We start from the raw sequence: 54,881 nt of genomic DNA, 5'->3' as shown, positions 1-54,881 counted from the left end.
TCACAAACAGGTCACGCACCCTCGACAGACCAATGTGAGAGGGGTCACCCTGTCTTTCATCCACGCGGGGAGGCATGGATGGGCAGGAGCCGCAGAACACTTCCGGAGGAGCTTCTGCTGCTGGCGTTGGACCCGGCCACGGGTACCACTGCACAGCCGCAGTCGCTCGACCTCGGTCTGGCCGGAGCACAGCTAGTGGAGCTGGCGCTGGCCGGACGGATAGCCCCAGACGGGGATCGTATCGCCGTGGTAGCCCCACGGCCGACTGGAGATCCGACATTGGACTGTGCGTTGGAGCTGCTGCGCAGGCGTGGCGCTCCGGTACGTGCAGTGAACTGGATTGGCGGGCCCCGGCTGGGACTGCGCCAGACCTACCTCTCGCATCTGGAGCGGTGCGGCATGGTGCATGCCGTGGCGGGCCAGATGTGCGGAGTGCTGCCGACGACTCGCTACCAGGCGACGGACAACGAGATCAGCCGGGAGATCCGAGCCCGGCTGGATTCCGCGATCCGTACCGGCGTACCGCCGGACCCACGGACCGCGGCACTCGCCGCACTGGCGCACGCGGTCGGCCTCGGCAAGCACCTGTATCCGGGGAACGAGGGGCGGTCCTCTCGGTCCCGGTTGCGGGATCTCATCAGGCACGACCCCATGGGCGGTCTCGTCGCGCACGCCGTGATGGACGTCCAGAACGGCGTGGGCGCACAACCACGCCGTAACCCGGCCCCGGCCGGCCGTCAGGCCGCCGCCGGACCGGTCAGGTCCGCACCGGAACCCGCTCGTGGCGTTCCGATGCAGCCGCGCCGCGGTTCCATGGCGCGCGTCGTGGCCCACTGAGCCGCAGTCCCACGACGAGCCGCACGAACCGCAGCACCACGCACCGCATCGCACCGCAGCACCACGCACCGCCGAGCGCCGCACCGAGCCTGCAGAGGCAGTCCCCGAGACCCGGTACGGGAGCCGCTGGTCCGCGCGGGGCGGCGGGGCCGTACGCCATCCGTCGATACGGGTGCCGTAACGGTTCCGCTGCCCCGCGCGGCCGTTTTTCCATGAACTCATGAACTGTCGTGCGGGAAGCGCATATACGCCGTTTCCCAGCGGTACCAAGTCCCTTGGTGGCAGTCTGCTCAACAGCAGATACGCAAAGTGGCAAAGTACAGCTAGTGCAGGCACGCAGCCGGAGGTGCACGTCTCGTGGCGTCCAATGTCAATCCCACCGTCAGGCGACGCCGGCTGGGCCAGGAGCTGCGCCGGCTCCGCGAGCTCAAGGGCATGACGGCCGAAGAGGTGGCCGAGCGGCTGCTGGTGTCGCAGTCGAAGATCAGCCGGTTGGAGAACGGGCGCCGCAGCATCAGCCAGCGCGACGTCCGCGACCTGTGCGGGGTGTACGAGGTGGAGGACCACCGGATCGTCGACTCGCTGATGCAGATGGCCAAGGACAGCCGCCAGCAGGGCTGGTGGCATTCCTTCGGCGACATCCCGTACAGCGTCTACATCGGGCTGGAGACGGATGCGGCGAGTCTGCGGGTGTACGACCCCCAGGTCGTCCCGGGGCTGTTGCAGACCCGGCAGTACGCGGAGGCGCTGATCGCGGGGGCGTTGCCCGAGACGGCCGCCACCGACGTCGAGAAGCGCGTGCAGGTGCGCCTGCGCCGGCAGGAACGAATCACCGCCCCGGAGAACCCGCTCCGGCTGTGGACGGTGATGGACGAGGCGGCGGTGCGCCGGGTCGTGGGCAATCGTTCCCTCATGCGCGACCAGCTGGAGTACCTCGTCGAGCAGTCCCAACTCCCGCACGTCACCGTGCAGGTGATCCCCTTCGACATGGGGGCCCACCCGGGGCTCAACGGCCAGTACGCGATCCTCGAGTTCCCCGACGCGGCGGACTCCAGCGTCGTCTACATCGAGGGCGTCACCAGCGACCTGTACCTGGAGAAGGCCAACGACGTGCAGAAATACAGCGTGATGTACGAGCACCTGCGCGCCCAGGCCCTTAATCCGGACCAGTCGCGGCAGTTCATCGCGGACATCGCGAAGGAGTACGCGGGCGCTGAAGCGCCGTAAGGTACACCGTCCCCGGGTCGGACTGGAAGACCCATCTGGAATATGCCACCCGGTCGAGTGAATGGTCACTTCGTACGTCGGGGTTGGCGAGTAGCGTCGATCACGCCACCACACACCAAGGGTTGGCGCAAACCGCGCTGTGGGTTCGGAGTCGGATCCGTCGTGCGGTGACAGCAACTCAACAACTGGCATTCCGGAGCAAAAATGGCAATTCGTCAGGGCGCCACGGACACGTGGACCAAGTCCTCGTACTCCACGGGCAACGGCGCGTGCGTCGAGATCAAGTCCCCGGTCCGCGCGGCCATGGCCGTCCGGGACTCCAAGGTCCCCGAGGGTCCCGTTCTGGCCTTCCCGGCCGACGCGTGGAACACCTTCGTCGGCTCGATCAAGGCGTAGGGGGGAGGATCTGCTGATCCTCGACTGCGTTCGCCTTCCACAATTTCACAAGCAGCACTTGAAGAGCCCTCTCGTCCAGCTCGCCGTCCTTGCCGAGGGGGCTCGGCTGTGCCCACCACCTGAGCCGGTCCACGCGCCTGCCTGAGCCGCTCCACGCACCTACCTGAGCCGGTCCACGTACTTGTCCGTGCCCGGCACCGTCGGGACGAACGGTGCCACCAGCTCCACCCTGCCCAGTCCCGCCTCCCGCACCGGCGCGTCCAGGTCCGCGAAGTACGCCTCCCAGCAGTCACGTGGATCCGCCTCCAGGAACCACAGCAGGGTCAGCCTGGTCTCCACGCCCTCGACCTGCTTGACGTACGTCATGCGGTCGCCGGGCAGGGGCGTCGGGCGGAAGACGGTCACCATCGCGGCCGGTGAGCCCGCCACCCGCTTGGGCAGGTGGCGGGAGCGCAGCCACTCCAGCAACTCTGCCCGCTGTCCGGCAGATTCGGCGTCGATCACCTCGACGACCAGACCGGCGTACGGATGGTCGAGGGCGTGGAAGTCACGGGGCCCGGCGGCGCCGTCCCGGTAGACCGTCACCTCGTGGTCCTGGAACGCCGTGAAGACATGCGTACGGTCCTGGTAGACCCGGGCATCGCGGTTGAGGCGCTTGTTGATCGAGACGGTCCAGCGCATGTGGTCGTCGTAGCGGCCGTCCGTGATCCAGTACGTGGAGATGTAGCAGCCGGCGGTGACCGGCTGGGCGATCGCCGACTTCTCGGGATAGCGCAGGAGTTGGAGGTCACGGGTCGCCACCCAGCGGCGCCCGGCGTACATCCAGGGCATGGCCATCGCGCCGGCGTAGTAGTGGTCGTCCTCGTACCAGCGGTTGTACGCGTACTCGTGGCCGGGGTGCGGCTCGACCATGGTGATCAGCGCATGGCCGGGGCGGACGCCGTACGGCCCCACGGCGGCCAGCTCGGCGTACACGTCGCTGCGGGTTTCCTCGCTCATGTCGCTCCCCTTCCGTCCTCCGCCGGTCGCCCATACTCTGACGCCCCGTCAGGTAATCCGCCATACCCGGGAGGCTCCGATGTCACTGCTCACGGGCAAGACCGTCGTCGTGTCGGGGGTCGGCGCCGGGCTCGGTCATCAGGTCGCGGCGGCGGTCGTGCGCGACGGCGGCAATGCGGTGCTCGGGGCGCGCACGGAGGCCAACCTCGCCAAGAGTGCCGGTGAGATCGATCCGGACGGGGCGCACACGGCGTACCGGGCGACCGACATCAGGGACGAGGGGCAGTGCGAGGCGCTGGCGGCGCTCGCGCGGGAGCGGTTCGGGCGGATCGACGCGGTCGTCCATGTGGCCGCGATGGACGGCTACTTCGGCGGTCTGGCGGACGCCGACTTCGTGAGCTGGCAGCAGGTGATCGACGTGAACCTGCTGGGCTCGCTGCGGATGACGCGGGCCTGTCTGCCGGCGCTGAAGGCGTGCGGTGGCTCGGTGGTGTTCATCGGGACGCAGTCGGCGGTGGCCGCCCCCACCCAGGTGAAGCAGGCGGCGTACGCGGCCTCGAAGGGGGCACTGACGAGCGCGATGTACTCCCTGGCCCGGGAGCTGGGGCCGCATCGTATACGTGTCAACACCGTGCTGCCGGGCTGGATGTGGGGGCCGCCGGTGCAGGCGTACGTCCAGTTCACGGCGCAGACGGAGGGGGTGCCCGAGGCCGACGTACTGGAGCGGCTGACCGGGCGGATGGCGCTGCCGGAGCTGGCGACGGACGGGGATGTGGCGGACGCGGCGGTGTTCCTGGCCTCGGACCGGGCGCGAGCCATCACGGGGCAGTCGCTGCTGGTCAACGCGGGGGAGCTGATGCGCTGACCTCTGCGCGAGCTGGTTCATGTGTATGAACGCAGGTCAACACAAGGAACATTTTTGCCTTCCTTTGACCTGACGCTTGCTTGTCGTGCCCATGTAGGCGCGCCCAGGATGAGCGAGCCGTTCACAAGGCGGACCCTGCGGAGGGGACACATGAACAGTCTCGACTGGGCCGTGCTCATCGGCTACTTCGGTGTGATGGTCGCGATCGGCGTCTGGTCGCACAAGCAGGTGGGCAACGTCAGCGACTTCTTCACGGCCGGCGGCAAGATGCCCTGGTGGCTGTCCGGCATCTCGCACCACATGTCGGGCTACAGCGCGGTCCTGTTCACGGGCTACGCGGGCATCGCCTACACCTACGGCGTGACTTCCTTCGTCACCTGGTCCTTCCCGATCGCGCTGGGCATCGCCATCGGCTCGAAACTGTTCGCGCCACGCATCAACCGGCTGCGCTCACGGCTCCATGTGGCCTCCCCGCTGGAGTACCTGAAGAACCGTTACGACCTGAAGACCCAGCAGGCGCTGGCCTGGTCGGGCATGCTGCTGAAGATCGTGGACGTGGGCGCCAAGTGGGCGGCGATCGCGACGCTGCTGTCCGTCTTCACCGGCATCACCCTCAACCAGGGCATCCTCATCACCGGCGCGATCACCGCCGTCTACTGCACCATCGGCGGTCTGTGGGCGGACGCGCTGACCGAACTCGGCCAGTTCGTCATCCAGTTGCTGGCGGGCATCTCGATGTTCGTCGCCGTCGTACTGAAACTGAACGACAAGGGCATCGGCTTCTTCGGCGCCTGGGACGAGCCGGCCCTGCACGGCCACGGAAAGCCGCTGGTCGGCCCGTACGGAACGGTGTTCCTGCTGGCCTTCCTCTTCATCAAGCTCTTCGAGTACAACGGCGGCATGCTCAACCAGGCCCAGCGCTACATGGCGACGGGCAGCGCCCGCGAGGCGGAGCGTTCGGCGCGGCTGTCGGCGGCCCTGTGGCTCATCTGGCCGGTCGTGCTCTTCTTCCCCATGTGGATGTCGCCGCTGCTGGTCCACGCGCAGAAGCCGGACGGCTCCGACTCCTACGGCCTGATGACCGAACAGCTGCTGCCGCACGGCCTGTTGGGACTGGTCATCGTCGGCTTCTTCTCGCACACCATGGCCATGTGCTCATCGGACGCGAACGCGATCGCGGCCGTCTTCACCCGGGACGCGGCGCCGGTGCTGTCCCGTCGGGCCCGGGAGTGGGGCCCTCGCTCGGGCCTGATCGCGGCCCGGGTGACCACGGTGGTCTTCCTCGCCCTGTCGATGGCGGTGGCGACGCAGGTCAACTCCCCCACCTTCAAGGACATCATCACGGTGGTCATCAAGTGGGTCGCCGGTCTGATGGGCCCGATCGCCATCCCGATGATGCTGGGCCTGCTGCGCCCGTTCCGCCGCTCCGGCCCCACGGCGGCGCTGACCAGCTGGTCCATGGGCCTGCTCGCCTTCTGGCTGGTCAACTACCCCATCAACTGGAACGTCCACGGCGGTGTCCCGCTCCAGTACCAGGTCTCGATCCCGCTGGTGGTCTCCCTGCTCCTCTACATCCTCATCGGCTACCTCAAGCCCGAGGACACCCCGGAGCGCCTCGCCGTCATCGAACGCATCAACACGGACGACGACGGCACGGCCGCGGCGGCGATCCCCACTCCGGCGGGTCCTGCGGAGGACGCCGTGGGCACGGCGGCGAAGGACTAGCAGTACCTCTCGAGGCAGCGGGCAGTCAGGACCCGGGCCTGTCCTAGGCCCTCGGATAGCGGGCGAGCCACCCCGGGGACGACCCGGCCGGACCGTGCAGTGCTGGCCCCTGGGTCATCTCCATGGCGAAGTCGTCGGCCAGTTCCAGGAGCGTCGGGCGGCCTTCCAGTTCGGCCAGCCAGGCCGGGGGGAGGGCCGTTTCGCCGTGCAGGGCGCCGAGGAGACCGCCGGTGAGGGCGGCCGTCGCGCCCGAGGGGCCGTCCTGGTTCACGGCGAGGCACAGCCCGTGCCGGAAGTCCTCCCCCACCAGTGCGCAGTACACGGCGGCGGCCAGCACGCCCTCCGCCGACCCGTCCCCGGCCAGCTCCTCGACCCGCGCGGGCGTGGGCATGCCCTGCCGTACGGCGCCCAGCGCATGCTGCAGCGCGTCCGACACCGGCTGGTGCCCCGGCCGGGCGGCGAGCAGCGCGAGCGCCCGCTGTACGGCGCCGTCGAGGGTCTCGCCGCGGGCCAGGCCGTGCACGATCACGGCGTACGCACCCGCCGACAGATAGGCCACCGGATGCCCGTGGGTCTGCGTCGCGCACTCCACCGCCAGCTGCGCCACCAACTGCGGCTCCCAGCCGACCAGCAGCCCGAAGGGCGCGGAGCGCGCGGTCGCCTCGGGCCCGATCTCAGCGGGGCTCTTGGGCGCGTCCAGGGTCCCCATGTGCTCGTCCCCGAACCCGAGCAGCAGTGAACGCGCCGGGTCCCGCCGGGCGTACAGCCACTCCTCCCGGGCCAGCCACCCGTCGTCCTTACGGCGCTCGTCGGGCCCCCAGTCGCGCTGGGTGGCCGCCCAGCGCAGATACGCCCGGTGCAGATCGGTCGGCGGATGCCAGGCACCGGTGTCCCGGCGCACCTGCGCCCGTATCAGCCCGTCGACGGTGAACAAGGTCAGCTGCGTGATGTGGGTGACGGCACCGCGTCTGCCGTACGCAAAGGCGAAGTCCGCGAGGCCCTCGGCCCCGTACGCCTCCCGGATCCCGTCGAGATCCAGCCCGTCGACGGGCGCCCCCAGCGCATCCCCCACGGAGGCCCCGAGCAGCGTCCCCCGCACCCGGCTACGAAAATCCTGCTGCTCGACACGGCCCCATATGGCCCCGGCTGGCGCATTCACCAAGACCTCCCCGCTGGCTCCGCCCGACGCATGACAGTTCAGCACTGTAATCGAACGGGAACGGTCGGTTTAGGGGGCGGAGGGGTATGCGAGACATGACAGGAGTGATCCTGAGTGCTCAGTTATCGGCCGATGCGGCACCCGATCGGGACCGGCCCGACGGAGTGGGTTCCCCATTCTGCTCTGGCTCAATTGATCTCGAACTCGCCGCCCCGTGAGGGAAGATGGCCGTCATGGCATCGACACCCCCACGCAGCGCACTCCACCTCACCGCCACCCTTCTCACCGCGAGTGTCGCGCTCTACATCGCTCTCGTGGCCTTCGGCAACATCACCGACTTCGGCACCAATCAGGCGTTCGTGCAGCATGTGCTGGCCATGGACACGACGTTCAAGGACGACGACCTGATATGGAGAGCCATCACCAGCAAGGGACTTCAGAACGCGGCATACGTCGCCATCATCATCTGGGAGACCCTTGCCGCACTCGTCCTCATATACGGCACCTGGCTGTGGGCCCGGCGCGACTACGCCCGCGCGCGCAGCATCTCCACCTACGGCCTGCTGATGCTCCTGCTCCTCTTCGGCGCCGGGTTCATCGCGATCGGCGGTGAGTGGTTCTCCATGTGGCAGTCGAAGACCTGGAACGGACTGGAGGCGGCGACCCGCGTGATCGTGTTCACCGGGGTCGTTCTGGTCGTCAACCACCTGCCGTTCCGGGAGTCGGACAGCACCGCCTGACCGTCGTATCGCCCCCTGCGGCCCGGCCGAACTGCTCGGCCGGGCCGTCGTGTCGGGACGGCAGGTGCGAGTCCTGAGCCCAGCACCCCCACCGACCGGACGGCACTCCCTAGCCGACGACCACGACCTTCGTGCCGGTCGCCCCGAACGTCCACAGCGCGGTCCCGTCGGCGACCCGCATCCGGATGCCGCCCGTCTGCACCCCCGAGGCGGGCGGCGGTGAAGCCCCGTCCACCGCGTTGGAGAAGGCGACGTTCACGCCGGATTTGACCGAGAAGTACACGATGTGTTCGATCTTCACGCCGTCGGAGCCGGTGATGGCGCCCCGGGTGCGGGCGCCGACCGTGTAGGTGCCCGGGTCCGGGCTGACCGTCCCGGGCCACACCGCGAACGTACGGCGGGCCGCATTGCCCGCGTCGACCAGCCACACCGTCTTCTTCCCGAGGGAGTAGACGACGCGCCGCCCGGTCCCGGAGCCGGCCGGCACCGCGGCCGGTGCTGCGGACTTCGTGGGCGTGGGATGCGCGCCCGCCGACGCCGACGTGCTCGGCCGGGCGGCGACCGCGTGGGGCTTCGGCCCCTTGTCGGCCTGTACGGCCAGGACGACGACAGCGGCGATCGCTCCCACCGTCAGACCGGTCACCCAGACCTTGGGGGCTGGCACGGCACGCATCTCCTCAGCTCCACATCCCCATGTCCTCGTGGAACAGGGGTCGGATCATCGTACTCAGTCCAGGACCGGCAAAAGTTCCGGCAAGTGCCCGTCCGAGACCGCCGCCGCCTGTTGCCGTTCCTCCGGTACGTCCCCGTACAGCGTCGTCCGTGGCTTCGCCGGGCGGCCGGCCGCGTCCGCCACCGCGATCAGGTCCTTGACCGACTTGTACGAGCCGTAGGAGGAGCCCGCCATGCGGGAGATCGTCTCCTCCATCAGTGTCCCGCCCAGGTCGTTGGCACCGGAGCGGAGCATCTCGGCCGCACCCTCCGTGCCCAGCTTCACCCAGCTGGTCTGGATGTTGGGGATGTGGGGGTGGAGGAGGAGGCGGGCCATCGCGGTCACCGCGCGGTTGTCCCTCGTCGTCGGGCCGGGGCGGGCGATGCCCGCCAGGTACACCGGCGCGTTGGTGTGGATGAAGGGGAGCGTCACGAACTCCGTGAAGCCGCCCGTCTGTTGCTGGATGCGGGACAGGGTCCGCAGATGGCCGAGCCAGTGCCGCGGCTGGTCCACATGGCCGTACATCATCGTCGACGAGGAGCGGATGCCCAGTTCGTGCGCGGTCGTGACGACCTCGATCCAGGTCGCCGTCGGCAGTTTGCCCTTGGTCAGGATCCAGCGGACCTCGTCGTCGAGGATCTCGGCGGCCGTGCCGGGGATGGTGTCCAGGCCCGCCTCCTTGGCCGCACTCAGCCACTCCCGGATGGACATGCCGGTGCGGGTGGCGCCGTTGACGACCTCCATCGGCGAGAAGGCGTGGACGTGCATCCCGGGGACACGGGACTTCACCGCCTTCGCGATGTCGAAGTACGCCGTGCCCGGCAGGTCGGGGTGGATGCCGCCCTGCATGCAGACCTCCACCGCGCCCACGTCCCAGGCCTGCTGGGCGCGGTCCGCGACCTGCTCCAGGGAGAGCGTGTAGGCGTCCGCGTCCGTCCTGCGCTGCGCGAACGCGCAGAAGCGGCAGCCCGTGTAGCAGACGTTGGTGAAGTTGATGTTGCGCGTGACGATGTACGTCACGTCGTCGCCGACGGCCGACCTCCGCACGTCGTCCGCGATGCGCGTGAGGGCGTCCAGTGCGGGGCCGTCGGCGTGCAGGAGGGCGAGGGCCTCCGCGTCCGTGAGGCGCGTCGGGTCGTCCGCAGCCGTCGCCAGGGCCGCCCGTACGTCCGTGTCGATGCGCTCCGGCAGCATGCCGGGGGCGGCCGCCTCGCGCAGGGCCGCCCAGTCGCCGTACACCTCGTCGAAGTCGTCGCGGCGGTCGGACGTACGGCCCTCGGTGTCGATGGAGGCGTGCAGGTCGGTGCGGCCGGAGGCGACGAACGCCTCCTCCGGTTCCTGCCACGGGTGGCCCTCGACGGTCGCGTCCGGTCGCGCGAGGCCCGTCTCCGGATCGGCCAGGGCGCGCACGTGCGGGCGCAGCCGCGGGTCCAGCCAGGGCTCGCCGCGCTGGACGAACTCCGGGTAGACGCAGAGGCGTTCGCGCAGCTCGAAGCCGGCGGCGCGGGAGCGCTCGGTGAGTTCCTCGATCTGCGGCCAGGGGCGTTCCGGGTTCACATGGTCGATCGTCAGAGGGGACACTCCGCCCCAGTCGTCGATGCCGGCTCCTATCAGCCGCTCGTACTCGGAGTCGACGAGGTTGGGCGGGGCCTGGAGGTTGGCGGCCGGGCCCATGATGTGGCGGGCGACGGCCACCGTCGCGACGAGTTCGTCCAGCTCCGCGTCCGGCATGCCGCGCATCGCGGTGTCCGGCTTGGCGCGGAAGTTCTGGATGATCAGTTCCTGGATGCCGTGGTAGGCCCTCGACACCTTCCTCAGCGCGAACAGGGACTCCGCCCGCTCCTCGTACGTCTCTCCGATGCCGATCAGGAGGCCGGACGTGAAGGGGACCGACGAGCGGCCCGCGTCCTCCAGGACCCGCAGCCGTACGGCGGGCTCCTTGTCCGGGGAGCCGTAGTGGGGGCCGCCCGGTTCGGACCACAGGCGGGTCGCGGTCGTCTCCAGCATCATGCCCATGGAGGGGGCGACGGGCTTGAGCCGCTGGAAGTCCGTCCAGGACATCACGCCGGGGTTGAGGTGGGGCAGCAGGCCCGTCTCCTCCAGGATGCGGATGGAGATGGCGCGGACGTAGGCGATGGTGTCGTCGTAACCGTGCGCGTCGAGCCACTCGCGCGCCTCGGGCCAGCGGTCCTCGGGCTTGTCGCCCAGGGTGATCAGGGCTTCCTTGCAGCCGAGGGCCGCGCCCTTGCGGGCGATGTCGAGGACCTCGTCCGGGGACATGAACATTCCGTGGCCGGCGCGGCGCAGCTTGCCGGGGACAGTGACGAAGGTGCAGTAGTGGCACTTGTCCCGGCACAGCCGGGTGAGGGGGATGAAGACGCTCTTCGAGTACGTGATGACGCCCGGACGCCCCGCCTGTTCGAGGCCGGCGTCCCGTACCCGGGCGGCGGACGCGGCGAGGTCGGTGAGGGCCTCGCCGCGGGCCTGGAGGAGGACGGCCGCCTCGGTGACGTCCAGGGCGACGCCGTCGCGGGCACGTTTGAGGGCGCGACGCATGGAGTTGTCGGTGGGGCCGGTTCCGGTCGCGGATGTCGTCATCCTTCGAGCATACGGTCGACCTGATCAGTGCCCAGGAGTCAGCCCAGCAGGGCCCCGTACTCGTCCAGCACACGCAGCACCTCCGCCTCCCCTGCCGGCGGGAGCTGTACGACGACCTCCTCGATGCCCAGGTCCGCGTAGTGCGCCAGCTTGCCGGGAGTGGGGAAGACCGCGTACGGGACCACCTGCAGCGCCGACGGGTCGCGGCCCGCGTCCGTCCAGGCGGACCGCAGCACCGGCAGTGACTCCGTCAGTCCGCGGCCGCCGATCGGGAGCCAGCCGTCGGCGTACTCGCAGATGTGGGAGAAGAGCTTGGGACCGGCGGCCCCGCCGACGAGGGTGCGCGGGCCGACGACCGGGCCGCGTGGCTTCCGCACCGGCTTGGGGTGGGCATACGAGGCCCGTACGCTCCCGAACTCCCCCTCGTACGCGGCGGGTTCGTCACTCCACAGCGCCCGCATCAGCGCCATCCGATCCCGTACCAGCTCCCGCCGCGTACGCCACTCGACCCCGTGGTCGGCGGCCTCCTCGACGTTCCAGCCGAAGCCGAGGCCGAGGGTGAAACGGCCGCCGGAGAGGTGGTCGAGGGTCGCGATCTGCTTGGCGAGGTCGATCGGGTCGTGCTGGGCCACCAGCGTGATGCCGGTGCCGAGGCCGAGCCGCTCGGTCACCGCGGCCGCCTGGCCGAGCGCGACGAAGGGGTCGAGGGTGCGGCCGTACTCGGGAGGCAGGTCGCCGCCCGCGGGATACGGGGTCGCACGCTCCACCGGGATGTGCGTGTGCTCGGGCAGATACAGACCCGCGAAACCGCGCGCTTCCAGCTCCCGCGCGAGCCGGGTGGGGGTGACGGTCTCGTCGGTGAGGAAGATTGTTGCTGCGATTCGCATGGGTCATCTGTACCGGTGTGAGTGACGGATGTCCATACCGACTAGTCGGTTGTTTCGCTGTTCGTGGGGGGTGGCTGATCGTCGGCGGCGAATGCGGGTTCGTTGGGGCTGGTCGCGCCCACGCGGCGGAGCCGCAAATCGACACTGTCCCGCGCCCCTGAAGGCGGTTTACGTTAGGGGGGTGACGACGTTGCGCGGCACTTTGTTTCCCGGCTCCCCGGACTACGTATACGTACCGGTCGAAGTACCCCCTGGTGTCAGCGAGTTGAGGGTCGCCTACACCTACGACCGCCCCTCCGTGCCGCCCGGCACCCCCGGCAACGCGCTCGACATCGGCCTCTTCGACGAGCGCGGCACCGAGCTGGGCGGGGAGGGGTTCCGGGGGTGGTCGGGCGGGGCGCGTACGGAGTTCTTCGTACGGGTGGACGACGCGACGCCCGGGTACATCCCCGGTCCGATCCGCCCCGGCACCTGGCACGTCGTGCTGGGCCCTTACACGGTGGCGCCGCAGGGCCTGTCGTACGAGCTCACGGTCACGTTCACGCACGGGGAGCCGGGCGGGACACCTGAGCCGGTGTATCCGCCCGCGCGGGCGAAGGGCCGGGGGCGCGCCTGGTACCGCGGCGACTGCCACCTGCACTCCTGGTACTCCGACGGCCGGCGCACCCCGGCCGAGATCGCCGCCCTCGCGCGGGCGGCCGGCCTGGACTTCATCAACTCCTCGGACCACAACACCCACTCCTCGCACCCGCATTGGGCCCCGGAGGCGGGCGAGGACCTGCTGATCATGCTCGGCGAGGAGGTGACGACGAGGAACGGCCACGTCCTCGCCCTCGGCACCGATCCCGGCACCTTCGTCGACTGGCGCTACCGGGCCCGGGACCATCGCTTCGGCCGCTTCGCCGACCGGATCCGCGAGACGGGCGGCCTGGTCGTACCCGCCCATCCGCACGGCACCTGCGTCGGCTGCGGCTGGAAGTTCGGCTTCGCCGAGGCGGACGCGGTGGAGGTGTGGAACGGGCCGTGGACGCCGGACGACGAGGTGACGCTGGCGGAGTGGGACAACCTGCTGGTCACGTCCGTGCGCGAAGGGCACGGGTGGCTGCCCGCCATGGGCAACAGCGACGCACACCGCGATCCGGACACGGTGGGACTGCCGCAGACGGTCGTCCTCGCCGACGACCTGACCCGGGAGGCGATCCAGGAGGGCATCCGGGCGGGACGGTCGTACGTCGCCGAGTCCCGGAGCGTCTCGCTGGCCTTCACGGCCTCCGCCGACGGCCGGGTCGCCGGTCCCGGCGAGCGGTTGGAGGCCGTCGACCACGAGACGCCGGTGACCGTGCGCCTGGAGGCGGCCGGCGCCCCGCGCTGCACGATCCGCTTCGTGACCGACCAGGGCGTGCTGCTCACGAGCGAACCGCTGCCGGTGGCGGGCTCCGGGGTGGCGGAGTGGCGTACGACTGCCTCTTACGCGGCGTATGTGCGGGCGGAGTTGCGGCATGAGGCGGCGGTGGGGCCGGTGCCGGGGGTGATGGCGGCGTTCACGAATCCGATCTTCCTGGGAGTACGGGGAGCGGGATAGGGGCCGTCAGGCACTGCTGTCGCCGCCAGGGGAAGTCCGGCCCGGGCCGGCCGGAGGGTGAGGCCGACTGCAGGCTGCCCGACTCCGGACGCGGGCGCCCGGCGCGGGACCCGGCATGACAAGCTGTGCTCACACTGCCCGAACCCAGGAGGTCACCATGGCTGCAGAGTCTCCACAGCAAGAAGGTTCGGAGCCGGCTGAGGCCGAGAGCCCTGCTCTGGCGCCCGACGAGGACGGCCAGTACGACCTGAAGGGCAAGTTCCGGGAGGCCCTGGCGCGCAAGCGGGGCAAGCAGGAGGAGGCCGCGGCGGCCCTGTCTGCGAACGCGGACGCGTCGAAGATTCGAGGCGCGCACGGCCCGGCTGCGAGCCAGCGGTCGTTCCGGCGGAAGAGCGGCGGCTGAGTCTGCTCCTTCGGCTCCTCCCGCTGACGCGGGAGGAGCCGCTTCACACCACAGGAGATCCGGAAACGATGTCCCCTCGCGCCGAGAGCAAGTACCGAGCCGTCACGGCGTTCCAGCGCAAGCTCAACGCGGTCATGCGCCGCCTGCCGCTCCAGACCCTGCTGGAGACCACGGGCCGCGCCTCCGGCCTGCCCCGCCGCACGCCCGTCGGCGGGCGCCGGGTCGGCGACTCGTTCTGGCTGGTTTCCGAGTTCGGCGAGCGCTCGCAGTACGTCCGCAACATCAAGGCCGACCCGCGGGTACGGGTCCGCCTCCGGGGCCGCTGGCACACCGGCACGGCCCACCTCCTGCCGGACGACGACACCGCGGCCCGGCTGCGCGCCCTGCCCCGCCTCAACAGCGCGGCGGTACGGATGATCGGCGTGGGACAGCTGACGGTGCGGGTGGATCTGGAGCGGTGAGCCGGGGGCGCCCGTCGGGCCGGCTCACCCCGGCCAGACGATCGCCTGCACCTCGCCGTACGCGTGCAGCGCGTACACGCCGACGTCCCGCCCCACCCCGCTCTTCTTGAACCCGCCGAACGGCGCCTCCATGTTGCGGCCCACCGTGTTGACCCCCACCCCGCCCGCCCGCAGCTGCCGGGCCACGCGGAAGGCCCGGGCCACGTCACCCGACCAGACGTAGTCGATGAGGCCGTAGTCGGTGTCGTTCGCGAGGGCGATGCCCTCTTCCTCCTCCTCGAAGGAGATGACGGAGACCACCGGGCCGAAGATCTCCTCGCGGGCCACGCGCATGTCGTTGGTGCAGTCCGCGAGCAGGGTCGGTGCGACGTAGAAACCCTGGTCGGACGGCGGGCGTTCGCCGCCCGTCACGACCACCGCGCCCTCCTTCCGGCCCAGTTCGACGTACGACTCGACCCGGTCCCGGTGCGCGGCCGAGATCACCGGCCCGACCACCGTGTTCGGGTCACGAGGGTCACCGACCGTCAACCGGCCTGCATACGCCGCCAGTTGCTCGACCAGGCGGTCGTACACGCCTCGCTGCGCCAGCACCCGTGTCGGCGCGGTGCAGATCTGGCCGCTGTAGAAGGAGAAGGTCGTGCCGATGCCGGCCACCGCGGAGCCCACATCCGCGTCGTCGAAGACGAGCGCCGCGCCCTTGCCGCCCAGCTCCATCAGCTGCCGCTTCATGGAACGGCCGCACACCTCACCGATCCGCTGCCCGACCGCCGTCGACCCCGTGAAGCTCACCATGTCGACGTCCGGGGACGCCACGGCCGTCTCGCCGATCTCCACCGCCCGCCCGGAGACCACGTTCACCACACCCGCCGGGACTCCCGCCGCCTCCAGTGCCTCCGCCATCCGGTAGACGGACAAGGGGTCCTGCGGGGCCGGCTTCACCACCACCGTGTTGCCCATGGCCAGAGCGGGGGCGATCTTGCCTGCCGGGTTGGCCCACGGGTTGTTGTACGAGGTGATGCAGGTGACGACGCCGACCGGCTGGCGGACGGCCAGCGCGCCCATCACGCCCGCCCTGCCCATCGGCCCGGCCTCGTTGATCTGCGGCGGGACAGCCCACTCGGCGGGCTCCACGCGCGCGTACCGCCGGAACCGGGCCACGCCCACCCCGACCTGCATCGCCCGGGCCGTCCCCGTGGTCGCCCCGGTCTCCGCCTGCGCCAGCTCGGCGTAGGGCAGGAACCGGCTCGCGATGATGTCCGCCGCGCGGCCGAGCAGCGCCGCCCGTTCCTCGGGCGGGGTCCTCGACCACGGCCCGAAGGCCTCGCGGGCCGCGGCACAGGCCGCGTGCACCTGATCCCGCGAGGCCTCCGGAGCCCACCCGACGGTCTCCTCGGTCGCCGGGTCGACGACCTCGTAGTGGCCGCCGTCCGGCTCGGCCCACCGGCCGCCGACGAACAGCCGCTGCCCGTCCGCCCCCTGGTTCACCTGGTGCTCACCGTCCGGGTGTCCCGCCCCGACCGCAGCACCTTCCCCGGCACGGCGCCGCTCACCACGTCGTCCCGGATCGCCTCGACCCCGTTGACCCACACGGCGCGCACCCCGATCGCCTTGGCGTCCAGCCGCGGACTGACACCCGGCAGGTCGTGCACCAGGGTGGCCGTGCCCGCGTCGATCCGCTCCGGGTCGAAGAGGACCAGATCCGCATGGAAGCCCTCCTGCACCCTCCCCCGCTCCCGCAGCCCGAAGAGCCGGGCCGGGTCGTCGGTCAGCATCTTCACCGCCTGCTCCAGACCGACCAGCTTCCGCCGGCGCAGACAGTCGCCCAGGAAGCGCGTCGTGTACGGGGCTCCGCACATGCGGTCCAGGTGCGCACCGGCGTCGGACCCGCCGAGCAGCACGTCCTCGTGCTGCCAGGTCTCGGCGCGCAGCGCCCAGGACGCGGGGTCGTTGTCGGTGGGCATGGGCCACAGGACCGTGCGCAGTTCGTCGGCCGCGCAGATCTCGACCAGACACCGGAACGGGTCCTGCCCCCGCTCCTGCGCGATCTCCTCGACGACCCTGCCCGTCAGCCCCTCGTTCGCCTCGCTGTACGTGTCCCCGATGACGTACCGCCCGAAGTTCGTGAGCCGCCGGAAGACACCGGCCTCCTTCGACGTGGCGCGCTCCAGCATCTGCGCGCGTACGTCCGGGTCGCGCAGCCGGGCGATCCGCTCCGGCACCGGCAGCCCGAGGATCGGCCCCCACCCCGGGATCAGGTTCAGCGCGCAGAAGGTGCCCAGGGACATGTTCATCGGCGTCAGGATCGGCATGGTCAGCGCGACCACCCGGCCGCCCGCCTTCCGCGCCTGCTCACTGGCGTACAGCTGCCGGGGCACGCGTTCGGGTACGGAGGCGTCGATGGTGAGGACGTTCCAGTTCAGGGGGCGTCCGGCGGTCGCGCTCATCTCCGCGAACAGGTCGATCTCGGCGTCGCTGAACTGGTCGAGGCAGCCGGCGACGATCGCCTCGATCTGCGTGCCCTCGTGCTCGCCGACGGCACGCGAGAGCGCCAGCAGCTCCGCCGGTTCCGCATGCCGGGAGGCGACCGGTTTCCCGTCGCCGTCCGAGTGGGTGGACGACTGGGTGGTGGAGAACCCCCAGGCCCCGGCATCCATGGCCGCGTGCAGCAACCGCACGATCTCCGCCAGCTGCTCCTCGCTCGGCTGCCCGCCGACCGCGTCCGGCCCCATCACATACCGGCGCAGGGCACAGTGCCCGACCATGAACCCCGCATTGACGGCGATCCGCCCTTCGAGGGCGTCCAGATACTCACCGAAGGAGTGCCAGCTCCAGGGCGCCCCCTCCTCCAGCGCGACCAGCGACATGCCCTCGACCTTGGACATCATGCGGCGCGTGTAGTCGGCGTCCTCGGGCCGGGAGGGGTTCAGGGGCGCGAGCGTGAACCCGCAGTTCCCGGCCGCGACGGTCGTCACCCCGTGGTTGAGGGAGGGCGTGGCATAGGGATCCCAGAAAAGCTGCGCGTCGTAGTGGGTGTGAGGGTCGACGAAGCCGGGGGCGAGGACCATCCCGGAGGCGTCCTCGCTGGTCCGGGCTTCTTCGGTGACGATGCCGATGGAGGCGATACGGCCATCTCGTATGCCTACGTCGGCGGTGTAGGCGGGCGCGCCGGTCCCGTCGACGACGGACGCGCCTTTGATGACGTGATCGAGCATGGGCCTTACTCCTTGAGGTGCGTTCGGCATACCGCCCTAGGGGCGCGGGGCTGTATCGATATGCGGCTCCGCCGCGCGGGCGCGACCAGCCACAACGAACCCGCACCCGCCAACGGCGATCAACTGGCAGCCCGGAACCGCGAAGTCCGATGAACCGGATCCGTGTCGATCTTCGGGATGACGTGATCACCGATCAACCGAATCGTCTGCAGCGTCTCCTCCTTCGGCACCCCCACCGGCAACCCGAAGCTCAGCTGGTCCGCCCCCGCCTGCTCCCACCGCTTGCACTGCGTGAGCACCTCGTCCGGGTCCCCGCAGATCAACAGCTCCTCCTCGATGAGGACTTCGACGAACTCGGGCGTGTACTCCGGCAGCGTCTCCGGCCACACCGGGAAGCCCTCGGGTCGCGGGAAGGTGTCGTGGTACCGGAACACCAGCGACGGCAGATAGTGCAGCCCGCCGTGGGTGGCGATCCGTATCGCCTCGTCGTGCGTGGGCGCGCAGATGGCCGTCGTCGTGACCATCACGTTGTCGTTGACGAAGTCCCCGACCGGCTCGGCGTTCACGATCGCCGTCTTGTACTGCTCCAGCACCCATTCCATGTCGGAGACCTTCTGGATGCTGAACCCGAGCACACCCAGGCCCTTGCGGGCGGCCATGGCGTACGAGGGCGGCGACCCGGCGGCGTACCACATCGCCGGATGCGACTTCCCGTACGGCTTCGGCAGGACCTTGCGCGGCGGCAGCTGCCAGTGCTTGCCCTGGAAGCCGGCGTACTCGTCCTGGAGCCACATCTTCGGGAACTCGGCGATCGTCTCCTCCCAGATCTCCTTGGTGTAGTTCATGTCGGTCACACCCGGTATGAACCCGAGGATCTCGTGCGAGCCGGCGCCGCGCCCGCTGCCGAACTCGAAGCGGTTTCCGGTGAGATGGTCGAGCATGGCGACCTTCTCGGCGACCTTCACCGGGTGGTTGACCTGGGCCAGCGGGTTGAAGATGCCGGACCCCAGATGGATTCGCTCCGTCGCGTGCGCCAGGTAGCCCAGGAACACGTCGTTGGCGGAGAGGTGCGAGTACTCCTCCAGGAAGTGGTGCTCGGACGCCCAGGCGTACTTGAAGCCCGACTTGTCCGCCTGGATGACGTACTCGGTCTCCTCCATCAGTGCCTTGTGCTCGGCGAGCGGGTCGGTCTCGGCGCGCTTGCCCACGTATCCCTGTACAAAGAGCCCGAATTCCAAGGAGGTTCACCGTCCCCGGTTCTGAAAGTTTCTGACGCTCCGTCAGTTTGGACGACTGTTGCACTGCCCGCATGGAGGGTCAATAGCTGACGAGCAGTCAGATGATGCTGACCCCCGCCAGCCAGCCCCCGTCGATCACGAACGGCTGCCCGGTGATGTAGGAGGAGTCGTCGGAGGTCAGGAACAGCGCGAGCCGCGCGACCTCCTCCGGCTTCCCGATCCGGCCGAGCGGCACGAGCTTGCGGTACAGCTCGTCCAGAGCCCGCCCCGTCTCCTCCGCGTCCGCCGCCGGGTCCAGCTGCGCCGGGTTGGACATGGCGGTGTCGATGGCGCCGGGGCACATGGCGTTGACGCGGATGCGCCGGTCGGCGAGTTCCAGGGCGGCCACGCGGGTGAGGCCGAGGATGGCGTGCTTGGTGGCCGCGTACGTGCCCACGGCCGCCATACCGGTCACGGCGGTGTAGGAGGCGGTGTTGACGATCGTGCCGCCGTCCTCCATGACCGGCGCGACGGTCTTGATGCCGAGGAAACAGCCGACCTGGTTGACCTGCACGACCTGCATGAACTCGTCGAGGGGGGTGTCGAGCAGGGAGTTGAAGCGCAGGATGCCGGCGTTATTGACGAGACCGTCTATCCGGCCCAGGGAGTTCTTCACGGTGCTCACCGCCGACCGCCACTGGTCCTCCTGGCCCACGTCCAGGTGGACGTAGCGCGCGCCCAGTTCCTTCGCGAGGGCGCCGCCCTGCTCGTCGAGGACGTCGGCGATCACGACCTCGGCCCCCTCCGCTCTGAACAGGCGGGCCTCCTGCTCGCCCTGTCCGCGCGCCGCCCCGGTGACGATCACGACGCGTCCGTCCAGTTTGCCCATGCCGTAACTCCTCAGAGAGTGGGCGCCACGTCGGCGCCGAAGGCCGCCATCTGGTCGGTGAGCTCGGTGCGGCTGCGGCTGCGGAACCGCACCTGGATCTGGTGCACGCCCATCGCGCGGTAGGCCCGCAGGGACTCGGCGAGCGCGTCCGGGGGGCCGGTGAGGGTGCGGCGGCCGACGTCCCAGGCGGGGGTGCCGAGGTAGAGCGGCTCGGTGATGGCGCCGATCGTGAACGGCCCGTCACTGCATCCATGTGCGGCTCCGCCGCGGGCCGCCTCGTCCCGCAGCCGCCGTATCCGCTCGATCTGCGCGGGCAGCCGGTCCCGCGGGTCGCCCTGCGGCAGCCAGCCGTCGCCCTTGAGGGCGGCCCGGCGTACGGCGGCCGGGGATGATCCGCCGACCCACAGCGGCACGCGAGCCTGGGCCGGTCGCGGCTGCTGCCCCAGCCCCTCGAAGTCGTAGAGCTTGCCGTGGTGTTCGGGGAACTCGTCGGGGCCGAGGGCGGCGCGCAGGGCGTCGATCGACTCGTCCAGCACGGCCCCGCGCCGCTCGAAGTCGACGCCGAGCACCTCGAACTCCTCCCGTACGTGACCGGCGCCGACGCCCAGGATCAGCCGGCCGCCCGACAGATGGTCGAGGGTGGCGTACTGCTTGGCCGTCAGCAGCGGATGCCGCAAGCCCACGACGGCGACATGGCTGAGCAGCCGTACGCGCTCGGTCACGCCCGCCAGAAGGCCGAGGGTGGCGACGGGGTCGTACCAGACCGTGCTCATGGCGGGGGCCAGCCGGCGCGGGATGGCGACGTGGTCGCAGCTCGCGAGATAGCCGAAGCCGGCACGGTCGGCGGTCCGGGCGATCTCCACCAGGTCCTCGGGACCGGCGGCGGCCTCCCAGCCCTCGGCGTAGATCGTGCTCTGGGACTGGACGGGCAGCTGCATCCCGTACGAGAAGGCACTCACCGCCAGAGTCCCTCAGGGGTGAGCCCCAGCAGCTCGATGGCGTTCCCGCGCACGATCCGCTCCACGACCGCCGGGTCCAGATGGCCCATCTGCGCCTCGCCGACCTGCCTGGACTTCGGCCAGGTGGAGTCGGAGTGGGGGTAGTCGGTCTCGTAGAGGACGTTGCCGACGCCGATCGCGTCGAGGTTCTTCAGCCCGAAGGCGTCGTCGAAGAAGCAGCCGTAGATGTGCTCGGCGAAGAGTTCGGACGGCGGGCGGTGCACCTTGTCGGCGACGCCGCCCCAGCCGCGGTTCTCCTCCCAGACGACGTCGGCACGTTCGAGGATGTACGGGATCCAGCCGATCTGGCCCTCCGCGTACATGATCCTGAGGTTCGGGAAGCGTTCGAACTTGCCGCTCATCAGCCAGTCGACCATCGAGAAGCAGCAGTTGGCGAAGGTGATGGTGGAGCCGACGGCGGGCGGGGCGTCCTTGGACGTGGAGGGCATACGGCTGCTGGAGCCGATGTGCATGGCGATGACCGTGCCGGTCTCGTCGCAGGCGGCGAGGAAGGGGTCCCAGTCGTCGGAGTGGACGGACGGGAGGCCGAGGTGCGGGGGTATCTCGGAGAAGGCGACGGCACGGACCCCGCGGGCGGCGTTGCGCCGGACCTCCGCCGCCGCGAGCTCGGCGTCCCAGAGGGGGATGAGGGTGAGGGGTATGAGCCGGCCCTGCGCCTGCGGCCCGCACCACTCCTCCACCATCCAGTCGTTGTAGGCCTGGACGCACAGGAGCGCCAGCTCGTGGTCCGCGGCCTCGGTGAAGGTCTGACCGCAGAAGCGGGGGAAGCTCGGGAAGCAGACGGAGGACTGGACGTGGTTGACGTCCATGTCGGCGAGGCGCTGCGGGACGTCGTACGAGCCCGGGCGCATCTGCTCGTAGGTGATGACCTCGAGCTTGATCTCGTCCCTGCTGTAGCCGACCGCGGTGTCCAGGCGGGTGAGGGGCCGCTGCAGGCTCTCGTACAGCCACCAGTCGCCGAGGGGTCCGTCGTCGCCGGGGGCGCCCATCACCGGGCGGAAGCGGCCGCCGAGGAAGGAGATCTCCTTCAGCGGCGCGCGGACTATGCGGGGGCCGGTGTCGAGGTACTTCTTCGGCAGGCGGCTCTGCCAGACGTCGGCGGGCTCCACGGTGTGGTCGTCGACGGAGATGATCAGCGGGAAGTCCGGGAAGTCCTTCGTGGTCTCCATGGCGGTCACGGTAGCGCCGATCTGACGACCCGTCAGCTATGCGGGAGCCATCAGCGGTTCCGCAGCGGGTGCGAAGAGCAGGTGAGGGCCTTGTGATATCCCGCGCGTCTGCCTGCGCAAGAGCTCTCCCCGGCTGACGCATCCGCCATGAACAAGGCAAACTGACGTAGGCCCTGTCGTTTGGATCAGGTCGGCCGTAGGGAATGGTGCCTGTCGGCCGCCCCGCGACGCCGAGCTGATCCAAACGGCAGGGCCTGCTTGCCCACTGTGTCTAGGGAGACGGCGATGGACGGTGTACCGCGAGTGCCGGAACAGAGGCGGGCCGGCTCCTCTGCGCTGCAGCCATCAGAGGCTCCGCCGCGGACTGCCCCGCTGAGCTTCGCCGTGCTCGGTCCGGTACGAGCCCGACGCGGATCGGAGCAGCTGAGCACCGGCTCCCCGCAGCAACGTGCCCTGCTCGCCGCCCTGCTGCTGCGCGAGGGCCGCACGGCCACCGCGGGCGAGCTGATCGACGCCGTGTGGGGCGAGGAGCCGCCCTCGCAGGCCCTCGCCGCGCTGCGGACGTACGCCTCCCGGCTGCGGAAGGTGCTGGACCCCGGGGTCCTGGTGAGCGAGTCCGGCGGGTACGCGGTGCGCGGGCTGGCCGAGGGCGCCCTCGACCTGGCCGTGGCGCAGGACCTGGCCGCCGAGGCGGAGAAGGCGAAGGGTGCCGGCGACCTGTGCCACGCCCGTGAGCTGCTCGGCCGGGCGCTGGCGCTGTGGGACGGGGAGGTGCTGGCCGGCGTACCCGGCCCGTACGCGGAGGCACAGCGGGTCCGCCTGGAGGAGTGGCGGCTGCAACTCCTGGAGTCCCGCCTGGACATGGACCTGGAACAGGGCTGCCACGCGGAGGCCGTGTCGGAGCTGACCGCCCTCACCGCCGCCCACCCGCTGCGCGAGCGGCTGCGCGAACTGCTGATGCTGGCGCTGTACCGCAGCGGCCGCCAGGCGGAGGCGCTGGCGGTGTACGCGGACACCCGCCGGCTGCTGGCGGACGAGCTGGGGGTGGACCCGCGGCCGGGGCTGCGGGAGCTGCAGCAACGGATCCTGCGGGCGGACCCGGGGCTCGCGGAGCCGCAGTCCCCGCAGGCCGAGCCGGCCGCCACCCCGGTCCGTCCGGCCCAACTACCGGCCACCGTCCCGGACTTCACGGGTCGTGCGGCCTTCGTGCAGGAGCTCGGCGAGGTGCTGTCCTCGGCCGAGGGCCGGGTGATGGCGGTGTCGGCGGTGGCGGGCATCGGCGGCGTCGGCAAGACCACGCTGGCCGTGCACGTCGCCCACCAGGCGCGGACGGCCTTCCCGGACGGCCAGTTGTACGTCGACCTCCAGGGCGCGGGGGCACGGGCGGCGGAACCGGAGACGGTCCTGGGCTCGTTCCTGCGGGCCCTGGGCACGGCCGACTCGGCGATCCCGGACTCGCTGGAGGAGCGGGCGGCGCTGTACCGGTCCGTCCTGGACGGCCGCCGGGTGCTGGTCCTGCTCGACAACGCACGGGACGCGGCGCAGGTACGGCCGCTGCTGCCGGGCACAGAGGGCTGCGCGGCGCTGGTGACCTCGCGGGTGCGGATGGTCGATCTCGCCGGGGCGCATCTGGTGGACCTGGACGTGATGTCGCCCGAAGAGGCGCTGTCGCTGTTCACGAAGATCGTGGGCGAGGAGCGGGTGGCGAGCGAGCGCGAGGCCGCCCTGGACGTGGTGGCGGCCTGCGGCTTCCTGCCGCTGGCGATCCGCATCGCCGCGTCCCGGCTGGCGGCCCGCCGCACCTGGACGGTCTCCGTGCTGGCCGCGAAGCTCGCGGACGAACGCAGACGCCTGGACGAGCTGCAGGCCGGTGACCTGGCGGTCAAGGCCACCTTCGAACTCGGCTACGGCGCGCTGGAGCCGGCCCAGACACGGGCGTTCCGGCTGCTGGGCCTCGCGGACGGGCCGGACATCTCGCTGGCGGCGGCCGCGGCGGTCCTCGACCTGCCGGCGGAGGAGACGGAGGACCTGCTGGAAGCCCTCGTCGACACCTCGCTGCTGGAGTCGGCGGCCCCCGGCCGCTACCGGTACCACGATCTCGTACGCCTCTACGCGCGTGCATGCGCGGAGCGGGACGAGTGGCCGCCGAGCGAGCAGGACGCGGCGATGTCGCGGCTGCTGGACTTCTATCTGGCGACGGCGGCCGGGGTGTACGCGATCGAGCGGCCCGGTGACCGCCTGGTGGACCACCTGGAGCCCACGGACTACCCCGGGCTGCGGTTCACCGAACGCCACGCCGCCCAGGACTGGCTGTACGCCGAGGCCAACTGCCTGCTGGCCTGCGTACACCAGTCCCTGGACGGAAACAGGCTGCGCCGGGCGGTCGACCTCCTGTGGGCCGCGAAGGATCTCGCCGAGTCCGGTGCGAACGCCCGTGACTACGGCGCGAACGCGGTGACGGCACGCGATGCCGCCGCCGAGGCGGGTGACGCGCGCGCCGAGGGGCGGGCGCGCACCACCCTCACGGATGCCCACCTCGCCGCGGGGCGCTTCGACCAGGCGGCCGAGGAGGCGGAGCGGGCGGCGGCCCTGAGCCACGGGCTCGACGACGCCGCGCTCAACTGCTGGGTGCCCAACCACCGCGGCGTCATCGCCGTCTACGGCAACCGCCACGCGGAGGGCGCGGCCTACCTGCAGGAGGCGATCGACAACTTCCGGGCCGACAAGAACCTGGCGGGCGAGGCGAGCGCCCTGTGCAACCTGTCCCGCTCGCACCTGGCGATGGGCCGGACCGAAAGCGCCGTGGAACTGGCCCAGCAGGGCATCAGCATCTACGACCGCCTCGGCCACACCCTGCGCGGCGCCAACGGCCGTTACGCCCTGGGGCTCGCACTCGCCCAGACCGGCGAACTCGACCAGGCGGTCGCCCAGTTCACAGAGGCACTCGAGGTCTTCCGGGACAGCCGTCAGCGCCTGTGGGAGGGCATGGCCATCTTCCGCATCGCCGAAGTGCGCCTGACCGAAAGGAAACCCGCGCAGGCCGCCGCCCTCGCCGAGCAGTCCCTCGCCGTACTGCGGGGCATCGGCGGCGAATGGCGTCGCGGGAACGTGCTGACCGTGCTGGGCCGGGCCCTCGACGGCATCGGGCAGCCCGGGCGCGCCCAGGCCTGCTGGCGCGAGGCACTGTCCATCTACGAGGAGCTGGGCTCGGCCGAAGCGGCGGAAGTGCGGTCCCTGATCTCCCCGCTGGCCGCCGCCTGAGCCGTCCGCGCGGGCGTTCATCGTTCGTTTATCGCGCTCCGACACTCTGAGCGTGTCGATGCGTCGCGTCGGGGGGCAGACGGATCGGCGATGAGGGCCATCACTTATGGTGAACGGCCCGTTCAGTCCGTCCGGCGGTCCTCGGGGGAGTCGCCGGACGGACTTTGTCACCGCTGTCCCAGGACGCTTCAGGAATGGAACACCATGGCCGACACGAAGAAGACCGACGGCACCGTCAAGCCGCTCGACACGCACATCACGGACGCCGAGGCCGGCACCGTCAACCCGCTGGACACCCATATCACGGACGCCGATGCGGGCACGGTCACCCCGCTCGACACCCACATCACGGACGCCAAGGCCGTGATCAACCCGCTCGACACCCACATCACCGACGAGAAGGCCTGAGGACTCCCTACGGACTCCCGGCAACGGGGATCGGCCGCGGTGGCTCGGAGGGGGAGCCACCGCGGCCGACGGGTTCGTCAGGGACGGGCCTTCCGCGCCCGCAGCTCCCCCTTCACCACCTTCCCGCTCGCGTTCCGGGGCAGCTCACCCACGAACTCCACCCATCTCGGCACCTTGTAGTTCGCCATCTCCCGCCGGGTCCAGGCGATCAGGTCGTCCGCGGTGAGCACCGAACCCGCCCGCCGCACCACGTACGCCTTGCCCACCTCCCCCAGCCGCGGATCCGGTACGCCGATCACCGCGACGTCGGCCACATCGGGGTGCAGGCCGAGGAGTTGCTCTATCTCCGCCGGGTAGGCGTTGAAGCCGCCGACGATGAACATGTCCTTGATCCGGTCGGTGATCCGCAGGTTCCCCCCGGCGTCGAGGACGCCCACGTCCCCGGTGCGCAGCCAGCCGTCCCGCGTCAGGACCTCCGCCGTGCCCGCCTCGTCCTCGTAGTAGCCGCGCATGACGTTGAAGCCGCGGACCAGGACCTCGCCGGGCTCGCCGAGCGGTGCCTCGACCCGTACCTCCGTGCCGGGGATCGCCCGTCCTGACGTCGAGGCGATCACCGTGGGGTCGTCGCCGCGCCGGCACATCGTCACGATGCCGCTGGCCTCCGAGAGGCCGTACGCCGTCAGGACCGTCTCCACGCCCAGTTCCCCGCGCAGCCGCTCCACGAGTTGCAGCGGCACCACCGCCGCGCCCGTCACCACCAGCCGCAGCGCCGAGAGGTCGTGGGCGTCGCGGGCCGGGTGGTCCAGGAGGGACTGGTGGAGGGTCGGCGGGCCCGGCAGTACCGACACCCGTTCCGCCGCGATGTTCGCGAGGGCCGTGTCGATGTTGAACACCGGCTGGGGGATCATCGTCGCGCCGCGCATCAGACAGGCCAGGACCCCGGCCTTGTAACCGAAGGTGTGGAAGAAGGGGTTCACGATGAGGTAGCGGTCGCCCCGCCTCAGTCCCGCGAGGTCGCACCAGATCTCGTACGCCCGCAGCGTCTGCGCATGCGTGATCACCGCGCCCTTGGGGCGGCCGGTCGTACCGGACGTGAAGACGATGTCCGACGGCCAGGATCCGTCCACCGCCGCCGAGCGCGCCCGCACCTCGGCCGGTCCGACCCCGTCCCCGCCCGCGAGGAAGTCCTTCCAGGTGCGGAAGTCCTCGGGCGCGTCGTCCGACAGCACCACCACCTGGTCGAGCTCCGGCAGCCCCGGCCCCCGGTCGACCGCCCGCCGCAGCGAGGCCACGTACGAGGTCCCCAGGAAGGTCCCCGTCACGAACAGCAGCCGCGCCCCGCTCCTGCGCAGCACGTCCGCCGCCTCCGCCCCCTTGAAGCGCGTGTTGATCGGCACGAGCACCGCCCCGGCCGACACCGCGCCCAGTGCCGCCACGATCCAGGCCGGCGAGTTCGGGGCCCAGATCGCGACCCGGTCGCCCGGCGCGATGCCCGCCGCGACACAGGCCGCCGCCGACCGTTCGACGCGGGCGCCCAGTTCGGCGTACGAGATCCGGGTGCGGCCCTCCACCACCGCCTCGGCGTCCGCGTACCGCTCGGCCGCCGACCGGACGAGGTCCGGAATGCTGCCCCACTCCACGTCACCGCGCACAACAGCCCCCTACTGCTAGCTGACTACCCGTCAGATTAGCTGTAGCCTGACGCTCTGTCAGCTGAGGGGACAGCATGCGGAGGTGCACCAGCATGGCCGGAATCACCGGGATGAAGGACGCCACCGCGATCGCAGGCATCGGGCAGACCCCCTTCGCCAAACGCCTCGACGAGGACGAGCGGACTCTCGCCTGCCGTGCCGTTCTCGCCGCCCTGGACGACGCCGGTATCGCACCCGGCGAGGTCGACGCGCTCGCCTCCTACACCATGGAGGAGACCGACGAGGTGGAGCTGGCGAAGGCTGTCGGCTTCGGTGACCTCACCTTCTTCAGCAAGGTCGGGTACGGGGGCGGCGGTTCCTGCGCCACCGTGGCCCATCTCGCCGCCGCCATAGCCTCGGGCCAGGCCACCGTCGGCGTCGCCTGGCGCTCCCGCAAGCGGGGCAGCGGCCCCCGCCCGTGGAAGAACACCACCGTCCAACTGCCCACCCCCGCCCAGTGGACCCGCCCCTTCGGCCTGCTGCGCCCCGCGGACGAGATCGCCATGCTGACGCGCCGCTACATGCACGAGTACGGCGCGACCCGCGACCACCTCTTCAACGTCGCCCTCGCCTGCCGCAACCGTGCCAACCAGAACCCGGCCGCGGTGATGTACGAGCGGCCCCTGACCCGCGAGATGTACATGACCTCCCGCTGGATCAGCGAGCCGCTCTGCCTCTTCGACAACTGCCTGGAGACGGACGGTGCGTTGGCGTGCGTCGTGGTGTCCCGCGAGCGGGCGCGCGACTGCAGACAGCGGCCCGTCTACGTCCACTCCGCCGCCCAGGGCCTGCCCGCCCAGCACCACGGCATGGTCAACTACTGGAACGACGACCCGCTCACCGGCCCCGCCTGGACCGCCGCCCGGCACCTGTGGAAACACGCCGACTTCACGCCCCAGGACGTCGACGTCGCCCAGATCTACGACGCGTTCACCGCGCTCATACCGCTCTCCCTGGAGGGCTACGGCTTCTGCGGCCGCGGCGAGGGCGGGGCGTTCACCGAGCAGGGGGCCCTGGAGATCGGCGGGCGGCTGCCCCTCAACACCAGCGGCGGCGGGCTCAGCGAGGCCTACGTCCACGGGTTCAACCTCATCACCGAAGGCGTACGGCAGCTCCGCGGCACCAGCACCGCCCAGGTCCCGGACGCCGCCACCTGCCTCGTCACCGCCGGTGAAGGCGTCCCCACCTCCGCCCTTCTGCTGAGGAGCTGACCGTGCTCGATCCCGTCATCGACTCCGACGGAGCCCCCTTCTGGGGCTACGCCCGCCAGGGCGAACTCCGCGTCCAGGCCTGCGCCGACTGCGGCGAGCCCCGCTTCCCGCCCAGGCCCTGCTGCCCGCACTGCCAGTCCTTCGCCAGCGAGTGGCGGGAGGTCGCCGGTCACGGGCGTATCTGGTCGTACGTCGTGCCCCACCCGCCGCTCCTGCCCGACTACGCGGACCAGGCCCCGTACAACGTGATCGTCGTCGAACTCACCGACGCCCCGCGGATCCGTCTCGTCGGCAACCTCGTCGCCGAGGCCGGTGCGCGGCTCGACTCGGTGCCGGCCGGGCGCATCCGGATCGGCGCCAAGGTGCAGGTGGTGTTCGACGGCGAGGGGCTGCCGCAGTGGGTTCTGGAGCGCTCATGACCACCGCTGTCCGTCTCACGGCCGACAAGGACACCGGTGTCGCGGTCGTCACCCTCGACCGGCCCGAGCGGCTCAACGCCGTCGACCTGGCCATGCGGAACGAACTGCGGGAGGCCTGGCGGGAGTTGCGGTTCGACGACTCGGTGCGCGCCGTCGTCCTCACCGGTGCCGGTGAGCGCGCCTTCTGCACGGGCCTCGACCGGAGCGCCGTCGTCCCGCAGCCCGACTCCCCCTACATGGCCGACGATCCCCTTCTGCGCGTCGGCCCCAAGGCGAACGACCTGTGGAAGCCGGTCATCGCCGCCGTACAGGGCATGGCCTGCGGGGGCGCCTTCTATCTCCTCGGGGAGTCGGACTTCGTCGTCGCCGACACCACCGCCGCCTTCTTCGACCCGCACACCACCTACGGCATGGTCAGCGCCTACGAGTCCGTGCTCATGGCCCAGCGCATGCCGTACGGGGAGGTGGCGCGGATGATGCTGATGGGGACGGCGGAGCGGATCTCCGCGGGGCGGGCCTTCGACATCGGGCTGGTCTCCGAACTCACCGAGCCCGGCCAGGCGTTGGCGGCTGCAACGGCGTGCGCCACCGTGATCGCCGGATATCCGACCGAGGGCGTCCAGGGGACCGTGCGGGCCCTGTGGGCGGCGAAGGAGGGCGCCGTCGCCGCCGGGTTCGCACAGGCGGCCCACCTGATCGCGCTCGGGAACCTGCCGGAGGAACGGCAGGCGGAGCTGTTCGCCGGGCGCAGACGGTCGTTCCGAACCCGTTGAGTCGCCCCCGCCGCCCCTTCCCATTCCCGTCCCCTGGGGGCTGCCGCCCCCAGACCCCCGCTTTCGGCCTGAACGGCCTCGTCCTCAAACGCCGGACGGGCTGAAAGATCAAGCCCCGGCCGGCGAAAATTCAGCCCCTCCGGCGTTTGAGGAGCGGGGGTCCGGGGGCTGGCCCCCGGGACGGGACGGGTAGGGGCGGCGGGGGCGAACTCACCGCGTGGCGACCGCCGCGCACCCGGCGTAGCGTCTAGGTGGGACGGCCGCCGTCCACACCCTTCCGTGACACCGGTACGACGGCCGTCACCCGCAGCTCAGGCGGGCCGGGCGGTCCCCGTCCCCTTCTCCGCGTCCAGCGCGTACACGCAGCGGTCCTTGCTGCACGCGTACACCACGCCGTCCTTGACGACCGGGGAGCCGGTGATCTCGCCGCCGGTGGCGAGTTTCCAGCGCAGCCGCCCGTCGTCGGCCTTCAGGGTGTAGAGCAGGTGGTCCGTGGAGCCGAAGTGGATGCGGCCCTCCGCCACCGCGGGGGCACCCACGATGTCGCCGCCCGCCTGGAAGCGCCACTTGGGGGTGCCGGTGACCGCGTCCAGGGTGTACAGCCCCTTGCCGCTGCCCACGTGGACGTGCCCGGCCGCCACCAGAACGGGGTCGATCGACGCCCGGGACTCGGTGGCGATGCGCCAGCGGTCGCGGCCGTCGGTGGCGTCGAGGGCGTAGACCGTGCCGAGGTAGTCGACCAGGTAGATGCCGCCGCCGGCGACCGCGGGGCCGGGCGCGAAGGTGGGCGGGCACAGGAAGACCGCGGGGGCCTCGAAGTGCCACTTCACATGGCCGCTCGCCACGTTGATCGCCAGGACCCGGGTGCCGGCGCAGACGTACACGTATCCGTCCGGGGCCTGCGTCACCCGTACCGGCACGCCGCCGCAGGAGGCCGCGTCGCCGATCGGGTAGGACCAGCGCTCCTCGCCCGAGCGGGTGACCAGGGCGCGCAGCCGGGCATCCTGCCAGACGTAGACCGTGCCGTCGTGGGCGGCGGGCCCGGCCTCGGGGGACTCGAAGTCGGTCTGCGCCCCGGTCAGTTCCCACAGCTTCTGGCCGTCCGAGGCGTCCCAGACCTGGACTCCACCGCCGCGGGTGCCGGTGACGACCGTGCCCCGGTCGGGCTTGAGGGAGTACACCCAGGCGTCCGTGGACAGCCGCCACAGGTCGGCGCCCTCGCGGCAGTCCAGGGCGAACAGCGTCGGCCCGTCGGAGGCGTGGATACGGCCGTCGGCGACCGCCATCGACCAGGCCACGTCCCGCGTCTTGAAGCGCCGCCGGCCGGTCGCCACGTCCAGGGCGTGCACCTCGAAGGAGGTGACGTAGACGAGGCCGTCGGAGACCGAGGGGGTGCCCCACACATCGTTCGACATGCGGAAACGCCAGGGGCGCCAGCCTGCCGCGGCCTCCGGCGGCGCGGGCAGCGACGTGGGTACGACGGGGTCCGCGCCGTTGACCCCGGGGCGCGGCTTGGACCAGGAGGCGGCCAGGGCGGCCTCCGGAGGAGGTGCCTTCACGGCGGCGGCACGGACGTCGGAGACCCGCGGCCCCGGCCCGATGGGCACCTGGGCGCCGGCCAGCCGGACGGGGCCGGTGTCGGGGGCGCCGACGGACACGGGGGGCCCCGGTACGACGGGGTCGTGCGAGGGCGGGGGCGGCACGGGGGCGGGGCGGGCACCGCCGCCGCTGCGGCCGGCGCCGCCCTGGCCCGGCTTCGCCGCGGGGCGGCCGTTGCGGCGCGCCTCGATCAGGCTCACCGCACGCTCGGGCAGCCAGGCCGAGGCCGTACCGCTGTCGTCGGTGCCGGAGCCGAAGAGGTGGGGGGCCAGCTGGGCCTGGAGGTCGGCCGGGTTGGGGCGGTTCGTCGCCTCCATCTGCATACAGGACTCGATGAGCGGGCGCAGCTCGTCCGGGAGCCCCTCCAGGTCCGGGCCCTCCCGCAGCAGCATGAAGACCGTCTCGACCGGGTTGGCGCCGTGGAAGGGCGGGTGTCCGGTGGCCGCGAAGACGAGCATCGAGCCGAGTGAGAAGACGTCGCTCGCTCCGGTCACGGACCGCGAGTCCTTCGCCTGCTCCGGCGACATATAGGCGGGCGTACCGACCGCCACGTTCGTCATCGTCAAACGCGTGTTCGAGACACCGGAGGCGATACCGAAGTCGATCACCCGGGGGCCGTCCTCGACGACGAGGACGTTCGAGGGCTTCAGGTCCCGGTGCACCAGACCGGCGCCGTGGATCGACTGCAGCGCCTCGGCCACACCCGCCGCCAGCCAGCGCACCGCCTGGGCCGGGAGCGGCCCGCACTCGTTCACTATCTCTTCGAGGGAGGGCGCGGGCACGTACGCGGTGGCCAGCCACGGCACGGCGGCGCGTGCGTCGGCGTCGACCACGGCCGCCGTGTAGAAGCCGGAGACCGCCCGGGCGGCCTCGACCTCGCGCGAGAAGCGGACGCGGAACAGCTGGTCCTCGGCGAGCTCCGTACGGACCGTCTTGATCGCCACGCGCCGGCCGGACGCCGAGCGGGCGAGATAGACCAGCCCCATGCCGCCGGCACCGAGCCGCCCCAGCACCTCGAACGGACCGATACGCCGCGGATCGTGCTGTGTCAGCTGATCCACCACTTGCCTGCCACCTCCCCGTACGGGCCGCGCCGGCCACATCTCCACGCGACCCCGTGCAGCGTCTCACCACCGCACCGCCATGGCGGCACGCACCCTGATTCTTCCTGTCCCGGGCACTGGTTGCGAACCCGGGACCGAGTCGGGATGCCTCACCCCAAAACGGTACGTTTCACCGCACGATCTGTTTCAGTCGGTCTATTTCAGCAGTTTTCAGTCGGTCTGCTGCCGTCGTTCCTTCGGTCGTTCCAGCACCGCGAACGACGCCCCCTGATTGTCGGTGACGACGGCCACCCTTCCGTACGACGTCTCGAATACTGGCGCCCAGATCCGGCCCCCGAGACGGCTCACCGTCCCGAGTGCCTCGTCACAGTCCGCTACGCCGAAGTGCACCAGGAAGTGGGGCGGCATCTCGGCCGGGAAGACCTCCGAGACGGCCGCCCGCCCGAAGTCGGGTCTGGCCTCCGGCCCGAACAGGGCGTCGTGGAAGAGATCACCGTAGAAGGTGTTGGCGACCTCCACGTCCCGTGCGTACAGCTCGGCCCACGCGAAGGTGCCCGGTTCGTGCCGCCTGCCGAAGCCGGGGTGGCTGCCCGGCTCCCAGAGGCCGAAGACGGCGCCCTCGGGGTCGGTGACCAGTGCGGCCGTGCCCAGCTCCGCGAGCGGCGTGGGCGCCGTGACGACCTGCCCGCCGGCCGCCCAGATCCGGTCGGCCAGCGCCTCGGCGTCCGGCGTCGCGAAATACACGCTCCACACGGTCGGCAGCCGCCCGTCCGCCTTGCGTGCGAGCGCGGCGACCGGCTCCCCCTCCTTACGCGCCCACACGAAGCCGCCGGACACCTCCGGCCGGTCCTCGAAGGTCCACCCGAAGAGCTCGCCGTAGAACCGCTTGCCCGCCTCCACATCGGGAAGCTGCGCGTCCACCCAGCACGGGACGCCCTCTCCGTACGCGGATGCCCTGTTTTCGGCCATACCGCCAAACTAACGGCGACTCACGCACCCCGCAGGACCAGGCACACCAGCCTCCGCCCTCTCGTGCACCCCATTTGCAGTCGGCCGAATCGCGCTCCCATCACCCCTCGGTAAGCTGACGACATGACAGGACAAGTGCGTACCGTCGACGGCCGCGTGGCCGGCCGGCGTGGGCAGGCGACCCGGCAGAAGCTGCTCGACTGCCTCAGCGAGATGCTCAGCTCCTCCCCTTACCGGGACGTCAAAGTCATCGATGTCGCCCGGAAAGCGGGGACTTCGCCCGCGACCTTCTACCAGTACTTCCCGGACGTCGAGGGCGCCGTCCTGGAGATCGCCGAGCAAATGGCCACCGAGGGCGGCCAGTTGACCGCCCTCCTCGAGGGCCGCTCCTGGGTCGGCAAGGCCGGCTGGCAGACCGCGCAGGAACTCGTGGACGGTTTCCTCGAGTTCTGGCGCAAGAACGACGCGATCCTGCGCGTCGTCGACCTCGGTGCGGCCGAGGGCGACAAACGCTTCTACAAGATCCGCATGAAGATCCTCAACTCGGTGAACAACTCCCTCGCCGACTCGATCGCCGAACTGCAGTCCAAGGGAAGGATCGACAAGGACGTGAACCCGGCGGCGGTCGCCGGTTCACTGGTCGCGATGCTCGCGGCGGTCGCCTCGCACCAGAAAGGATTCCAGACCTGGGGCGTCAAGCAGGCCGAACTCAAGCCGAATCTGGCGCTGTTGGTACACCTGGGCGTGACCGGCAAGAAGCCGACGAAATAGATCTCGCCACGGATCTCTTCACAGATCTCTTCTTCGAGTCTCTTTTCCGAGTCTCTTTCCCGAGTCTCTCTTTCGAGGCCCAAGTCCTGTCTGGCAGGCGGTGGCTCACCCGGCGGTGAGCCGCCGCCTGCTGCGCTATGCGGGCAGCGGACGGTCCCGCACCACATGCTTCATCACCAGCGTCGACGTCAGCCGCTGCACTCCCGGCAGCGTCGCCAGCCGATCGTCGTACAGCCGCTGGAAGGCGGCGAGGTCGGCGGTGGCCACCCGCAGCAGATAGTCGGGCTCACCGAACAGCCGCTGCGCATCCAGGACATGGGGAATGTCCGCGAGCGCCCGCTCGAACCCGGCGACCGTGTCCCGGTCCTCCTGCCGCATGGACACGAAGACCAGCGCCTCGAAGGTCAGCCCCACCGCAGCCGGCTCCACCACCGCCCGGTACCCGCTGATCGCCCCCGACCGCTCCAGTTCCCGCAGCCGCCGGTGACACGGCGAGACACTCAGCCGCACCCGCCCGGCCAGCTCGGTCACGGTCAGCCGCCCGTCCTGCTGCAGCTCGGCAAGGATTTTCCGATCAACGTCGTCCATGGAGTAGATCCTTCCATGAAACGGGGGCATGTGAGCAAAATCCGGGAACACCTTCGGCGCATTCAAGCCTAATGTCGCTCGCATGAACACCGGACTGCTGCTTTCCTTCCTCGCCCTCGACCTTCTGCTGGTGTGCGTGCCGGGCGCCGACTGGGCGTACGCGATCTCGGCCGGACTGCGCGGGCGTTCCGTCGGGTGGGCGGTGGGCGGTCTGGTCGCCGGGTACGCACTGCACACGGCGCTGGCGGTGGCGGGACTCGCGGTACTGGTGGCGGGCGAACCACGGCTGCTGACCGCGCTGACGGTCGCGGGTGCCGGATATCTGGTGTGGCTGGGGTGGGGGGTGCTGCGGCGGCCGGGTGTTCCGGGCGCGGCGGAGGAGCCCGCCGCGGCCTCCGACGCCCGCGTCTTCCTCCGCGGTGCGACGATCAGCGGCCTGAACCCCAAGGGGCTGCTGCTGTACCTCTCCCTGCTGCCCCAGTTCCTGACCACCCACGGCGGTCTGCCGGTCCCCGTCCAGACCGCCACCCTCGGCCTGCTCCACATGGCGTGCTGCGCCGCCGTCTACCTCACGGTCGGCCTGGGAGCACGGGCGGTGCTCGGCGCACGGCCGTCCGCGGCCCGAGCGGTGACGCGGACCTCGGGGGCGGCGATGTTGGGGATCGGGGCGGTTTTGCTGGTGCAGCGGTTGGCGCTGTAGGTCATTGAACACTCGGCGCCCGGTTTACGTACGTATGTGCACGTACTCCGCGAAAGGAGAGGCGATCATGAACCTCCTGAAGCGAGCGGCCGTTGCTGTGGCCTCGGCCGCGCTCGTGGCAGGCACGGCGGGCATCGTCGCGGGGCCTGCGTTCGCGACCGGGCAGCCGGGCAAGACCTGCGGTGATCCCGGCGCGACCAGCTCCCCCGGAAACGCCTCAAGCGCCCGCGGCTCGGCCTTCAACGAAGACCCTGGTGGCATCGCCGGCAGCATGTACGCCGGTAACGGCCCGGGCTCCACACTGCACTCTGGCAGCGGCAACGCGATCTCCCAGTACGACGTCGCCTGCTACCAGGTCACCCAGCACGCCTCGTGACCCTGAACACCCGTATCTCCCGCTCCACCCGAGCCTGATACGTCGCATACGGCGGCCAGAAGGCCAACAGCGCCTTCCAGGCCGCCGTCCTCTCCTCACCCTCCAGCAGCCGGGCCGTGACCGGGATGTCCTGGCCCTTCCAGCTGATCTCGGCCTCGGGATGGGCAAGGAGGTTGTGGGTCCAGGCCGGATGGTCGGTGCGGCCGAAGTTGGAGCCGATCAGGAGCCAGCCGCCCTCCTCCGGCATACAGGCCAGGGGCGTACGACGTGGAAGGCCGCTCCGCGCACCCGTGGACGTAAGGATCACGCCGGGCAGCATCTGCGCGCTGAGCAGGTACTTTCCGCGGGTCAGGCGGTGTACGGCCTTGTCGAGCGGCGGCACGACGTGCGGTGCCACTTTCGCGAAGCCCCTCGTCGAGGACACCTTCTGCACCAGCCGTTCGCCGATCACACCGCCACCTCGCGACCCTGCTCGAAGAGATGCGCCGCGTCGGCGGCGTGCGCCCGCAGCCGGTGTACCGGCCCGAACAGCAGCTCGTCGCCCGCGGCGCGCTTGAAGTACAGATGCGCCTCGTGCTCCCAGGTGAAACCGATGCCGCCGTGCAACTGGATCCCTTCGGCGGCGGCACCGCGCAGCGCCTCCAGCGCCTGCGCGAGGGCGAGCCCGCCCACCCGCTCACCGTGGGCGGCGGCCCAGGCGGCGTAGTAGGCGGCCGAGCGCGCCGCCTGGACCTGGACGTACACGTCGGCCAGCCGGTGCTTCACGGCCTGGAAGGAGCCGATCGCCCGGCCGAACTGCTCGCGTTGTTTCACGTATTCGACGGTCCGTTCCAGTGCGTGGTCGGCGGCCCCCACGGCTTCGCAGGCGAGCACGGCGGCGGCCGTGTCACCCACCGCGGAGAGAGTGTCGAGGGCAGCGCTCCCGTCTTCCGCGCCCAGCAAGGCGGCTTCCACGTCCCGTAGTTGGACACGTGCCTGCGGACGGGTCGCGTCGAGTGCGGTCTGGCGTATGCGTACGAGCCCGGCCGCGTCCCCCGTCACGAGGAAGAGGAGGGTGCGCGCGCGGGCGAAGCCGCCGGTGTGGGCGGCGACCACCAGGAGCTGCGCACTGTGGCCGTCCAGTACCTGGTCGACCTGTCCGTACAGCCGCCAGCCGTCGCCCGCCCGCCGGGCCTGGACGCCCCCCGCGCGTCCGCCCCCCGCCCAGTCGCCGTCGCCCGTGCCGGTGAGGGCGAGGGCGGTGGCGAGGGCGGCGCCCGGCACGGCGAGGGCGGCCGTGAGGGTGCCGTCGGCGATGCGGGGCAGCAGGGCGGCGCGCTGGGTGTCGGTGCCGAGGGCGAGGATCAGGGGTGCGGCGAGCACACAGGTCGCGAGGAGCGGGGAGGGGGCAAGGGCCCTGCCCGACTCCTCGGCCGCCAGGGCGAGTTCGGTCGGCGAGCAGCCGATTCCGCCGTACGCCTCCGGGAGGGCGAGTCCGGGCAGGCCGAGCTGGTCGGCGAGAGCGGTCCACAGAGCCGGGTCGTGTCCGGCGGGGGTGTCGAGGGCGGCGCGCAGTTCCGCGGGGCCGCAGCGTTTGCGGAGCAGTTCGCGCAGGGTGCGGCGGATCCCGTCCTGCTCGGCCGTGAAGCCGGCGTCCATGGCTACCCCTTCCCTCCAGATCTGACGGTCCGTCATATTAGGAGGGCCGGAGCAAGATGCACAGGGGGAGGAGACCTCTCATGACGGGCGGGACCCGCAAGGTGGCCGTGGTCGGCGTGGCCCTCTCCGACTGCGGCCGTGTGGACGACGTGACCCCGTACACCCTGCACGCCCAGGCGGCCCGCCGCGCACTGGCGGACGCAGGTCTGGACCGGTCGGTGGTGGACGGCTTCGCATCCGCCGGCCTGGGCACCCTCGCGCCCGTCGAGGTGGCCGAGTACCTGGGTCTGCGCCCCACCTGGGTCGACTCCACGGCGGTGGGGGGTTCGACCTGGGAGGTGATGGCGGCCCATGCGGCGGACGCGATAGCGGCGGGCCACGCGAACGCGGTCCTGCTGGCGTACGGCTCGACGGCCCGCGCGGACATCAAGGCGGGCCGCCGCACGGGCAACCTCTCCTTCGGCGCACGTGGCCCCCTCCAGTTCGAAGTCCCCTACGGTCACACTCTGATCGCCAAGTACGCGATGGCGGCCCGCCGCCACATGATCGAACACGGCACGACCATCGAGCAGTTGGCGTCCGTCGCCGTACAGGCGAGGGCGAATGCCACGCTGAACCCGGACGCGATGTTCCGCACCCCGATCACCGTGGACGAGGTCCTCTCCGGCCCCATGATCGCGGACCCCTTCACCAAGCTGCACTGCTGCATACGTTCCGACGGCGGGGCGGCGGTGCTGCTGGCCGCCGAGGAGTACGTACGGGACTGCCGTACGGCTCCGGTGTGGGTGCTCGGCACGGGGGAGCACGTCAGCCATGCGGCGATGTCGGAGTGGGCGGACTTCACGGTGTCACCGGCGGCGGTGAGCGGACGGCTGGCGTTCGAGCGGGCCGGGGTCGGGCCTTCGGAGATGGACTTCGCACAGATCTATGACGCGTTCACCTACATGACGCTGGTGACGCTCGAGGATCTCGGGTTCTGCGGGAAGGGGGAGGGCGGGGCGTTCGTGGAGAAGGGGCGGTTGAGGGTCGAGGGCGGGGAGCTGCCGGTGAACACCGACGGCGGCGGGCTGTCGGCCCAACACCCCGGGATGCGGGGGTTGTTCCTGCTGGTGGAGGCGGTGCGGCAGCTGCGGGGAGAGGCGGGGGCGCGGCAAGTGCGGGCGTCGGACGGGGAGTTGCCGCGCCTTGGGGTGGCCTCCGGCACCGGGGGTTGGTTCTGCTCCTCCGGGACGGTGGTGCTGGGCAGGTGATCGGCGGCGAGGGCTACTCGGCGGGCAGGGCCTCGCGCATCGCGCGCGCCGTGGAGGCGGGGTCGTAGCCCTCGGGAACGCCATCGACGAGGATGATGTCGCCGTCGATGTGCCGCGAGCGCAGCGGAGCGATCTCCTGGTACGCCGGTGAGTCCCACCAGGCCCGCGCCTCGGTGATCCCGGGAAAACCGATCACCACGACGTGCCCGGGCCAGCTGCCCTCCTTCACCTCGTGCTGCGTGCCGTGCACCAGGAAACGGCCGCCGTAGGGCTCGAAGGTGCCGGAGACGCGCTCGATGTACTCGGCGATCTCCGGGTGCGGGGCGGCTTCCTGGAGGTGGGCTATGGCGTAGGCGGTCATGGTGTGTTGCCGTCCTTCCGGTCGGTCGGGGTCCGTATGCCGACGATCGTGGCAGGGCCGGCGTGGTGGGGTCGATGACCTGAGAGGTAAGCGGCCAAGGGCGCGTCATGATCGCGTCTTGATCCCGCAAACAGGCCTTTTGATCCCGCAAACACTTCTTCCCGGCGGATCACTGCCTCCGGTACTGCTGGTGTCTGTCTATGCATTCGACGACGGGGGATCGGAAATGAGCCAGTTCGGTGTCGACCCCGACACACTGGACGAGCTTGCCGGGAAGTTCGACAGGGAGGCGAAGGACCTGGCGAAGCCGATCGACGGCTTCGCGGCGACCGCGTCCCAGATCGGCGAGGCCTTCGGCCTGCTCGGCGCCTGCGACGGTGCGGCGCAGAAGTACCAGACGCTGCTGACCAGCACCCTCAAGGCGCTCGGGCAGCTGCCCGGTGTTTTCACCAGCGACGGCGACCGGCTGCGTCTCAACGCCACCAACTACAAGGCCTCGGACCAGACCGCCGTGGAGCACCTGCGTGCGGCGACTCAGCCGGCGGGAGGCCCGGCATGAGCATCAACAGCTGGATCGACGGCAAGGTTCTGGACATCCTGCAGGCCTGCGGGGTGGAGCTCCCTGGCGGCAACGGCGACACGCTCCGCACGATCGCCGGTGCCTGGGACGCCATGGGCAAGGAGCTGACAGAGGTCGCGCACGCCCTCGACGTGCAAATCCAGGGCGTCGACAAGCAGGGCTGGCACGGCGAGGCCCGCGATGCCTTCGAGAAGCACTGGGCGGAGCAGAAGCGCGTCATCGACGACATGGCGCACAACTTCCACCAGGTGGCCGACGGGCTGCGGGCGTACGCCGACGAGATCGACAAGATCAACGAGGAGATCATCGACATCTGCGTCGAGATCGCGGAGATGGAGGTGGCCGGCGCGGCGCTGTCCTTCTTCACCGGTTTCCTCTCCGACCTCGTCGCGAACACGGCGGTGGCCACGCGGGTCGCGAAGATCGTGGACCTGGTGAAGTTGTTCAGCTCGGCGGCGGAGAAGGTGGCGGGGCTGCTGGAGCGGTTCGGGAAACTCAGCGAGGAAGGGGCGGCAAAGCTGGCGAAGGTGGCCGAGTTCGCCGCGAAGTTCCTCAAGAAGGGCGCCGAAAGCTTCGTCACGAACTTCGTGGCGGACTCGGGCAGCATGATGGTCAACCAGGCCGTCAACGGCCAGCCCGTGACCGTCGGAGACGACCTCGCCGGCGGCGCTTGGGCCGCCGGCGGAACAGCCGTCTTCACCGGGGGCGGCGCGGCGCTCGCGGACACAGCCGGACTGACCGGGGCAGCAGGCAACATCCTGAGGGGAGACGGCCTGCTCGGCACCACCGTCAACGGAGCAGCGGGCAACGTGGCCGGTGGGCTCACGGCTGACATCGCCCACAACCAGGATGCCTCGACGATGGGCCAGGACGCCCTCACGAACGCCGCAACCGGTGCCTTCGGGAACGCCCAGAACCACGGCCTCAACCATGCCTTGGAGCAGCACGGGAGCCTCGGCGGCAAGAACCTCAGTGACCGGGGCGAACTGGCCGACAGCGCGTTCAAGAACACCGTGGGAACCACCTTGAACACGGGCGTTTACGCTGCCGGCTCCGGCATCGAGGCGGACGTCCAGGACCTGGCGAAGGACGAGTGAACATGGTCGGCGACGTGAGACTTGCGGCCACGTGGACCCCCAACCCGAACCACCCCGCCACCTGGACCGGCTTCTTCTGGGCGCTCCTCGGGGTTGCCGGGTGCCTGATCGCCGTCATGGGCGCCGCTTTGACCATTGCTCTCTGGAACGTCAGCGATCAGAAGAAGGTGGGCAACTACGTTCTCGGGCCGGTGATCCTCGTGATCGGGCTTGCCATCGCCGGCTGGGGCTTCGGACTGTGGTGACAGTGCAGGATGGGCTCGGCGACCTGCTCCTGGCAGGGGTCGCGCACAACAACCCGAACTACGACCCCGGCTGGAAGGGCTTCTTCGCGGCGCTGGTCGTGCTTGCTGGGGGCGCGCTGGTCCTCACGGGTGTGATCGTGGGCCTCACTGAGTGGCGTAGTGCCGAGCGACCGCGTGAACGGAGCCTTTGGCGCGTGCTTCTCGCCACGACAGGGTGCTTCGGGGGCGTGGGGCTTGCGATCATCGCTCTCGGTGTGTGGCTGTCCTGAGCGGATGGTCGCGACAGTCTCCCCGGAAGCCCTCATTTCCGCAGGTCACAGGCGCAGACGGTGAGACTCTGAGCCCACGTGACGGATCGGCCTCGCCTCAACATCTCCCTACATAGGGACGTACTACGTCGTCCGCGGCTTCCCAGCGTGAGCCCCACGGGCGGGCAGGGATCTGCCAGCAATCGTCCTCTTGCGGAAACGGCAGGCGGTGGCCGGCCGCGCGGGAGCGTCTGGCCCAGCGGCGCCAGCGGGCGTCGTGGGGGTTCGGGAGCCGCCAGACGTAGGGGTCCGGTGCGCGTGGCTCCTGCGTGAGGTTCCAGTCGTCCGGCAGGGGGCGGCTGTTCGCGCGTGGTCGAGTGAGCAGGCGGGTGGCGTACTCATAAAGCCGCCGGGACATGGCCTGTCCTCTCCGGCCGCTCCGGGAGCATGAACCTCGCCCACACGCACTTCGTGTGTGGCAGTTGCGCGTGGCCCCAGCCGTGGGCCAGCAGCCGCACCAGGGCGAGCCCGCGCCCGCACTCCGCCTCCGGACCCGGATCGCGCGGTTCGGGAAACCGGTCCCGGTCGGGGTCCTGGACCTCCAGGAAGAGGTACGGCTCCCGAAGCGTGAGCGTGACCTTCACCTGGGCGTGGGTCACCTGGCAGTGGGCCACAGCGTTGGTCACGAGCTCGTTCGCGGAGAGGGTGACGTCGTCAGCGAGTTCGTCCGTGATTCCCCAGTCCGCGAGCGTCTTGCGGACGCGTTGGCGCGCGGCGGGGACATGCCTTCTGCGCTTGGGGATGCGGAAGGTTTCGGTTTCGGGCATGGGGGTGCCGTACCTCCTGACGTGCCGTCAAGATGCGCTCCGTCGCGGCGCCTTCATGAAGCTACGGGTGCGTTCGCCGCTTGTGCAACCACACCAACTGAATACATTCAGTCGTTAGCTCAATCGAGTGAAGAACTCTCGCAATGACGTTCTGTGTGGCATCGTTGCCGCAGGAGAGGGGAGGTCCCATGCCCGCAGGTGGACGACCGACAGTTCGCAGCAGGCGCTTGGGGACGGCGCTCAGGCAGTACCGCCAAGCCGCCAAGCTCGACCAGCCGAAAGCCGCCGAGATCATCGCGGCAAGTCAGGCAAGGGTCAGCCGGCTTGAGAGTGGTCACGTCACCGCGCGGGTCATCGAAGTGCGGTTGCTGCTGGACGCGTATGGAGTCAAGGACCCCGAAGTCCGGCACAAACTGGAGGAGTTGGCCAAGCACTCAAGGAACCGGGGCTGGTGGCTCGAACACGCCGAGCACCTCCGGCCGGACTACGTCGATCACATCGCGTTGGAGGATGACGCAACCTACATCCGTGAATGGCAGCCAGTGATGATGCCAGGGCTTCTGCAAACTCCGGCCTACGCGGAGGCGGTTATCGCCCACGGCCCCAACTACATGGAGCCGGAACGGGCCGCCCAGCTGGTGAAGGTCCGAGTGGGTAGGCAAGCGAAGATCGAAGAGGGTGGTGCCTCGTACACGGCGATCCTCTGGGAACCGGTCCTTGCGCAACCGCTGGTGAACGTCGAGATTCACCGCGAACAGCTGTCCGCGATCCTGGAGATCGGCAAGCGGAAGAACGTCACTGTCCAAGTGCTGCCGCTCAGCGCGGGCATCCTGGCTGGTTACTCCTCCGCCTTCTACTCCTTCAGCTTCGACGAGGAGCCGACCGTCGAAGCGGTCGCCATGGACAACCTGCGAGGCACGTCCGTCCTTGAGGGGGCCGAGGACCTTGCTGCTTACGCCAATGCGTTCGACCTACTACGATCGTCAGCGTTGACGCCGGACGCGAGCGCGAAGCTCATCCGGGGCGTACTGCGGAGCTTGAAGGAAGACACGTCGTGACCGAGGTCGTAAGCGCCTTCTGGAAGTCGTCTTACTCGGGACAGGAGAACGCCTGCGTCGAGGTCGCCGACACCGCCCCCGGCGGCCGAGCCGTCCGCGACAGCAAGCAGCCGCACGGCCCCCTCCTCACCGTCTCCCCCGAGAGCTGGCAGGCCTTCCTCCGACAGTTCGGCCAGGTCTGACCACAGCGGATGCGCCGAGCAAGCGACCCGCGGTCGATACTCGACCCATGGGAACAGATCTTCACGAGCTGCTGAGGTCGCTGCGGGTGTGGGACCCGGAGGTCACGGAGCTACGCCCCTTCGACCCTGCGGCCGCCCCGGCCGAACCGTTGCCCCTCTTCACGGCGTGGTTCGCGGACGCGGTGGCGGCGGGACAGCGGGAGCCGCACACCATGTCCCTGGCCACCTCGGACGCCGACGGCCACCCGGACGTCCGGATCGTCATGCTGCACGGCGCGGACGCCGACGGCTGGTCCTTCGCGACGCATGCGACGAGCCGCAAGGGCAGGCAGCTGGCAGCACGGCCGTATGCGGCCCTCGCCTTCTACTGGCCGGTGCTGGGCCGCCAGGTCCGAATCCGCGGGCCGGTCACGGCAGCCCCGGCCCAGGAGTCGCAGGGCGACCTGCACGCCCGCTCGACCGGCGCACTCGCCGCAGCCCTCACCGGCCGTCAGAGTGAAATCCTGGGCTCTGCGGAGGAGTTGGCGCGGGCGTCCGAGGCCGCCTGGGAACGGGCCCAGCAGGATCCCGACGCTCCGGTGCCGTCCTGGACCCTGTACCGCCTCCGCCCGGACGAGGTGGAGTTCTTCCAGGGGGACGAGCGCAGACGGCACGTAAGGCTGAACTACCGCCGTAAGGACGGTGGTTGGGCCAAGGAGCTGCTGTGGCCGTGAGCGTCCCCCGCCCCCGGCCCGAAGAACTCGTCCGCCTCGGCACGCATCTGTACGTAGTCCACTCGCGGAAGCCTCCGATGCCTGGCCACCAGTTCGTCCGCACTCAGCCTGCTTCGCCGCGCCGTCGGACGCAGTTCGGCGACCTCCATGCCGTTGCGCGTGATGCGGTACGTCTCACCGGCCTCGACAGCGGCCATGACCGCGGTGACGTTGTTCCGCAACTCGCTCTGCGTGATCGTCTTCATGCCGACGCCTTGAAGTCGTACACCCCGAAGTCCGCCACCGCCCGATACCCGATCCGCTGGTACAGCGCGTTGCTGGTCGGATTGGCAAGGTCCGTGAACAGCAGCACCTCGGCCGCGCCCGCCGCGAGTGCGGCGCGGCTCACCTCGGCCGTGACCGCCCCGGCGTATCCACGGCCGCGCAGGTGCGCCGGGGTGTAGACGGGAGCGACCCGGATCTGTCCGGCGACCATCGGTGTCAGTCCGGCCATGGAGAGCGGGGTGCCGTCGGTGTCCTCCCAGAACGTCGTCCCGCCGTAGGAGATGCGCGCATCGGCCCAGCCCTCCGCCCGCCCCTGCTCTCTCTCATCCTCACCGATGGCCGCCACGAACTCGCCGTACCAGGTGATCAGTTGCTCCCGATCCGCCGCGCCGGCGACCCTCGGCCGTCCCTGAGGCACCGGCTGCGGCACCGTCAGTGTGCCGAGCCGGTACAGCCGCTGCCGCTGGTGCAGCGTCGCCTTCGCGCCGGTGTGCTCCTCCCAGGCCCGGGCCAGGGCGTCGATGGTGGAGCGCTCCCCGTTGACGCCGGGCACCGGGCGGCCCAGGCCCGCCAGGTGGATGGCGAGGGAGTCGGTCTCCTCGGGGGTGAGGGGCGTGACGTTGAGCGGGTAGGGAGGGGTGCGGAAGTAGGCGGCGCGGATCATTCCCGCCGACTCCAGGACGCCGAAATAGGGCGTCTCGGAGCCGTATTGGCCCGCTCCATGCCTCCGTAGCCCCTCGGTCACCGTCAGCGGGACGGTGTGCAGGGCGGGGCGGGAGCGGAGGAAATCCCCGGCGCGTGCGAGGAAGGCGTCCAGGTCGTCGATGAAGTGCCAGTCTTCGGGCCGCATGCTTCATGGTTCCGCACGACGTGAGCCCGGCGCGCGCGAATTAAGGGAGCTGCGGCTCCGGGTCCGTGGCGATCCGCCCGTGCAGATGCACGTCCCGGAACGCGTCCTGCCTCCCCGCCTCCCACATCGCGCCCCGCAGCGTCCCCTCGTAACGGAACCCGCACCGCTCGGCGATACGGCACGACGCCTCATGGCCGAGCGCATGGCCGAGCTCCAGCCGGTGTATCCGGAGGTCGGTCAGCGCCCAGCGGGCGGCCACGGCCAGAGCGCGGGTGGCCACCCCCTGCCCCCGGGCCTCGGGCAGCACCCAGTATCCGACGCGGGCAACGCTCTGGACGAGGTCGATCATGTTGACACCGACGTGCCCCAGCACCGCACCGCTCGACGCGTCCGTCACGCAGTACGACGCCCCCGAACCGTCCGCCGAGGCCAGCGCCTTGCCCCGCAGCGACTCGCGCGCGCCGGCGAGGTCGTCGACCTGCTTGAGCGGTGTGTTCCAGCGCCGGAACTCCGGGTCCGTGAGCCCGTGCAACCAGGCCGCGACATCGGCCTCCGAGTCCGCGTCCCACGGGCGCAGACGGAGGCCGTGACCGTACAGATCAGGAAAGGAGGACGACGAAGACGAAGGCGAGGACGACGAAGGCGAGGACGAGGACGAGTCAGGCGGGTCCATGTGCTGCTGCGCGTCGACAGAGGTCATCAGCCCATTCAAACCCGTACGCCTCATGCGCGCGGCCGGAATACCGGCGTTCTTTCCCGGAAAGTCACCTCCAGCTCGGCCCCGGCCCGGAGCTCGCCCGCCCCGCACCCCACCACCTCCGTCATCATCCGCGGCCCCTCCGCCAGGTCGACGACCGCGGCCACGTACGGCGTCCGCTCCCCGAAGGGCGGCAGGTCATTGCGGTGGACGACCGACCAGGTGTAGAGCACCGCGCGGCCACTCGCCCGCTCCCACCGCACGTCCTCGCTCCAGCAGTACGGGCAGAACTCGCGCGGGTAGTGGTGGGCCCGCCCGCACGCCCCGCAGCGGCGGATCAGCAGCCTGCCCTCGGCGGCCGCGTCCCAGTAGGTCCGGGTGAAGGCGTCGACCTCCGGTACGTCGAACCGAGGGCGGCCCGGCTCGGCGCCGATCGCCTCGGAGCCGGTCACATCAGGACCCGCACCACGGCCGGCCATCAGAACAGCCCCAGCGCGCTGTCCAGCGACCACGTCTGCCACGACATCCCGAACAGCGCGACCACCGACATCAGCGCCATCATCGAGTTCTGCCCCTGCTCGGCCACGTCGTGGATCATGAGCGTGAAGTAGAGGCCGTTCAGGAGCAGTCCCCCCACCAGCGCGACCGGGCTCAGCAATCCGGCCACCAGCCCCAGCCCGATCGCCAGCTCCGCGTACACCACGACGTACGCCATCGTCCGCGGCCGCGGCGCCACCATGACCTCGAAGCCCGACCGCACGGCGTTCCAGCGGTGCTTCGCCGCGATGCCCGCCGCCCACGCGATCCCGGTCCCGCGCTCGAACCAGGCCTTCCGGTCCTTGTGCCGCCAGCTTTCCAGCCACCACAGCCCGAGTCCTATGCGCAGCACGGCCAGCCATTCCGCGCCCGTGAGCCAGATCGCATCCATGAATCTGACGGTACGTCAGATATTCGGATCCGGGAAGCCGCCTGTGCGCCCGCCACGAAGCTGTGGGGTGCCCATGAATGCCCGCAGATTGTTGGCAATTTTGTCGCCACTCCCACTAGCGTCACAAACGCAAGCCCAGAACCTTCGAGGGAGTCGAACCGTGAAGCACAGGGCAGTCAAGCGCAGGACCGTTGTGATGGGCATCGGCGCGACCGCCGGCGTCGCGGCGGCCGGGGGCATCACCCTCAGCGCCCAGGCGTCAGGCGACTCGTCGTCGTCCGCGTCGTCCGCGTCCTCCTCGGGCTCGCTGGTCTTCGACCCGAGCGGCTACACCAAGCTCATGACGACCGTCACGGACACCGACGGCAACGACCACTCCGTGACGTACCACTTCTGGAAGGCCATCACGTACGTCGCCAAGCCGGTGGACGCCACATACCAGTCGCTGATCGTCAGCGCCCCTGTCGAGATCGACGGCAAGGCGGTCGACCCGACGGACGCGCCGATCCTGTTCGCGAATTCCATCGGCGGCTACATGCCGTCCTCCGTGGCGGACGCCACCGGGGTGGGCGCCGGGGGAATGGGCGGCGGCGGTGGCATGCCCAGCGGCGCACCCAGCGGGAGTGCCGCACCCAGCGCCTCCGCCCCCAACGCGAACGGCAGCACCAACGCCACCGGCGGCGCCACGGCCTCCAACCAGCTGCTGGCCCTGGCCGCCGGGTACGTCGTGATCGAGCCCGGCGCCCGCGGCCGTACCCTCAAGAACTCCTCCGGCGAGTACTACGGCACCGCCCCGGCCGCGATCGTCGACCTCAAGGCGGCCGTGCGGTACGTGAAGTCCAACAAGGGGCGGATACCGGGGAACGTCGACCGGATCGTCTCGGCGGGTACGAGTGCGGGTGGCGCCCTGTCCTCTCTCCTCGGCGCGTCCGGCGACAGCCGGCTCTACGAGAAGTACCTCCGGGAACTCGGCGCCGCCGACGCCTCCGACGCGATCTTCGCAGTCGGCGCCTGGTGCCCGATCACCGACCTGGAGCACGCCGACGGCGCCTACGAGTGGAACTGGGGCACCAACGTCACCCAGTCCACCGGCAAGGTGGTCGACCAGACGGTGTCGAAGGAGCTCAAGGCCCAGTTCGCCGAGTACCAGGCGAAGTTGCGGCTGCACGGACCGAAGGGCTCCGGCTTCGGCGCGCTCACCGCCCGCAACTACGACGAGTACCTGGTCAAGCAGTACCTGGAGCCGTCGGCGACGAAGTACCTGACCGACCTGTCGGACTCGGACCGGACGGCCTACCTCACGAAGAACAACTTCATCACCTGGTCCGGCGGCAAGGCCGCCTTCACCTGGGCCGACTTCCTCACCCACGTGGGCGCCCGCAAGAAGACCACCCCGGCCTTCGACGCCTTCGACCTGTCCGCCGGCGAGAACAACCTCTTCGGCGCGGGGACGACCGAGAACCGTCATTTCACCGCCTACAGCGCCAAGAACGACACCACAGGGCTCAGCACCAAGCGCGTCGCCGCGGACATCCCCGAGAAGCTGCGCCTGATGAACCCGATGTACCACCTCGTGGAAAAGGTCAACGGGCGGCGCTCGAAGCACTGGTGGATCCGCCTCGGCACCAACGACTCCGACACCTCGCACGTCATCTCCGCCAACCTCGCCGCAGCCGCGGCGGGCCTCGGCGACGAGGTCGACCACCTCTACTACTGGGACCAGGGCCATGGCGCGAACACCGATCCCGGCGACTTCATCAAGTGGATCGCCAAGGTGACGGGCCACAAGGGCACGGGTCAGGACAAGGGCAAGTAGGGGGCTGAGGGTGGGACTGATCGCCGTACAGCCACAACCAGGTGGCCTACGCCACAAGCCCCACCCACTACTCCTACACCCGTGATCAATCCGCAACCAATTCCCCTCTTGACCGAGACCCATCAACCCGGTGCGTGATTACGCTCGCGCACATGGACGACTCCACACCGCCCGCGAGCCCCTCGGGGCGCCCCGTCTACGTCATCGGCGGCGGCCCGGCCGGGCTCTCCGTCGCGTATGCGCTGCGGGCCCGGGGCATACGTGCCGTCGTCCTGGAGAAGTCCGGCAGTGTGGGTGCGGCCTGGCGGCGGCACTACGACCGTCTCCATCTGCACACCACCCGCCGCCTCTCGGCCCTGCCCGGGCTGCCGATCCCGCGCCGGTTCGGGCGGTGGGTGGCCCGGGACGACGTGGTGCGGTACCTGGAGAAGTACGCCGAGGTGCACGCGCTGGAGATCGTCACCGGCGTCGAGGTCTCCCGCGTCGAGCGCACACCCGACGGCGAGGGCTGGTTGCTGCACGCCACGGGCGGCCGCGAACTGACCGGCGCCGCGGTCGTCGTCGCCACCGGCTACAACCACACGCCGTATGTCCCCGACTGGCCCGGCCTCGACGCCTACACCGGCGAGTTCCTGCACGCCGGCGAGTACCGCAACCCCGCCCCCTACGCCGGCCGTGACGTCCTCGTCGTGGGCGTCGGCAACACCGGCGCCGAGATCGCCGTGGACCTGGTGGAGGGGGGCGCCTCGCGGGTGCGGCTTTCGGTGCGGACGGCTCCGCACATCGTGCGGCGCTCGACCGCCGGATGGGCCGCCCAGTACACGGGCGTGCTGGTACGGCGGCTGCCGACCGGGCTGGTCGACCGGCTCGCGCGGCCGATGGCGAAGCTGAGCGTCCCCGATCTCTCCGCGCAGGGGCTGCCCCGCCCCGACACCGGGCTGTACAGCCGGGCCAAGGAGGGCGCCATCCCGGTGCAGGACGTCGGCCTCATCGACGCCGTCCGCAAGGGGCGGGTCGAGGTCGTCGCCGCCGTCGACAGCTTCGAGGACGGCAAGGTCGTCCTCGCCGACGGCACCCGCGTCTCCCCGGAGGCGGTCGTCGCCGCCACGGGGTACGTCCGCGCCCTGGAAGGCCTCGTCGGTCACCTCGACGTGCTCGACACGCGGGGCAGACCCGTGGCACACGGCGCCCGCACCCCGCAGCACGCCTCCGGCCTGTACTTCACCGGCTTCACCACCCCCATCAGCGGCACCCTCCGCGAGGTGGCGATGGACTCCGAGAAGATCGCGAAGACCATCGTGAAGAACGGCGGGGACGCGCTGTCCCGCCTGCCCGTCTGATCCTGTCTGCCTGGCTGATCCCGCCTCTCTGATCCCGCCCCTCTGATCCTGCCCGTCTGATCCTGCCGGGTGACATCGAAGCCCCCAACCCCCTCCAAGACCCTCAACTCCCCTCCCTGGAACTCTCGTTACGCGTGAGTCAGATGTGACGGGAGCGTTGAAGCGTGCCTCCGCTTGGGGCCAGAATGTGAACACCGCTCACTTTCTGGCTCCACACTCTCTCCACACGGAGGACGCACGTGGCACGCGAAAGACAGCACCACCCGCAAGCCCTCTCCCGACGCTCCCTGCTCGGCGGTGCCGCCGCCGCTGCAGGAGCCGTCACCCTCACCGCCACCGCCGCCGGTACGGCCTCCGCCGCGACCACGCGGGACGTGGACGTCGCCGTAGTGGGCGGCGGGCTCGCCGGACTGACGGCGGCCCGTGACCTGGTGGCCGCCGGCAGGACGGTGGCCGTCCTGGAGGCCCGCGACCGCGTGGGCGGCCGGGTCGTCAACCTGCCCCTGGCCAACGGCGGATTCTCCGAGGGCGGCGGCGAGTTCATCGGCCCCACCCAGGACCGCATCAAGGCCCTCGCCGACTCCCTGGGCGTGGCGACCTTCACCACCTACAACACCGGCAAGAACCTCCTCTACAAGGACGGCACCAGGACCCCGTACGCCACCGACGGCATCCTCGGCTCGGTCCCGCCCGTCGACGCGGCCGGCCTCGCGAACGCGGCGATCGTGCAGGCGTCGCTGGACGACATGGCCAAGCAGGTGCCGGTCGACGCGCCCTGGACGGCCGCGAAGGCCGCCGAGTGGGACAAGCAGACCTTCGAGAGCTGGCTCAACGCCAACGCGGTCATCCCGTCCGCCAAGTTCCTGCTGGACGTGGCCTGCACCTCGATCTTCTCGGCCCAGCCCCGTGAACTCTCCCTTCTCTTCGTGCTCTTCTACATCGCCGCCGCCGGCAACGAGTCCCATGCCGGCACCCTGGAGCGCCTCACCGACACCGCGAACGGCGCCCAGGAGTCCCGCTTCGTCGGCGGCTCCCAGCAGGTGCCGATCAAGCTGGCCGCCACGCTCGGCGACCGGGTCTTGCTGAGCGCGCCGGTGCGGTCGATCGCGCAGTCGGGCGGCAAGTACGTGGTGACCGCGGACGGGGCGACGGTGACGGCCAGGAAGGTCGTCGTCGCCGTACCGCCGCCGCTGGCCGCGCGCATCGCCTTCGACCCGCTGCTGCCGGCCTGGCGCGACCAGCTGAGCCAGCGGCTGCCGATGGGCTCGATCGGCAAGGCGATCGCGGTCTACGACACCCCCTTCTGGCGGGCCGACGGCCTCAACGGCCAGGTCGTCAGCGACTCCGGCGTGGTCCGCTCGACGTTCGACAACTCACCGCCCGACGCCTCCTACGGCGCCCTGATGGGCTTCATCGAGGCCGACGAGATGCGGGCCTACGACGCGTCGAGCGTCGCCGAGGTGAAGGCCGCCGTACTCACGGACTACGTCAACTACTTCGGCGACAAGGCCAAGTCGCCCACCTCCTTCGTGCTGCAGCGCTGGGACAACGAGGGCTTCTCCCGGGGCGGCCCGGTCGCCTACGCCCCGCCCGGCGTCCTGACCGAGTACGGGGCCGCCCTGCGCAAGCCGGTCGGCGGCATCCACTGGGCGGGCACCGAGACCTCCACGTACTGGAACGGGTACATGGACGGGGCCGTGCGGTCGGGGGAACGGGTGGCCAAGGAGGTGCTCGCGGAGCTGTGAGGCGGCCCGCCGGGATCGATCGGCTTCCCGTCCGGCCTTGAGTGCCCCTTCAACTTTGCGTGCACGCCCGTTCCTGACATGGCGTCAGTTCAGTAATCTGACAGAGCGTCAGTTATTGGCTGTCTCTCAGAGGAGCGGGCGGACCGATGCTTGGATCAACCCACGGCACCCTCACCACCGACTCCCGCCGGGCCCGGGTCATCGCCTGTGGCGAGCAACCCGGGCCCGCCGTCCACGGCAGGCCCGCCGAGGCCGACGACCTCGACGTCAGCGGCCTGCCCCTGTACGCCGACGTACCCGATCTGGACCGGTTCTTCCGGCCCGAGACCGTCGCCGTGATCGGCGCCTCGGACACCGAGGGGCGGCCCAACACCGGTATCACCCGGCAGCTGGTGGCCTGGGCGGAACGGGTCGGGGCGCGGCTGCACCCCGTCCACCCGAGCCGCCCGTCGGTCTTCGGCATACCCTGCTCCCCTTCCGTCGCCGACCTGCCCGAGCAGGTCGATCTCGCCGTACTGCTGATCGCCGAGCCTCTTCCGGTGCTCGAGGAGCTGGCCGAGGCCAAGGTGAAGTTCGCGGTGGTCTTCGCCTCCGGGTTCGCGGAGACCGGTGCGGAGGGTGCGGCCGCGCAGCAGCGTCTGGCGGGGGCCGTACGGCGCTCCGGGATGCGGCTGCTCGGGCCCAACACCAACCTCAACGCCTTCGAGCGGTTCCGGGACGACCTCGACGGACCGGCCATCGCGCTCATCACCCAGTCAGGCCACCAGGGCCGGCCCGTCTTCGCCCTCCAGGAACTCGGCATCCGGCTCTCCCACTGGGCGCCCACCGGCAACGAGGCCGACCTGGAGACCGCTGACTTCATCTCCTACTTCGCCGAGCGGCCCGAGGTCGGCGCCATCGCCTGCTACGTCGAGGGGCTGAAGGACGGCCGGTCCTTCCTGCTCGCCGCCGACCGGGCCGCACGGCGCGGGGTGCCGGTCGTCGCCGTCAAGGTGGGCCGCACCGAGACGGGCGCCCGCACAGCCGCCTCGCACACCGGCAAGCTGACCGGCGCGGACACGGTGGTGGACGCGGCGATGCGGCAGTTCGGCGTGATCCGGGTGGACGGGCTCGACGAACTCCAGGACACCGCCGCCCTGTTGGCGCGGGCCCGGCCGCCGCAGGCGGAGGGCGTCGTCGTGTATTCGATCTCGGGCGGCACGGGCGCGCACTTCGCCGACCTGGCGACCGAGGCGGGGCTGAAGCTGCCGGTCCTCTCGCCGGCCAAGCAGGCCGAGCTGCACCAGTGGATACCGGGCTACCTGAGCGTGGCCAACCCGGTCGACAACGGCGGGCATCCGGTCGGCGACCGGCGCGGCCGGAAGATCATCGACGCGATCCTGGACGACCCCGAGGTGGGCGTCCTGATCTGCCCGATCACCGGCCCCTTCCCTCCCCTCAGCGACAAGCTCGTCCAGGATCTGGTGGACGCGGCCGAGCGGACGGACAAGCTGGTCTGCGTCGTGTGGGGCTCTCCGGTCGGCACCGAGCCGGCCTACCGCGAGGTCCTCCTCGGCTCCACCCGGGTGGCCACCTTCCGCACCGTCGCGAACTGCATCACCGCCGTCCGCGCCTACCTCGACCACCACCGCTTCACCACCGGCTACCGCTCCCCCTTCGACGAGGCCCCCCGCACCACCTCGCCCTCCTTCCGCAAGGCGCAGGCACTGATGCGCCCGGGCAAACAGCTCAGTGAACACGCCGCGAAACAGCTGCTTCGGGCGTACGGGATCCGCGTGCCGCGCGAGCAGTTGGTGACCAGTGCGGCAGCGGCCGTACGCGCGGCGGGCCAGGTGGGCTACCCGGTGGTGATGAAGGCGTCCGGCGGGCAGATCGCCCACAAGACCGAGCTGGGGCTGGTCAAGATCGAGCTCACCTCCGCCAGCCAGGTCCGGGACGCCTACCGGGAGCTGACCGACATCGCGCGCTACGAGGGCGTGTCCCTGGACGGTGTCCTGGTGTGCCAGATGGTCGAGCGGGGTGTGGAGATGGTCGTCGGCGTCACGCACGACGAGCTGTTCGGGCCGACCGTGACCGTCGGGCTCGGCGGGGTGCTGGTGGAGGTGCTGCACGACGTCGCCGTGCGCGTGCCGCCCTTCGGCGAGGAGCAGGCCCGGGACATGCTCTGTGACCTGCGCGGGCGGGCTCTGCTCGACGGGGTCCGGGGGCGCCCCCCGGCCGACCTCGACGCGCTCGTCGAAGTCGTCCTGCGGGTGCAGCGCATGGCGATGGAACTCGGGGACGAGCTCGCGGAACTCGACATCAACCCGCTGATGGTGCTGCCCAGGGGGCAGGGAGCCGTGGCGCTGGACGCGCTGGCGGTGTGCCGCTGAGATGAACATGCGTAATGAGATGAACATGCCTGATTCCCCCCGTACCGGCTCTACTGGCGCGAAGAGTTCCGAGCCGGAAATTTCCACTGAGTCATTGGTACAGCACGCCACTGACAACCAGGTCTGCCGCATCACGCTCAACCGCCCCGAAGCCCTCAACGCCATCACTCCTGACCAGCGTGAACGCATCATCCGACTGCTCGGCGACGCCTCCGCGGACCCGGAGGTACGAGCCGTCGTCATCACCGGAACCGGGCGTGGATTCTGCGCGGGAGCCGATCTGCGGGGCGGCTCGGGCGCCGGTGAGCGGGTCGCCGGCGACGTGGCCCGCGTCCTGCGCCTGGGCGCCCAGCGTCTGATCGCCGCGGTCCTGGACTGCGAGAAACCGGTGATCGCGGCGGTGAACGGCACGGCGGCCGGCCTCGGCGCCCATCTCGCCCTCGCCTGCGATCTCGTACTGGCCGCGGAGTCGGCCAGGTTCATCGAGGTGTTCGTACGGCGAGGACTGGTCCCGGACGGCGGCGGGGCGTACCTCCTTCCCCGCCTGATCGGCCCGCACCGCGCCAAGGAGCTGACGTTCTTCGGCGACGCGCTGTCCGCGACCGACGCCGAACGCCTGGGCCTGGTCAACCGGGTCGTCCCGGACGCCGAACTGGACAAGACGGCTCGCGAGTGGGCGTCCCGCCTGGCCAACGGCCCCACCCGCGCCCTCGCCCTGACCAAACAGCTGGTCAACGCCTCCC

At 70.5% G+C, this 54,881-nt stretch carries 54 protein-coding genes (1 of these 54 only partly in view); 30 read left to right on the top strand and 24 right to left on the bottom strand.

The annotated features are described in order from the left end of the window. The first annotated feature begins 78 nt into the window (after positions 1-78). From ACWCRD_RS08925 to ACWCRD_RS08915, 3 genes are all read left to right on the top strand, one after another. Positions 79-837 (top strand): GOLPH3/VPS74 family protein, encoded by a 759-nt coding sequence (locus ACWCRD_RS08925; RefSeq protein ID WP_450965240.1) that lies wholly within the window; start codon positions 79-81, stop codon positions 835-837. 357 nt (positions 838-1,194) lie between these two features. Next, positions 1,195-2,064, top strand: coding sequence for a helix-turn-helix domain-containing protein (locus ACWCRD_RS08920; protein ID WP_450965239.1), 870 nt, complete (start codon positions 1,195-1,197; stop codon positions 2,062-2,064). Between the two features lie 204 nt (positions 2,065-2,268). Beyond that, positions 2,269-2,460, top strand: a complete 192-nt coding sequence (locus ACWCRD_RS08915; RefSeq protein ID WP_078912651.1) for a DUF397 domain-containing protein — start codon at positions 2,269-2,271, stop codon at positions 2,458-2,460. 159 nt (positions 2,461-2,619) lie between these two features. Here ACWCRD_RS08915 and ACWCRD_RS08910 read toward each other — a convergent pair whose 3' ends face one another. Further along, positions 2,620-3,459 carry a hypothetical protein gene (locus tag ACWCRD_RS08910; protein ID WP_450965238.1) on the bottom strand — a complete coding sequence of 280 codons (840 nt, stop codon included), beginning with the start codon at positions 3,457-3,459 and terminating at the stop codon, positions 2,620-2,622. 79 nt (positions 3,460-3,538) lie between these two features. Here ACWCRD_RS08910 and ACWCRD_RS08905 point away from each other — a divergent pair, with 79 nt between their 5' ends. Next, entirely contained in the window at positions 3,539-4,324 is a 786-nt protein-coding gene (locus tag ACWCRD_RS08905; RefSeq protein WP_450965237.1) for an SDR family oxidoreductase, read from the top strand. A gap of 150 nt (positions 4,325-4,474) precedes the next feature. Continuing rightward, on the top strand, positions 4,475-6,049 hold the full coding sequence (locus tag ACWCRD_RS08900; protein ID WP_450965236.1) for a sodium:solute symporter family protein: 1,575 nt from the start codon (positions 4,475-4,477) through the stop codon (positions 6,047-6,049). Positions 6,050-6,092: 43 nt separating this feature from the next. Here ACWCRD_RS08900 and ACWCRD_RS08895 read toward each other — a convergent pair whose 3' ends face one another. Beyond that, positions 6,093-7,208 (bottom strand): ADP-ribosylglycohydrolase family protein, encoded by a 1,116-nt coding sequence (locus ACWCRD_RS08895; protein WP_450965235.1) that lies wholly within the window; start codon positions 7,206-7,208, stop codon positions 6,093-6,095. A gap of 233 nt (positions 7,209-7,441) precedes the next feature. Between ACWCRD_RS08895 and ACWCRD_RS08890 the strand changes: the two genes are divergently transcribed. Then, on the top strand, positions 7,442-7,948 hold the full coding sequence (locus ACWCRD_RS08890; RefSeq protein ID WP_450965234.1) for a DUF2165 domain-containing protein: 507 nt from the start codon (positions 7,442-7,444) through the stop codon (positions 7,946-7,948). A 109-nt stretch (positions 7,949-8,057) separates the two neighbouring features. Here the strand turns inward: ACWCRD_RS08890 and ACWCRD_RS08885 are convergent, their stop codons facing one another. From ACWCRD_RS08885 to ACWCRD_RS08875, 3 genes are read right to left on the bottom strand one after another with little or no spacing between them, the layout of a single operon-like run. Further along, positions 8,058-8,621 carry a hypothetical protein gene (locus ACWCRD_RS08885; protein ID WP_450965233.1) on the bottom strand — a complete coding sequence of 188 codons (564 nt, stop codon included), beginning with the start codon at positions 8,619-8,621 and terminating at the stop codon, positions 8,058-8,060. A 54-nt stretch (positions 8,622-8,675) separates the two neighbouring features. After that, entirely contained in the window at positions 8,676-11,258 is a 2,583-nt protein-coding gene (locus ACWCRD_RS08880; RefSeq protein WP_450965232.1) for a bifunctional FO biosynthesis protein CofGH, read from the bottom strand. Positions 11,259-11,296: 38 nt separating this feature from the next. Then, positions 11,297-12,145, bottom strand: a complete 849-nt coding sequence (locus ACWCRD_RS08875; protein ID WP_450965231.1) for an LLM class F420-dependent oxidoreductase — start codon at positions 12,143-12,145, stop codon at positions 11,297-11,299. Positions 12,146-12,302: 157 nt separating this feature from the next. On the opposite strand from ACWCRD_RS08875, the gene ACWCRD_RS08870 reads away from it, so the two are divergent. The 3 genes from ACWCRD_RS08870 (at position 12,303) to ACWCRD_RS08860 (ending at position 14,591) form a co-directional block, all read left to right on the top strand. Further along, positions 12,303-13,727, top strand: a complete 1,425-nt coding sequence (locus ACWCRD_RS08870) for a CehA/McbA family metallohydrolase (RefSeq protein ID WP_450965420.1) — start codon at positions 12,303-12,305, stop codon at positions 13,725-13,727. 157 nt (positions 13,728-13,884) lie between these two features. Continuing rightward, a complete protein-coding gene (locus ACWCRD_RS08865; protein WP_450965230.1) occupies positions 13,885-14,130 on the top strand; it encodes a DUF5302 domain-containing protein in 246 nt (81 codons plus the stop codon). A gap of 68 nt (positions 14,131-14,198) precedes the next feature. Continuing rightward, positions 14,199-14,591 (top strand): nitroreductase/quinone reductase family protein, encoded by a 393-nt coding sequence (locus ACWCRD_RS08860; RefSeq protein WP_450965229.1) that lies wholly within the window; start codon positions 14,199-14,201, stop codon positions 14,589-14,591. Positions 14,592-14,615: 24 nt separating this feature from the next. Here the strand turns inward: ACWCRD_RS08860 and ACWCRD_RS08855 are convergent, their stop codons facing one another. The 6 genes from ACWCRD_RS08855 to ACWCRD_RS08830 all read right to left on the bottom strand — a co-directional run bounded on the left by ACWCRD_RS08855 (position 14,616) and on the right by ACWCRD_RS08830 (position 22,097). Next, entirely contained in the window at positions 14,616-16,076 is a 1,461-nt protein-coding gene (locus tag ACWCRD_RS08855; RefSeq protein ID WP_450965228.1) for an aldehyde dehydrogenase family protein, read from the bottom strand. After that, positions 16,073-17,803: an N-acyl-D-amino-acid deacylase family protein gene (locus ACWCRD_RS08850; protein WP_450965227.1), complete on the bottom strand. Its 1,731-nt coding sequence runs from the start codon at positions 17,801-17,803 to the stop codon at positions 16,073-16,075. Before ACWCRD_RS08850 ends, ACWCRD_RS08855 begins: the two co-directional genes overlap by 4 nt. A gap of 119 nt (positions 17,804-17,922) precedes the next feature. After that, on the bottom strand, positions 17,923-19,041 hold the full coding sequence (locus tag ACWCRD_RS08845; protein WP_450965226.1) for an LLM class flavin-dependent oxidoreductase: 1,119 nt from the start codon (positions 19,039-19,041) through the stop codon (positions 17,923-17,925). A gap of 97 nt (positions 19,042-19,138) precedes the next feature. Further along, complete coding sequence (locus tag ACWCRD_RS08840; protein ID WP_450965225.1) at positions 19,139-19,909, bottom strand: SDR family NAD(P)-dependent oxidoreductase; 771 nt, start codon at positions 19,907-19,909, stop codon at positions 19,139-19,141. Between the two features lie 11 nt (positions 19,910-19,920). Then, positions 19,921-20,847, bottom strand: a complete 927-nt coding sequence (locus ACWCRD_RS08835) for an LLM class F420-dependent oxidoreductase (RefSeq protein WP_450965419.1) — start codon at positions 20,845-20,847, stop codon at positions 19,921-19,923. 17 nt (positions 20,848-20,864) lie between these two features. After that, a complete protein-coding gene (locus ACWCRD_RS08830; RefSeq protein WP_450965224.1) occupies positions 20,865-22,097 on the bottom strand; it encodes an amidohydrolase family protein in 1,233 nt (410 codons plus the stop codon). Positions 22,098-22,382: 285 nt separating this feature from the next. Here ACWCRD_RS08830 and ACWCRD_RS08825 point away from each other — a divergent pair, with 285 nt between their 5' ends. Together ACWCRD_RS08825 and ACWCRD_RS08820 are read left to right on the top strand one after the other, a co-directional pair. Next, on the top strand, positions 22,383-25,358 hold the full coding sequence (locus tag ACWCRD_RS08825) for a BTAD domain-containing putative transcriptional regulator (RefSeq protein ID WP_450965223.1): 2,976 nt from the start codon (positions 22,383-22,385) through the stop codon (positions 25,356-25,358). Positions 25,359-25,562: 204 nt separating this feature from the next. Next, positions 25,563-25,766 (top strand): hypothetical protein, encoded by a 204-nt coding sequence (locus ACWCRD_RS08820; protein ID WP_450965222.1) that lies wholly within the window; start codon positions 25,563-25,565, stop codon positions 25,764-25,766. A 77-nt stretch (positions 25,767-25,843) separates the two neighbouring features. Here ACWCRD_RS08820 and ACWCRD_RS08815 read toward each other — a convergent pair whose 3' ends face one another. Further along, the gene (locus ACWCRD_RS08815) at positions 25,844-27,418 is read right to left on the bottom strand and encodes a FadD3 family acyl-CoA ligase (RefSeq protein ID WP_450965221.1); all 1,575 of its coding nucleotides are present in this window, start codon (positions 27,416-27,418) and stop codon (positions 25,844-25,846) included. 92 nt (positions 27,419-27,510) lie between these two features. Between ACWCRD_RS08815 and ACWCRD_RS08810 the strand changes: the two genes are divergently transcribed. The 3 genes from ACWCRD_RS08810 to ACWCRD_RS08800 are packed head-to-tail and all read left to right on the top strand — an operon-like array spanning position 27,511 to position 29,860. Then, positions 27,511-28,668 carry a lipid-transfer protein gene (locus tag ACWCRD_RS08810; RefSeq protein ID WP_450965220.1) on the top strand — a complete coding sequence of 386 codons (1,158 nt, stop codon included), beginning with the start codon at positions 27,511-27,513 and terminating at the stop codon, positions 28,666-28,668. 2 nt (positions 28,669-28,670) lie between these two features. Beyond that, complete coding sequence (locus ACWCRD_RS08805; RefSeq protein WP_450965219.1) at positions 28,671-29,087, top strand: Zn-ribbon domain-containing OB-fold protein; 417 nt, start codon at positions 28,671-28,673, stop codon at positions 29,085-29,087. Then, positions 29,084-29,860 (top strand): enoyl-CoA hydratase/isomerase family protein, encoded by a 777-nt coding sequence (locus ACWCRD_RS08800; RefSeq protein WP_450965218.1) that lies wholly within the window; start codon positions 29,084-29,086, stop codon positions 29,858-29,860. Before ACWCRD_RS08805 ends, ACWCRD_RS08800 begins: the two co-directional genes overlap by 4 nt. A gap of 311 nt (positions 29,861-30,171) precedes the next feature. Here ACWCRD_RS08800 and ACWCRD_RS08795 read toward each other — a convergent pair whose 3' ends face one another. After that, complete coding sequence (locus tag ACWCRD_RS08795) at positions 30,172-32,523, bottom strand: outer membrane protein assembly factor BamB family protein (protein WP_450965217.1); 2,352 nt, start codon at positions 32,521-32,523, stop codon at positions 30,172-30,174. 210 nt (positions 32,524-32,733) lie between these two features. Next, positions 32,734-33,492: a VOC family protein gene (locus ACWCRD_RS08790; protein WP_450965216.1), complete on the bottom strand. Its 759-nt coding sequence runs from the start codon at positions 33,490-33,492 to the stop codon at positions 32,734-32,736. A 123-nt stretch (positions 33,493-33,615) separates the two neighbouring features. On the opposite strand from ACWCRD_RS08790, the gene ACWCRD_RS08785 reads away from it, so the two are divergent. Then, entirely contained in the window at positions 33,616-34,263 is a 648-nt protein-coding gene (locus tag ACWCRD_RS08785) for a TetR family transcriptional regulator (protein WP_450965215.1), read from the top strand. Between the two features lie 135 nt (positions 34,264-34,398). Here ACWCRD_RS08785 and ACWCRD_RS08780 read toward each other — a convergent pair whose 3' ends face one another. Then, entirely contained in the window at positions 34,399-34,851 is a 453-nt protein-coding gene (locus ACWCRD_RS08780) for an Lrp/AsnC family transcriptional regulator (RefSeq protein WP_450965214.1), read from the bottom strand. 82 nt (positions 34,852-34,933) lie between these two features. Here ACWCRD_RS08780 and ACWCRD_RS08775 point away from each other — a divergent pair, with 82 nt between their 5' ends. Both ACWCRD_RS08775 and ACWCRD_RS08770 read left to right on the top strand, forming a co-directional pair. Continuing rightward, positions 34,934-35,551, top strand: a complete 618-nt coding sequence (locus ACWCRD_RS08775) for a LysE family translocator (RefSeq protein ID WP_450965213.1) — start codon at positions 34,934-34,936, stop codon at positions 35,549-35,551. Between the two features lie 67 nt (positions 35,552-35,618). Then, on the top strand, positions 35,619-35,927 hold the full coding sequence (locus ACWCRD_RS08770) for a hypothetical protein (protein WP_450965212.1): 309 nt from the start codon (positions 35,619-35,621) through the stop codon (positions 35,925-35,927). Here the strand turns inward: ACWCRD_RS08770 and ACWCRD_RS08765 are convergent. Both ACWCRD_RS08765 and ACWCRD_RS08760 read right to left on the bottom strand, forming a co-directional pair. Continuing rightward, the gene (locus tag ACWCRD_RS08765; protein ID WP_450965211.1) at positions 35,908-36,378 is read right to left on the bottom strand and encodes a nitroreductase family deazaflavin-dependent oxidoreductase; all 471 of its coding nucleotides are present in this window, start codon (positions 36,376-36,378) and stop codon (positions 35,908-35,910) included. The two genes, ACWCRD_RS08770 and ACWCRD_RS08765, sit on opposite strands and share 20 nt — an antisense overlap. Then, complete coding sequence (locus ACWCRD_RS08760; protein ID WP_450965210.1) at positions 36,375-37,565, bottom strand: acyl-CoA dehydrogenase family protein; 1,191 nt, start codon at positions 37,563-37,565, stop codon at positions 36,375-36,377. Before ACWCRD_RS08760 ends, ACWCRD_RS08765 begins: the two co-directional genes overlap by 4 nt. 80 nt (positions 37,566-37,645) lie before the next feature. Here ACWCRD_RS08760 and ACWCRD_RS08755 point away from each other — a divergent pair, with 80 nt between their 5' ends. Continuing rightward, positions 37,646-38,815: a thiolase C-terminal domain-containing protein gene (locus tag ACWCRD_RS08755; protein ID WP_450965209.1), complete on the top strand. Its 1,170-nt coding sequence runs from the start codon at positions 37,646-37,648 to the stop codon at positions 38,813-38,815. 13 nt (positions 38,816-38,828) lie between these two features. On the opposite strand, the gene ACWCRD_RS08750 is transcribed toward ACWCRD_RS08755, so the two are convergent. Next, entirely contained in the window at positions 38,829-39,176 is a 348-nt protein-coding gene (locus ACWCRD_RS08750) for a DUF1330 domain-containing protein (RefSeq protein WP_450965208.1), read from the bottom strand. A gap of 226 nt (positions 39,177-39,402) precedes the next feature. Here ACWCRD_RS08750 and ACWCRD_RS08745 point away from each other — a divergent pair, with 226 nt between their 5' ends. The 4 genes from ACWCRD_RS08745 to ACWCRD_RS08730 are packed head-to-tail and all read left to right on the top strand — an operon-like array spanning position 39,403 to position 41,367. After that, positions 39,403-39,735, top strand: a complete 333-nt coding sequence (locus tag ACWCRD_RS08745) for a type VII secretion target (RefSeq protein WP_450965207.1) — start codon at positions 39,403-39,405, stop codon at positions 39,733-39,735. After that, positions 39,732-40,853: a WXG100-like domain-containing protein gene (locus ACWCRD_RS08740; protein WP_450965206.1), complete on the top strand. Its 1,122-nt coding sequence runs from the start codon at positions 39,732-39,734 to the stop codon at positions 40,851-40,853. Before ACWCRD_RS08745 ends, ACWCRD_RS08740 begins: the two co-directional genes overlap by 4 nt. Positions 40,854-40,855: 2 nt before the next feature. Continuing rightward, entirely contained in the window at positions 40,856-41,098 is a 243-nt protein-coding gene (locus tag ACWCRD_RS08735; protein WP_450965205.1) for a hypothetical protein, read from the top strand. Between the two features lie 2 nt (positions 41,099-41,100). Next, positions 41,101-41,367, top strand: coding sequence for a hypothetical protein (locus ACWCRD_RS08730; RefSeq protein WP_450965204.1), 267 nt, complete (start codon positions 41,101-41,103; stop codon positions 41,365-41,367). A gap of 377 nt (positions 41,368-41,744) precedes the next feature. Here ACWCRD_RS08730 and ACWCRD_RS08725 read toward each other — a convergent pair whose 3' ends face one another. Then, on the bottom strand, positions 41,745-42,173 hold the full coding sequence (locus tag ACWCRD_RS08725) for an ATP-binding protein (protein WP_450965203.1): 429 nt from the start codon (positions 42,171-42,173) through the stop codon (positions 41,745-41,747). 188 nt (positions 42,174-42,361) lie between these two features. On the opposite strand from ACWCRD_RS08725, the gene ACWCRD_RS08720 reads away from it, so the two are divergent. From ACWCRD_RS08720 to ACWCRD_RS08710, 3 genes are read left to right on the top strand one after another with little or no spacing between them, the layout of a single operon-like run. Then, complete coding sequence (locus ACWCRD_RS08720) at positions 42,362-43,231, top strand: helix-turn-helix domain-containing protein (RefSeq protein ID WP_450965202.1); 870 nt, start codon at positions 42,362-42,364, stop codon at positions 43,229-43,231. Further along, positions 43,228-43,413, top strand: coding sequence for a DUF397 domain-containing protein (locus tag ACWCRD_RS08715; RefSeq protein ID WP_450965201.1), 186 nt, complete (start codon positions 43,228-43,230; stop codon positions 43,411-43,413). The genes ACWCRD_RS08720 and ACWCRD_RS08715 overlap by 4 nt, the downstream gene beginning before the upstream one ends. A gap of 47 nt (positions 43,414-43,460) precedes the next feature. Next, positions 43,461-44,126, top strand: coding sequence for a pyridoxine/pyridoxamine 5'-phosphate oxidase (locus tag ACWCRD_RS08710; protein ID WP_450965200.1), 666 nt, complete (start codon positions 43,461-43,463; stop codon positions 44,124-44,126). Here the strand turns inward: ACWCRD_RS08710 and ACWCRD_RS08705 are convergent. Genes ACWCRD_RS08705 through ACWCRD_RS08685 form a run of 5 tightly spaced genes read right to left on the bottom strand, consistent with a single transcriptional unit; the run spans position 44,078 to position 46,865 of the window. After that, positions 44,078-44,371, bottom strand: coding sequence for a type II toxin-antitoxin system Phd/YefM family antitoxin (locus tag ACWCRD_RS08705; RefSeq protein WP_450965199.1), 294 nt, complete (start codon positions 44,369-44,371; stop codon positions 44,078-44,080). The genes ACWCRD_RS08710 and ACWCRD_RS08705 overlap by 49 nt on opposite strands. Next, positions 44,368-45,240 carry a GNAT family N-acetyltransferase gene (locus ACWCRD_RS08700; RefSeq protein ID WP_450965198.1) on the bottom strand — a complete coding sequence of 291 codons (873 nt, stop codon included), beginning with the start codon at positions 45,238-45,240 and terminating at the stop codon, positions 44,368-44,370. The genes ACWCRD_RS08705 and ACWCRD_RS08700 overlap by 4 nt, the downstream gene beginning before the upstream one ends. Positions 45,241-45,280: 40 nt before the next feature. Beyond that, entirely contained in the window at positions 45,281-45,940 is a 660-nt protein-coding gene (locus ACWCRD_RS08695; protein ID WP_450965197.1) for a GNAT family N-acetyltransferase, read from the bottom strand. A gap of 23 nt (positions 45,941-45,963) precedes the next feature. Continuing rightward, positions 45,964-46,416 (bottom strand): Zn-ribbon domain-containing OB-fold protein, encoded by a 453-nt coding sequence (locus tag ACWCRD_RS08690; RefSeq protein WP_450965196.1) that lies wholly within the window; start codon positions 46,414-46,416, stop codon positions 45,964-45,966. Then, positions 46,416-46,865 carry a DoxX family protein gene (locus tag ACWCRD_RS08685; RefSeq protein ID WP_450965195.1) on the bottom strand — a complete coding sequence of 150 codons (450 nt, stop codon included), beginning with the start codon at positions 46,863-46,865 and terminating at the stop codon, positions 46,416-46,418. Before ACWCRD_RS08685 ends, ACWCRD_RS08690 begins: the two co-directional genes overlap by 1 nt. 196 nt (positions 46,866-47,061) lie before the next feature. Here ACWCRD_RS08685 and ACWCRD_RS08680 point away from each other — a divergent pair, with 196 nt between their 5' ends. The 5 genes from ACWCRD_RS08680 to ACWCRD_RS08660 form a co-directional block, all read left to right on the top strand. Next, the gene (locus ACWCRD_RS08680) at positions 47,062-48,681 is read left to right on the top strand and encodes a subtype B tannase (RefSeq protein ID WP_450965418.1); all 1,620 of its coding nucleotides are present in this window, start codon (positions 47,062-47,064) and stop codon (positions 48,679-48,681) included. A 152-nt stretch (positions 48,682-48,833) separates the two neighbouring features. Then, positions 48,834-50,021, top strand: a complete 1,188-nt coding sequence (locus ACWCRD_RS08675) for a flavin-containing monooxygenase (protein WP_450965194.1) — start codon at positions 48,834-48,836, stop codon at positions 50,019-50,021. Between the two features lie 239 nt (positions 50,022-50,260). Beyond that, positions 50,261-51,766: a flavin monoamine oxidase family protein gene (locus tag ACWCRD_RS08670; RefSeq protein WP_450965193.1), complete on the top strand. Its 1,506-nt coding sequence runs from the start codon at positions 50,261-50,263 to the stop codon at positions 51,764-51,766. 146 nt (positions 51,767-51,912) lie between these two features. Beyond that, entirely contained in the window at positions 51,913-54,138 is a 2,226-nt protein-coding gene (locus ACWCRD_RS08665; protein ID WP_450965192.1) for an acetate--CoA ligase family protein, read from the top strand. A gap of 25 nt (positions 54,139-54,163) precedes the next feature. Continuing rightward, positions 54,164-54,881, top strand: the 5' portion of a protein-coding gene (locus ACWCRD_RS08660; RefSeq protein WP_450965191.1) for an enoyl-CoA hydratase/isomerase family protein. 131 nt of this gene lie beyond the right edge of the window; 718 of the gene's 849 nt are visible here — the first part of the coding sequence; it begins with the start codon at positions 54,164-54,166; its stop codon lies beyond the right edge, outside the window.

This window comes from Streptomyces sp. NPDC002092 (assembly GCF_053593775.1).
Note: the sequence above shows the minus strand (reverse complement) of the source record. Positions and strands in the feature narration are given on the sequence as shown.

What these genes read in the sequence shown, in the direction of transcription:
- ACWCRD_RS08705 (WP_450965199.1), bottom strand. Translation starts at nt 44,371, where the DNA reads ATGAAGACGATCACGCAGAGCGAGTTGCGGAACAACGTCACCGCGGTC.
- ACWCRD_RS08825 (WP_450965223.1), top strand. Translation starts at nt 22,383, where the DNA reads ATGGACGGTGTACCGCGAGTGCCGGAACAGAGGCGGGCCGGCTCCTCT.
- ACWCRD_RS08800 (WP_450965218.1), top strand. Translation starts at nt 29,084, where the DNA reads ATGACCACCGCTGTCCGTCTCACGGCCGACAAGGACACCGGTGTCGCG.
- ACWCRD_RS08720 (WP_450965202.1), top strand. Translation starts at nt 42,362, where the DNA reads ATGCCCGCAGGTGGACGACCGACAGTTCGCAGCAGGCGCTTGGGGACG.
- ACWCRD_RS08830 (WP_450965224.1), bottom strand. Translation starts at nt 22,097, where the DNA reads ATGGAGACCACGAAGGACTTCCCGGACTTCCCGCTGATCATCTCCGTC.
- ACWCRD_RS08675 (WP_450965194.1), top strand. Translation starts at nt 48,834, where the DNA reads ATGGACGACTCCACACCGCCCGCGAGCCCCTCGGGGCGCCCCGTCTAC.
- ACWCRD_RS08850 (WP_450965227.1), bottom strand. Translation starts at nt 17,803, where the DNA reads ATGCTCGATCACGTCATCAAAGGCGCGTCCGTCGTCGACGGGACCGGC.
- ACWCRD_RS08685 (WP_450965195.1), bottom strand. Translation starts at nt 46,865, where the DNA reads ATGGATGCGATCTGGCTCACGGGCGCGGAATGGCTGGCCGTGCTGCGC.
- ACWCRD_RS08775 (WP_450965213.1), top strand. Translation starts at nt 34,934, where the DNA reads ATGAACACCGGACTGCTGCTTTCCTTCCTCGCCCTCGACCTTCTGCTG.
- ACWCRD_RS08770 (WP_450965212.1), top strand. Translation starts at nt 35,619, where the DNA reads ATGAACCTCCTGAAGCGAGCGGCCGTTGCTGTGGCCTCGGCCGCGCTC.
- ACWCRD_RS08865 (WP_450965230.1), top strand. Translation starts at nt 13,885, where the DNA reads ATGGCTGCAGAGTCTCCACAGCAAGAAGGTTCGGAGCCGGCTGAGGCC.
- ACWCRD_RS08820 (WP_450965222.1), top strand. Translation starts at nt 25,563, where the DNA reads ATGGCCGACACGAAGAAGACCGACGGCACCGTCAAGCCGCTCGACACG.
- ACWCRD_RS08710 (WP_450965200.1), top strand. Translation starts at nt 43,461, where the DNA reads ATGGGAACAGATCTTCACGAGCTGCTGAGGTCGCTGCGGGTGTGGGAC.
- ACWCRD_RS08760 (WP_450965210.1), bottom strand. Translation starts at nt 37,565, where the DNA reads ATGGACGCCGGCTTCACGGCCGAGCAGGACGGGATCCGCCGCACCCTG.
- ACWCRD_RS08810 (WP_450965220.1), top strand. Translation starts at nt 27,511, where the DNA reads ATGGCCGGAATCACCGGGATGAAGGACGCCACCGCGATCGCAGGCATC.
- ACWCRD_RS08690 (WP_450965196.1), bottom strand. Translation starts at nt 46,416, where the DNA reads ATGGCCGGCCGTGGTGCGGGTCCTGATGTGACCGGCTCCGAGGCGATC.
- ACWCRD_RS08665 (WP_450965192.1), top strand. Translation starts at nt 51,913, where the DNA reads ATGCTTGGATCAACCCACGGCACCCTCACCACCGACTCCCGCCGGGCC.
- ACWCRD_RS08740 (WP_450965206.1), top strand. Translation starts at nt 39,732, where the DNA reads ATGAGCATCAACAGCTGGATCGACGGCAAGGTTCTGGACATCCTGCAG.
- ACWCRD_RS08885 (WP_450965233.1), bottom strand. Translation starts at nt 8,621, where the DNA reads ATGCGTGCCGTGCCAGCCCCCAAGGTCTGGGTGACCGGTCTGACGGTG.
- ACWCRD_RS08780 (WP_450965214.1), bottom strand. Translation starts at nt 34,851, where the DNA reads ATGGACGACGTTGATCGGAAAATCCTTGCCGAGCTGCAGCAGGACGGG.
- ACWCRD_RS08755 (WP_450965209.1), top strand. Translation starts at nt 37,646, where the DNA reads ATGACGGGCGGGACCCGCAAGGTGGCCGTGGTCGGCGTGGCCCTCTCC.
- ACWCRD_RS08745 (WP_450965207.1), top strand. Translation starts at nt 39,403, where the DNA reads ATGAGCCAGTTCGGTGTCGACCCCGACACACTGGACGAGCTTGCCGGG.
- ACWCRD_RS08890 (WP_450965234.1), top strand. Translation starts at nt 7,442, where the DNA reads ATGGCATCGACACCCCCACGCAGCGCACTCCACCTCACCGCCACCCTT.
- ACWCRD_RS08835 (WP_450965419.1), bottom strand. Translation starts at nt 20,847, where the DNA reads ATGCAGCTGCCCGTCCAGTCCCAGAGCACGATCTACGCCGAGGGCTGG.
- ACWCRD_RS08875 (WP_450965231.1), bottom strand. Translation starts at nt 12,145, where the DNA reads ATGCGAATCGCAGCAACAATCTTCCTCACCGACGAGACCGTCACCCCC.
- ACWCRD_RS08915 (WP_078912651.1), top strand. Translation starts at nt 2,269, where the DNA reads ATGGCAATTCGTCAGGGCGCCACGGACACGTGGACCAAGTCCTCGTAC.
- ACWCRD_RS08910 (WP_450965238.1), bottom strand. Translation starts at nt 3,459, where the DNA reads ATGAGCGAGGAAACCCGCAGCGACGTGTACGCCGAGCTGGCCGCCGTG.
- ACWCRD_RS08860 (WP_450965229.1), top strand. Translation starts at nt 14,199, where the DNA reads ATGTCCCCTCGCGCCGAGAGCAAGTACCGAGCCGTCACGGCGTTCCAG.
- ACWCRD_RS08840 (WP_450965225.1), bottom strand. Translation starts at nt 19,909, where the DNA reads ATGGGCAAACTGGACGGACGCGTCGTGATCGTCACCGGGGCGGCGCGC.
- ACWCRD_RS08695 (WP_450965197.1), bottom strand. Translation starts at nt 45,940, where the DNA reads ATGACCTCTGTCGACGCGCAGCAGCACATGGACCCGCCTGACTCGTCC.
- ACWCRD_RS08900 (WP_450965236.1), top strand. Translation starts at nt 4,475, where the DNA reads ATGAACAGTCTCGACTGGGCCGTGCTCATCGGCTACTTCGGTGTGATG.
- ACWCRD_RS08700 (WP_450965198.1), bottom strand. Translation starts at nt 45,240, where the DNA reads ATGCGGCCCGAAGACTGGCACTTCATCGACGACCTGGACGCCTTCCTC.
- ACWCRD_RS08905 (WP_450965237.1), top strand. Translation starts at nt 3,539, where the DNA reads ATGTCACTGCTCACGGGCAAGACCGTCGTCGTGTCGGGGGTCGGCGCC.
- ACWCRD_RS08735 (WP_450965205.1), top strand. Translation starts at nt 40,856, where the DNA reads ATGGTCGGCGACGTGAGACTTGCGGCCACGTGGACCCCCAACCCGAAC.
- ACWCRD_RS08790 (WP_450965216.1), bottom strand. Translation starts at nt 33,492, where the DNA reads ATGGCCGAAAACAGGGCATCCGCGTACGGAGAGGGCGTCCCGTGCTGG.
- ACWCRD_RS08880 (WP_450965232.1), bottom strand. Translation starts at nt 11,258, where the DNA reads ATGACGACATCCGCGACCGGAACCGGCCCCACCGACAACTCCATGCGT.
- ACWCRD_RS08750 (WP_450965208.1), bottom strand. Translation starts at nt 39,176, where the DNA reads ATGACCGCCTACGCCATAGCCCACCTCCAGGAAGCCGCCCCGCACCCG.
- ACWCRD_RS08785 (WP_450965215.1), top strand. Translation starts at nt 33,616, where the DNA reads ATGACAGGACAAGTGCGTACCGTCGACGGCCGCGTGGCCGGCCGGCGT.
- ACWCRD_RS08925 (WP_450965240.1), top strand. Translation starts at nt 79, where the DNA reads ATGGGCAGGAGCCGCAGAACACTTCCGGAGGAGCTTCTGCTGCTGGCG.
- ACWCRD_RS08680 (WP_450965418.1), top strand. Translation starts at nt 47,062, where the DNA reads ATGGGCATCGGCGCGACCGCCGGCGTCGCGGCGGCCGGGGGCATCACC.
- ACWCRD_RS08725 (WP_450965203.1), bottom strand. Translation starts at nt 42,173, where the DNA reads ATGCCCGAAACCGAAACCTTCCGCATCCCCAAGCGCAGAAGGCATGTC.